This is a genomic window from Streptomyces sp. NPDC052107, from assembly GCF_040680215.1.
In the GTDB taxonomy this organism is placed as follows: domain Bacteria; phylum Actinomycetota; class Actinomycetes; order Streptomycetales; family Streptomycetaceae; genus Streptomyces.
Genome location: NZ_JBFAWG010000024.1, coordinates 57,672 through 103,356 on the forward strand (window position 1 = coordinate 57,672; position 45,685 = coordinate 103,356).

Annotated in this window: 43 protein-coding genes (1 of these 43 running past the window's edge); 21 read left to right on the forward strand and 22 right to left on the reverse strand. The window is 70.3% G+C overall.

Annotation, left to right across the window (positions count from 1 at the left end; all coding sequences use genetic code 11):
- Positions 1–86: the 5' end (the start) of a polarized growth protein Scy gene (gene scy, locus AB0M27_RS24880; RefSeq protein WP_365724193.1), read on the reverse strand. 3,796 nt of this gene lie to the left of the window's left edge; 86 of the gene's 3,882 nt are visible here — the first part of the coding sequence; the start codon lies at positions 84–86; its stop codon lies off the left edge, out of view.
- A 206-nt stretch (positions 87–292) separates the two neighbouring features.
- Positions 293–733, reverse strand: a complete 441-nt coding sequence (mce, locus tag AB0M27_RS24885) for a methylmalonyl-CoA epimerase (protein WP_365724195.1) — start codon at positions 731–733, stop codon at positions 293–295.
- 149 nt (positions 734–882) lie between these two features.
- Between mce and AB0M27_RS24890 the strand changes: the two genes are divergently transcribed.
- The 3 genes from AB0M27_RS24890 to AB0M27_RS24900 all read left to right on the forward strand — a co-directional run bounded on the left by AB0M27_RS24890 (position 883) and on the right by AB0M27_RS24900 (position 4,438).
- Complete coding sequence (locus AB0M27_RS24890) at positions 883–2,082, forward strand: acetyl-CoA C-acetyltransferase (protein ID WP_365724197.1); 1,200 nt, start codon at positions 883–885, stop codon at positions 2,080–2,082.
- A 51-nt stretch (positions 2,083–2,133) separates the two neighbouring features.
- Complete coding sequence (gene meaB, locus AB0M27_RS24895; protein ID WP_351800023.1) at positions 2,134–3,090, forward strand: methylmalonyl Co-A mutase-associated GTPase MeaB; 957 nt, start codon at positions 2,134–2,136, stop codon at positions 3,088–3,090.
- A 148-nt stretch (positions 3,091–3,238) separates the two neighbouring features.
- Positions 3,239–4,438, forward strand: a complete 1,200-nt coding sequence (locus tag AB0M27_RS24900) for an MFS transporter (protein WP_365724199.1) — start codon at positions 3,239–3,241, stop codon at positions 4,436–4,438.
- 73 nt (positions 4,439–4,511) lie between these two features.
- Here AB0M27_RS24900 and AB0M27_RS24905 read toward each other — a convergent pair whose 3' ends face one another.
- The 4 genes from AB0M27_RS24905 to AB0M27_RS24920 form a co-directional block, all read right to left on the reverse strand.
- A complete protein-coding gene (locus AB0M27_RS24905; protein ID WP_071376406.1) occupies positions 4,512–4,988 on the reverse strand; it encodes a MarR family transcriptional regulator in 477 nt (158 codons plus the stop codon).
- Positions 4,989–5,080: 92 nt separating this feature from the next.
- Positions 5,081–5,842 carry an AIM24 family protein gene (locus AB0M27_RS24910; RefSeq protein ID WP_365724269.1) on the reverse strand — a complete coding sequence of 254 codons (762 nt, stop codon included), beginning with the start codon at positions 5,840–5,842 and terminating at the stop codon, positions 5,081–5,083.
- A gap of 53 nt (positions 5,843–5,895) precedes the next feature.
- Positions 5,896–6,546, reverse strand: a complete 651-nt coding sequence (locus AB0M27_RS24915; protein ID WP_365724201.1) for an AIM24 family protein — start codon at positions 6,544–6,546, stop codon at positions 5,896–5,898.
- A gap of 2 nt (positions 6,547–6,548) precedes the next feature.
- Entirely contained in the window at positions 6,549–7,181 is a 633-nt protein-coding gene (locus tag AB0M27_RS24920) for an AIM24 family protein (RefSeq protein ID WP_365724270.1), read from the reverse strand.
- Positions 7,182–7,375: 194 nt separating this feature from the next.
- Here AB0M27_RS24920 and AB0M27_RS24925 point away from each other — a divergent pair, with 194 nt between their 5' ends.
- The 3 genes from AB0M27_RS24925 (at position 7,376) to AB0M27_RS24935 (ending at position 8,866) form a co-directional block, all read left to right on the forward strand.
- The gene (locus AB0M27_RS24925) at positions 7,376–7,720 is read left to right on the forward strand and encodes a DUF3817 domain-containing protein (RefSeq protein WP_365724203.1); all 345 of its coding nucleotides are present in this window, start codon (positions 7,376–7,378) and stop codon (positions 7,718–7,720) included.
- Positions 7,717–8,010 carry an MTH1187 family thiamine-binding protein gene (locus AB0M27_RS24930; RefSeq protein ID WP_365724205.1) on the forward strand — a complete coding sequence of 98 codons (294 nt, stop codon included), beginning with the start codon at positions 7,717–7,719 and terminating at the stop codon, positions 8,008–8,010. Before AB0M27_RS24925 ends, AB0M27_RS24930 begins: the two co-directional genes overlap by 4 nt.
- A gap of 100 nt (positions 8,011–8,110) precedes the next feature.
- Positions 8,111–8,866: a hypothetical protein gene (locus tag AB0M27_RS24935; protein ID WP_365724207.1), complete on the forward strand. Its 756-nt coding sequence runs from the start codon at positions 8,111–8,113 to the stop codon at positions 8,864–8,866.
- A gap of 2 nt (positions 8,867–8,868) precedes the next feature.
- Here AB0M27_RS24935 and AB0M27_RS24940 read toward each other — a convergent pair whose 3' ends face one another.
- A complete protein-coding gene (locus AB0M27_RS24940; protein ID WP_365724209.1) occupies positions 8,869–9,882 on the reverse strand; it encodes a DUF5937 family protein in 1,014 nt (337 codons plus the stop codon).
- 74 nt (positions 9,883–9,956) lie between these two features.
- Here AB0M27_RS24940 and AB0M27_RS24945 point away from each other — a divergent pair, with 74 nt between their 5' ends.
- The 4 genes from AB0M27_RS24945 to AB0M27_RS24960 all read left to right on the forward strand — a co-directional run bounded on the left by AB0M27_RS24945 (position 9,957) and on the right by AB0M27_RS24960 (position 13,896).
- Entirely contained in the window at positions 9,957–11,195 is a 1,239-nt protein-coding gene (locus tag AB0M27_RS24945; protein ID WP_365724211.1) for an MFS transporter, read from the forward strand.
- Positions 11,196–11,217: 22 nt separating this feature from the next.
- On the forward strand, positions 11,218–11,727 hold the full coding sequence (locus tag AB0M27_RS24950; RefSeq protein WP_365724213.1) for a MarR family transcriptional regulator: 510 nt from the start codon (positions 11,218–11,220) through the stop codon (positions 11,725–11,727).
- A gap of 43 nt (positions 11,728–11,770) precedes the next feature.
- Positions 11,771–12,109 carry a DUF3817 domain-containing protein gene (locus tag AB0M27_RS24955; protein WP_351216123.1) on the forward strand — a complete coding sequence of 113 codons (339 nt, stop codon included), beginning with the start codon at positions 11,771–11,773 and terminating at the stop codon, positions 12,107–12,109.
- 86 nt (positions 12,110–12,195) lie between these two features.
- Positions 12,196–13,896 (forward strand): methylmalonyl-CoA mutase family protein, encoded by a 1,701-nt coding sequence (locus AB0M27_RS24960; protein WP_365724215.1) that lies wholly within the window; start codon positions 12,196–12,198, stop codon positions 13,894–13,896.
- A gap of 35 nt (positions 13,897–13,931) precedes the next feature.
- On the opposite strand, the gene AB0M27_RS24965 is transcribed toward AB0M27_RS24960, so the two are convergent.
- Positions 13,932–14,549, reverse strand: coding sequence for a TetR/AcrR family transcriptional regulator (locus AB0M27_RS24965; RefSeq protein ID WP_365724218.1), 618 nt, complete (start codon positions 14,547–14,549; stop codon positions 13,932–13,934).
- 233 nt (positions 14,550–14,782) lie between these two features.
- Between AB0M27_RS24965 and AB0M27_RS24970 the strand changes: the two genes are divergently transcribed.
- The 4 genes from AB0M27_RS24970 (at position 14,783) to AB0M27_RS24985 (ending at position 19,041) form a co-directional block, all read left to right on the forward strand.
- The gene (locus AB0M27_RS24970) at positions 14,783–15,751 is read left to right on the forward strand and encodes a tetratricopeptide repeat protein (protein WP_365724220.1); all 969 of its coding nucleotides are present in this window, start codon (positions 14,783–14,785) and stop codon (positions 15,749–15,751) included.
- Positions 15,752–16,375: 624 nt separating this feature from the next.
- A complete protein-coding gene (locus AB0M27_RS24975; RefSeq protein ID WP_365724222.1) occupies positions 16,376–17,014 on the forward strand; it encodes a DUF6230 family protein in 639 nt (212 codons plus the stop codon).
- A gap of 118 nt (positions 17,015–17,132) precedes the next feature.
- The gene (locus AB0M27_RS24980; protein ID WP_365724223.1) at positions 17,133–17,687 is read left to right on the forward strand and encodes a DUF6114 domain-containing protein; all 555 of its coding nucleotides are present in this window, start codon (positions 17,133–17,135) and stop codon (positions 17,685–17,687) included.
- Positions 17,677–19,041: a hypothetical protein gene (locus tag AB0M27_RS24985; protein ID WP_365724225.1), complete on the forward strand. Its 1,365-nt coding sequence runs from the start codon at positions 17,677–17,679 to the stop codon at positions 19,039–19,041. The genes AB0M27_RS24980 and AB0M27_RS24985 overlap by 11 nt, the downstream gene beginning before the upstream one ends.
- Positions 19,042–19,139: 98 nt before the next feature.
- Here AB0M27_RS24985 and pyk read toward each other — a convergent pair whose 3' ends face one another.
- The 3 genes from pyk to pta all read right to left on the reverse strand — a co-directional run bounded on the left by pyk (position 19,140) and on the right by pta (position 24,019).
- On the reverse strand, positions 19,140–20,570 hold the full coding sequence (gene pyk, locus AB0M27_RS24990) for a pyruvate kinase (protein WP_365724227.1): 1,431 nt from the start codon (positions 20,568–20,570) through the stop codon (positions 19,140–19,142).
- An 87-nt stretch (positions 20,571–20,657) separates the two neighbouring features.
- The gene (locus tag AB0M27_RS24995) at positions 20,658–21,866 is read right to left on the reverse strand and encodes an acetate kinase (protein WP_365724229.1); all 1,209 of its coding nucleotides are present in this window, start codon (positions 21,864–21,866) and stop codon (positions 20,658–20,660) included.
- A gap of 23 nt (positions 21,867–21,889) precedes the next feature.
- A complete protein-coding gene (pta, locus tag AB0M27_RS25000; protein ID WP_365724231.1) occupies positions 21,890–24,019 on the reverse strand; it encodes a phosphate acetyltransferase in 2,130 nt (709 codons plus the stop codon).
- A 208-nt stretch (positions 24,020–24,227) separates the two neighbouring features.
- Here pta and AB0M27_RS25005 point away from each other — a divergent pair, with 208 nt between their 5' ends.
- Positions 24,228–25,253, forward strand: a complete 1,026-nt coding sequence (locus AB0M27_RS25005) for an ATP-dependent 6-phosphofructokinase (RefSeq protein ID WP_365724232.1) — start codon at positions 24,228–24,230, stop codon at positions 25,251–25,253.
- A 17-nt stretch (positions 25,254–25,270) separates the two neighbouring features.
- Here the strand turns inward: AB0M27_RS25005 and AB0M27_RS25010 are convergent, their stop codons facing one another.
- The 6 genes from AB0M27_RS25010 to AB0M27_RS25035 all read right to left on the reverse strand — a co-directional run bounded on the left by AB0M27_RS25010 (position 25,271) and on the right by AB0M27_RS25035 (position 31,679).
- Positions 25,271–25,960 (reverse strand): helix-turn-helix transcriptional regulator, encoded by a 690-nt coding sequence (locus AB0M27_RS25010; RefSeq protein WP_365724234.1) that lies wholly within the window; start codon positions 25,958–25,960, stop codon positions 25,271–25,273.
- Positions 25,961–26,101: 141 nt separating this feature from the next.
- On the reverse strand, positions 26,102–26,929 hold the full coding sequence (locus tag AB0M27_RS25015; RefSeq protein ID WP_365724236.1) for a carbohydrate ABC transporter permease: 828 nt from the start codon (positions 26,927–26,929) through the stop codon (positions 26,102–26,104).
- A gap of 7 nt (positions 26,930–26,936) precedes the next feature.
- On the reverse strand, positions 26,937–27,794 hold the full coding sequence (locus tag AB0M27_RS25020; RefSeq protein WP_365724238.1) for a sugar ABC transporter permease: 858 nt from the start codon (positions 27,792–27,794) through the stop codon (positions 26,937–26,939).
- Entirely contained in the window at positions 27,791–29,164 is a 1,374-nt protein-coding gene (locus AB0M27_RS25025) for an extracellular solute-binding protein (protein WP_365724240.1), read from the reverse strand. Before AB0M27_RS25025 ends, AB0M27_RS25020 begins: the two co-directional genes overlap by 4 nt.
- 194 nt (positions 29,165–29,358) lie before the next feature.
- Entirely contained in the window at positions 29,359–30,051 is a 693-nt protein-coding gene (locus AB0M27_RS25030) for a response regulator (protein ID WP_365724242.1), read from the reverse strand.
- Positions 30,048–31,679 (reverse strand): sensor histidine kinase, encoded by a 1,632-nt coding sequence (locus AB0M27_RS25035; RefSeq protein ID WP_365724244.1) that lies wholly within the window; start codon positions 31,677–31,679, stop codon positions 30,048–30,050. The genes AB0M27_RS25030 and AB0M27_RS25035 overlap by 4 nt, the downstream gene beginning before the upstream one ends.
- 155 nt (positions 31,680–31,834) lie before the next feature.
- Between AB0M27_RS25035 and AB0M27_RS25040 the strand changes: the two genes are divergently transcribed.
- Positions 31,835–33,214: a cation:dicarboxylase symporter family transporter gene (locus tag AB0M27_RS25040; RefSeq protein WP_365724246.1), complete on the forward strand. Its 1,380-nt coding sequence runs from the start codon at positions 31,835–31,837 to the stop codon at positions 33,212–33,214.
- A gap of 111 nt (positions 33,215–33,325) precedes the next feature.
- Here the strand turns inward: AB0M27_RS25040 and AB0M27_RS25045 are convergent, their stop codons facing one another.
- Positions 33,326–33,949, reverse strand: a complete 624-nt coding sequence (locus tag AB0M27_RS25045) for a TetR/AcrR family transcriptional regulator (RefSeq protein ID WP_365724248.1) — start codon at positions 33,947–33,949, stop codon at positions 33,326–33,328.
- A gap of 135 nt (positions 33,950–34,084) precedes the next feature.
- Between AB0M27_RS25045 and AB0M27_RS25050 the strand changes: the two genes are divergently transcribed.
- From AB0M27_RS25050 to AB0M27_RS25070, 5 genes are all read left to right on the forward strand, one after another.
- A complete protein-coding gene (locus tag AB0M27_RS25050; protein ID WP_365724250.1) occupies positions 34,085–35,758 on the forward strand; it encodes an MFS transporter in 1,674 nt (557 codons plus the stop codon).
- A 115-nt stretch (positions 35,759–35,873) separates the two neighbouring features.
- Complete coding sequence (locus AB0M27_RS25055; RefSeq protein WP_365724252.1) at positions 35,874–36,638, forward strand: DUF2127 domain-containing protein; 765 nt, start codon at positions 35,874–35,876, stop codon at positions 36,636–36,638.
- Between the two features lie 567 nt (positions 36,639–37,205).
- Positions 37,206–37,634: a MerR family transcriptional regulator gene (locus tag AB0M27_RS25060; RefSeq protein ID WP_365724254.1), complete on the forward strand. Its 429-nt coding sequence runs from the start codon at positions 37,206–37,208 to the stop codon at positions 37,632–37,634.
- Positions 37,631–37,963, forward strand: coding sequence for a thioredoxin (gene trxA, locus AB0M27_RS25065; protein ID WP_365724256.1), 333 nt, complete (start codon positions 37,631–37,633; stop codon positions 37,961–37,963). Before AB0M27_RS25060 ends, trxA begins: the two co-directional genes overlap by 4 nt.
- Positions 37,964–38,132: 169 nt before the next feature.
- Positions 38,133–40,364 (forward strand): UvrD-helicase domain-containing protein, encoded by a 2,232-nt coding sequence (locus AB0M27_RS25070; RefSeq protein WP_365724272.1) that lies wholly within the window; start codon positions 38,133–38,135, stop codon positions 40,362–40,364.
- On the opposite strand, the gene AB0M27_RS25075 is transcribed toward AB0M27_RS25070, so the two are convergent.
- The 4 genes from AB0M27_RS25075 to AB0M27_RS25090 form a co-directional block, all read right to left on the reverse strand.
- Positions 40,351–41,187 (reverse strand): hypothetical protein, encoded by an 837-nt coding sequence (locus tag AB0M27_RS25075; RefSeq protein ID WP_365724258.1) that lies wholly within the window; start codon positions 41,185–41,187, stop codon positions 40,351–40,353. The genes AB0M27_RS25070 and AB0M27_RS25075 overlap by 14 nt on opposite strands.
- Positions 41,188–41,274: 87 nt before the next feature.
- Entirely contained in the window at positions 41,275–43,482 is a 2,208-nt protein-coding gene (glgB, locus tag AB0M27_RS25080) for a 1,4-alpha-glucan branching enzyme (protein ID WP_365724273.1), read from the reverse strand.
- Positions 43,483–43,559: 77 nt separating this feature from the next.
- Positions 43,560–44,933 carry a maltokinase gene (locus AB0M27_RS25085; RefSeq protein WP_365724259.1) on the reverse strand — a complete coding sequence of 458 codons (1,374 nt, stop codon included), beginning with the start codon at positions 44,931–44,933 and terminating at the stop codon, positions 43,560–43,562.
- 87 nt (positions 44,934–45,020) lie between these two features.
- The coding region (locus tag AB0M27_RS25090; RefSeq protein ID WP_365724261.1) for an alpha-glucosidase C-terminal domain-containing protein at positions 45,021–45,685 on the reverse strand (665 nt) is incomplete at its 5' end.

Consider the following 45,685-nt stretch of genomic DNA (forward strand, 5'->3'; position numbering starts at 1 on the left):
TTCAGCCGCTTCATCTCGGCCTCGAACCGAGAGAGGTGGTCGACGTCAGCCGCCGGCTCTCGCTCCTGGCTCTCGTAGCCCCGCACTGCGCGGTCCCATCCGTCCCCTGGTCGGCTTCTCCAACGAGCTCCGTCCATCCGCCGGACGGGGCCCCCGGGGAATGGTGTCAGATCAACGGCGGAGCACGGGCTGCTGCCCCGACGCTCGTCCCCCGAAACCCGGACCCCGGAACGGCCGTCCCCCGCTTTCAGGGACGACCGCCCCCAACCCTACCGGCCCATATGTACGGGGGTCAGTGCTCAGGGGACTCAACAGGGGCCGAAGTGACCAGTTCCGTGAGCACCCCATGGCAATCCTTGGGGTGCAGGAAGGTGATCCGCGACCCCATGGAGCCGCGCCGTGGCTCGTCGTACAGCACGCGCACGCCCTTCCCGCGGATGTCCGCGGCGTCTCCGTCCACGTCCGCCGTGCCGAAGGCGATGTGGTGGACGCCTTCCCCGTTCTTCGCCAGCCACTTGCCGACCGCGGAGTCCTCGCGGGTCGGCTCCAGCAGCTGGAGGTAGGAGGCGCCGCCGTCCGAGGTCTCGTTGATCTTGAGCATGGCCTCGCGCACGCCCTGCTCCTCGTTGACCTCGGTGTGGAACACCTCGAAGCCGTAGGTGGCCTGGTAGAACTCGACGGTCGCGTCGAGGTCGTGGCAGGCGATCCCGATGTGGTCGATTCGCGTCAGCATGGATTCAGTGCAGCGCCACGGCCGTGGTTACGCAACGTGCGAGCGATCACACTGACAGGCCGATGACGGCACGGAGTGCCATCAGTACATTCGAAGTAAACCCTCGTTCACTCCTCGGCCTGGGCAGGCCGGTAAGGGGATCGCAGCTCATGCCTTCTGGAACGAACAGCTCGGTGATCGTCGCGGGTGCGCGCACGCCCATGGGACGACTGCTCGGCTCCCTCAAGTCCTTCTCCGGAGCCGACCTCGGCGGCTTCGCGATCAAGGCCGCCCTCGACCGTGCGGGGATCGGCGGCGACCAGGTGCAGTACGTGATCATGGGCCAGGTGCTCCAGGCGGGTGCCGGCCAGATCCCGGCCCGCCAGGCAGCAGTGAAGGCCGGCATCCCGATGAGCGTCCCGGCGCTCACCATCAACAAGGTGTGCCTCTCCGGCCTCGACGCCATCGCCCTCGCGGACCAGCTGATCCGCGCCGGCGAGTTCGACATCGTCGTGGCCGGCGGCCAGGAGTCCATGACCAACGCCCCGCACCTGCTGCCGAAGTCCCGCGAGGGCTTCAAGTACGGCGCGGTCCAGATGCTCGACGCCATGGCCCACGACGGCCTGACCGACTCCTTCGAGGGCATCGCCATGGGCGAGTCCACGGAGAAGCACAACACCCGCCTCGGCCTCGGCCGCGCCGAGCAGGACGAGATCGCCGCCCTGTCCCACCAGCGGGCCGCGGCCGCGCAGAAGAACGGCCTGTTCGAGGCCGAGATCACCCCGGTGGAGATCCCGCAGCGCAAGGGCGACCCGGTCCTGTTCAGCAAGGACGAGGGCATTCGCGGCGACACCACGGTCGAGTCCCTGGGCAAGCTGCGCCCGGCCTTCAGCAAGGAGGGTACGATCACCGCCGGCTCGTCCTCCCAGATCTCCGACGGCGCGGCCGCCGTGGTCGTGATGAGCAAGGCCAAGGCCGAGGAGCTGGGCCTGAGCTGGCTCGCCGAGATCGGGGCGCACGGCAACGTGGCAGGCCCGGACAACAGCCTGCAGTCGCAGCCGTCCAACGCGATCCTGCACGCCCTGAAGAAGGAGGGCCTGGAGGTCTCCGACCTCGACCTCATCGAGATCAACGAGGCCTTCGCCGCGGTCGCCGTGCAGTCAATGAAGGACCTCGGCGTGTCCACGGAAAAGGTGAACGTCAACGGCGGCGCGATCGCGCTGGGCCACCCGATCGGCATGTCCGGCGCTCGGCTCGTCCTCCACCTGGCCCTGGAGCTCAAGCGGCGCGGCGGCGGCACCGGCGCGGCCGCGCTGTGTGGTGGCGGCGGCCAGGGTGACGCGCTGATCGTGCGGGTACCGAAGGCGTAAGCATCCTCTTTGTACGCGTGTGTACGTCTGTGAACTGAACGGAGCTCTTTGATGCAGGACGTCTCCTCTCTGGTGGCCCAGGCCAGGGAAGGCCGGCCGCGGGCCGTGGCCCGGCTGATCTCCCTCGTGGAGGGGGCGTCCCCGCAGCTCAGGGAGGTCATGGCGGCCCTGGCCCCGCTGACCGGCAACGCCTATGTGGTCGGTCTGACGGGCTCCCCGGGTGTCGGCAAGTCGACCTCCACCTCCGCGCTCGTCACGGCGTACCGCAAGCAGGGCAGGCGGGTCGGCGTCCTGGCCGTCGACCCGTCCTCGCCGTTCTCCGGAGGAGCCCTGCTCGGCGACCGCGTCCGCATGTCGGAGCACGCCTCCGACCCGGGCGTCTACATCCGCTCCATGGCCACCCGGGGCCACCTGGGCGGCCTCGCCTGGGCGGCGCCGCAGGCGATCCGCGTGCTGGACGCGGCGGGCTGTGACGTGATCCTGGTGGAGACGGTCGGCGTAGGCCAGTCGGAGGTCGAGATCGCCTCCCAGGCGGACACCAGCGTGGTGCTGCTGGCCCCGGGCATGGGCGACGGCATCCAGGCGGCGAAGGCGGGCATCCTGGAGATCGGCGACGTGTACGTCGTCAACAAGGCGGACCGGGACGGCGCCGACGCCACGGCCCGCGAACTGAACCACATGCTGGGCCTCGGCGAGTCCCGCGGCCCCGGCGACTGGCGCCCGCCGATCGTGAAGACGGTCGCGGCCCGCGCCCAGGGCGTCGACGAGGTCGTCGAGGCCCTGGAGAAGCACCGCGCGTGGATGGAGGAGCGCGGTGTCCTCGCGGAGCGCCGCAAGGCCCGAGCGGCCCGCGAGGTGGAGACGATCGCGGTGACGGCCCTGCGCGAACGCATCGGCGACCTGCACGGCGACCGCCGCCTCAGCGCGCTCGCGGAGCGCATCGTCGCGGGGCAGCTGGACCCGTACCGCGCGGCGGACGAGCTGGTGGCGGGCCTGACGCAGGGCTGAGAGGGTCGCCAACTCCGACACCCCGCTGGTAAGTTGACGGGCATGTTCCTCACCTTGGCGTAGAGCGCACACCGGACCGCGAGGCCGACGAGAAGGCCCTCGCGTCCTTCGGCTGCCCTCTCTTCCGCCTCCACAGAGGAACATCAGCATGTCCACGCATGCCCCTTCGCGGCCCTCGTACGCCGCCGTGCTGCGCCTCCCGCACGCGCGCCGCACCTTCGCCTCCGCCCTCACCGCCCGCCTGTCCTACGGCACGGTCTCCCTGGCGGCGCTGCTCTCCGTCACCCGGGCCACCGGCTCCTACGCCGTCTCCGGCGCCGTGCTCTCCCTGTTCGGCGCCGCGACGGTCTTCCTGATGCCGTTCAGGGCGGCCTTGATCGACCGGCACGGGGCGCGCAGGGCCCTGCTGCCCATGTCGGCGGCCTACGGCGCCCTGCTGTGCGTCCTGGCCGCGCTGACCTGGCGCCCCGGAGCACCGCCGCCGGCCATCGCCACCGCGGCGGCCCTCGCGGGCACGTGCGCGCCACCGCTGGGACCGACCATGCGCGCGGTGTGGGCCGAACTGGCCCCTGAGCCGGGCATGCTGGCCCGCGCCTACAGCCTGGACGGCGTCGCCGAAGAGCTGCTGTACGTCTCCGGTCCGGTCCTGGTCGGCGTGCTCACCGGCTGGGCCCCGCCGGCTGCCGGGATCCTGTTGAGCGCGCTGCTGATCGTGGGCGGTACCTGCGCCTTCGTCACGTGCCCGGTGATGCCCGGTCCCCGTGGCGCCGCCCGCGAGACGAGGCGCGGCACCCTCTCCGGCCTGTCGGCGCCGGTCGCCGTGGCCACGGGTGTGGGACTGGCTCTCAGCGGAGTGGAGCTGCTGGTGATGGCCTTCGCCGCGCAGCGTTCGTACGACACCGCCCTGGTGCCCTGGGTGCTGGGCGCGCTCTCGGCCGGCAGCGCGGTGGGCGGGCTGGTCAACGGAGCGGTCCGGTGGCGGGCGCCGGCCCGGGTCCGCCTGTGCTGGTTCGCGCTGTCCCTCGGCCTGGTGGTCGCGGCGGCGGGCCTGGCGCCCGGCCTGTGGACCCTCGCCGGGGTCATGGGACTCGCCGGAGCGTTCATCGCCCCCACCCTGACGACGGCGTACCTCGTGGTCGACGAAACGGCACCCGAGGGTGCCCGCACGCAGGCGGGCGCCTGGGTCAATACCGGGGTGAACGCGGGGAGTTCGGCGGGGGCGATGGTGACGGGGATGCTGATCGGACGGGTGCCGCTGGGGGTGTGTTTCGTGCTGGCGGGTGCGGTGGCCGTGCTGCCCGCCGTGGCTGCGTATCGCCGTCGCCGGGTGCGGGTCGTCCGTGGCTGATCGCGCCCACGCGGCGGGGCCGCATATCGATACGGCCCCGCGCCCCTTGCGGGGCGCGGTTCCCCCAGGAGGCTCAGGGACGTCCCCGCTGCCCCCGCAGATGCTCGGCGATCGGCTTCAGCGCCTTGTCCAGTTCCGTCAACGCCTCCGGCGAGAGCAGATCGATGAAGTGTCGCCGCACGGATGCGACGTGATGGGGGGCCACCTTCTTCATCGTCTCCATGCCATGCTCGGTGAGCACGGCGTACAACCCCCGCCGATCGGACTCGCAGTTCTCACGGCGCACCAGGTTGGCGTTCTCCATCCGCGTGATCTGGTGCGACAGCCGGCTCTTGGACTGCAGGGTCGCGGAGGCGAGGTCGCTCATCCGCATGCGTACGTCGTCCGACTCGGACAGGTTCACGAGGATCTCGTAGTCGTTCATAGTCAGGCCGAACGGCTGCAGATCCTTCTCCAGTTGGTACGTCAACAGCCTGTTGACCTCCAGGTGGGTGCGCCAGGCGCACTGCTCCGCATCGGTCAGCCAGCGCGTGGCCGTCTCGGTCTCCATGAATGAAGTCTACCTAAGAAGTTGAATGGCGAACTACTTTGGATGGTGTGACTGTGCGCACGCGTTCGACGTCACCCTCCGCAGACTACCGCTCACAGCCCGAAGCGGCGCTGGAGGTCTCCCAGCTGTCCGGGAAGGCGCGGTACCCCCGATGGTTGCTGATCGTGTCCGCCCGGTGCCGCTCCGCCACCTCCGGGTACCCCCGGTTCGGACGGCACGACACCCGTCGCCGCCTCCTCCATGAGAGCCTCCGTCGACTGCAACAGGACCGTGCCGGCGCCCACGAATTCGAACTGGTGCTCCTCCCCGGATAGCCCGCCGAGGCCCGTCATCGCACGTAGACCGCCCAGTACACCCGTCAGATAGCCGTGGTCGTAGTGATGGCACGGCGACGGGCAGTCGGCCCACCCGACGAGCGCCTGCGGGTCGACCCGGATCGGAGGTTCCATGAACACCACCGGACCGTTAGATGCGGCGACAAACTTTCCGGTTCCGATAAGGGTCAGAAAACCCGGCACGATCGATTGCTTGAGCGCGAGACTTGGCTGAAAAGCGAGCAGGTTGCCCGCGCGAATGGTCAAGTTCCCGTCGTCCAGGTCGTAGGAGTTGACGTCGAAGGCCCGGTCGGCCAGCAGCATCTTGCCCGAGCCCGTCGCCACGACCCAGTCGCTCGCGTGCAGTGGCGAATGGAACGAGGTACGGACAAGTCGGTCGAGTCGGCCGTGCCCGATGCCGTTGAACTCGATCGCCCCGTAGTAGGCGATCATCTTCCCCTTCTGCAGGAACCACTGCCCGCTCTTGAGCTCGACGCAGAACGTGTAGTTGTTCACGTTGTCGTCGGCGGGCAGCGTCATCGGGTCGTGCACCACCGGGCCGCCGGGGGTGCCGTACGTGCCTCCGTACGCGCTCACAGCTTCTCCTCCGAGGCCTGGACGTACACCGTGCCGTTGCCGCTCAGCTCCAGCTGGAAGGCCTCCCCGGAGCCGCGGCCCACCATCTCGCGCCAGCCGAGCGCCGTGGACAACTTGTTGCGGACCTCGCCGTGGTGGGCGACGTAGGCCTGCGGGTCGACATGGACCGGGCGCTGGGAGGTGATCGGGATCTCGAGGACGCCGCCGTGCGCCATCACGGCGACCGAGCCCTGGCCCTGGAGGGTGGTGGTGAACAGGCCCTGGCCGGTGACCTGGCCCCGGACCAGGCCCATCACCCCGCCCTGCGAGCCCATGAACATCGTGCCCTGCCGGAGCGTGCCCTCGAAGGCCAGCAGGCGGTCGGCCTCGACGTAGAGGGTGTCGCCGGTGAGGTGGATGACGTGGACGTGGTGGCCGCCGTGCCCGAAGAAGACGGTGCCGCTGCCCTCGACGGTCATCAGCGGGGTCGCCTCGCCCGTCACCCGGCGCCCGATCATGGACATCAGCCCGCCCTGGCCGCCCTGGACGTTCGGGGTGAAGGACACGTCCCCCTTGTAGGCGAGCATCGCCCCGCGCTGGCTGAACAGCCGCTGCCCGGGCAGCACGGTCGCTTCGACCATCTTCGAGTTGATCTCCCGGAACGCCATGGCTACAGATCCCCCGCGATCGTGTTCCGCTCGCTCGGCTGCACGTACACCAGTCCGTCGCCCTCGAAGCGGATCTGGAAGGCCTCGCCGCCGCCCTCCCCGAAGAACGTGCGGAACGTCACTCCGGACTGGAAGGACTGCCGGACATCGCCCTGGTGGGCGATGTAGGCACCCGGGTCGACGATCAGCGGGTACTGCGGGCTGACCCGGAGCACCACCGCCGGCCCGTCCGACATGATCGCCGCCTGCCCGTGCCCCTCGACGGTCGTCGTGAACAGGCCGTTGCCCTGCGAGGCGCCGCGCAGCCCGGTGAACGTCGTGCCCGTGCGCAGCCCCGCGTCGGTGGCCAGCAGGTTGCTCGACTCCACGTACAGCTTGTCGCCCCGGAGGCCGACCAGGTTGATCTCCGAGGCCCGGTCCGCGAACCAGCACGTGCCGTGCCCCTTCACCTCCATCACCGTCATCTGCTCGCCGGTGAGCCGCCGGGTCACCATCCCGCGCAGCCCCTCCCCGCCACCGCTCAGTTTCTTGAAGCTCATCTGCCCGTCGTACGCGACCATCGAGCCGTTCTTCGCCTTCACGGCGTCCCCGGTCATGTCGACGGCGAGCACCTTGCTGCCCTGAAGTCGGAACATCGCCACGGAGCGAAAGTAGCGGCGCCGGGGGTGGACCGAACAGGGCCCGTGGGTGGACACCGACCCTGAGCGGACCCCTAGGGCCACGGTTTGCTTCAATGGTGGAGCGCTTGTGCGTGCGTTCACAAACGGCAGCCCGCCACCGACGGACCGTAACCGCAGACCGTCGCGAACACTCCCACCGAAGGTGATCCGTGGACATCAAGACCGCCACCGCCCTCCGCCGCCTCCGCCTGGTCTCGGCCCCGGAGGCCGTGTCCTTCCTGATCCTTCTCGTCTGCTCGGTGCTGAAGCGGACCACGGACTTCAACGCGGTCCCCGTCATGGGCGCGGTCCACGGCGTCCTGTTCATCCTGTACGTGATCTTCTGGGCGGACGCCTGGAACCGCGCCAAGTGGCCGCTGAAGACGGGTCTCCTCTACTTCGTCCTCTCGGTGCTGCCCACCGGCGGCTTCTTCGCCGAGCGCAAGCTGCGCCGCGAGGCCGAGGACGCCGTCATCGCGGCCCGCGCCCGCAAGGAAGGAGTCGTGAACGCATGATCGTCGCCTTCTCCGTGACGCCGCTGGGCGTCGGCGAGGACGTGGGGGAGTACGTCGCCGACGCCGTCCGCGTGGTGCGTGAGTCGGGCCTGCCCAACCGCACCGACGCGATGTTCACCAGCATCGAGGGCGAGTGGGACCAGGTCATGGACGTCGTCAAGCGCGCCGTCGCCGCCGTGGAGAAGCGCGCCCCGCGCGTGTCGCTCGTCCTCAAGGCCGACATCCGCCCCGGCGTGAGCGACGGACTGACCTCCAAGGTCGAGACCGTCGAACGGCACCTGGCGCAGTAGACGGCCCTCTTTTGAGCGGTCGCCGGGGGAGGTGTACCTTCCCCTCCTGATCATCCGAGCGATCGCTCAACTTCGCGTTCTGGCCTGGGGGAACAACACCATGGGTCTCTACAGAGAGACACACATACGCGCCGACCTCGACGAGCTGTGGGCGCGCACCCAGGACCCCGCCACGCGCCTGCGCTGGGACCTCCGCTTCAAGTCCATCGCCCCCCTGCCGGGCGTGCCGGGCGAGCCCCGGCGCTTCACCTGCGCCTGGCGCGTGCTGCCGCTCCTCACCGTGCCCGGCACCGGCGTCGCCGCCGGCGAGAAGGACCGCCCCGACGGCACGCGCGTGTGCGCCCTGCGTTTCTCCTCCTCGCACCCGCTCTCCCCGATCGCCGAGGCGAGCGCCTACTGGCGTTACGTGCCCGACGGGCAGGGCGTGCGGCTGCTCACCGGGTACGAGTACCGGGCCCGCGGGGGCGCGTTCGGGGCCCTCGCGGACCGCCTCGTACTTCGCCCGCTGACCGGCTGGGCCACGGGGTGGTCGTTCGACCGGCTCCGGTTGTGGCTGGAGCGGGGGATCACTCCCGAGCGGGCCCTGGCCAACTGGATCGTCGAGCTGGCGGTCCGTGCGCTCGTCCTCATGGTGTGTCTGACCGGGCTGGGGCTGGAGTCGCTGCTGCGGCTCTTCGGGACCTTCGCCGACACCGTGGCCTATCTGTGCCCGCTGGTGCTGGTGCTCGCCGGGTCGCTCGCGGTCTTCAAGGCGCCGCTGGCCGGGACGCCCGCCGCCCGGCGGTGTCTGCGGGCGCCGGTCACCCAGGCGCGTACGCCTCGGGTGCTGCGCAGGCTCGAGGCGTACGGGTGGTGACGTCAGGGGTGGGTGCGGTTCGTGGGCCGGCTGTCCTGCCCGGAACTCGCAAGCGCCACCCCTAGCGGTGTCCTCTCGTACAGGACCTGGTGGCCGTACCTGCGGGCCGTGAGCAGGCCCGCGTCTCTCAGGACCGTCAGGTGGGACGACACCGACGACGCGGCGAGCCCGAGCCGGTGCACGAGGGCGCTCGTCGTGGCGGGCTCGGTCAGGGCGGACAGGACGGTCGCCCGGTTGCGGCCCAACAGCCGTACCAAGGCCTCCGGCGTCCGTTCGCCCGACTCCGTCCACAGGCCCGCGATCCCCCGGGCCGGGTAGACCAGCGTCGGCTGCCACGGGGGCTCGAAGCCGGTGACCACGTCGGGCCACGAGAACACGCTCGGCATCAACACGAGTCCCTGACCGGCCAGGGCGCGGGTGTACTCGACGTGCCCCGCGAGCGTCAGCGTACGGTCGTCCCAGGACAGGCGGGTGTCCAGCTCGGGCAGCAGCGTGCCGAGGCCGACCTCGGCCAGGCGGCGGGAGTGGAAGGCCACGTCCGCCTCCAGAAGGGCCCGCAGCCGGGGCCAGTCCGGTGCGATCAGCACCCGCCAGGCCTCCTCCACCGTGTCCGCCAGCCCCTGGATCATCCGGGCCGGGGCCGCGAGCCAGGCGCGGCCCTGGGACGACTCCAGGGCGCCCGGGGTGCAGGCCAGCGCGCGGGCGGTGTCCTCGCGGGCCGCTTCCGGGTCGGACGCCCGTACGGCCGCGATCTCCTCCTCGAACGTGGCGGCCGGCCCGATCGGCGGCGCCCCGAGCCAGTCCGGGGAGTGCCCCCGCCGGGGCATCAGCAGCCACAGCGGGGCCAGGTCGAGCCCGGCCGCCGCGTCCCTGATCCGCCGCAGCCAGGGCGCCTGATAGGCGTGCCGGTCCGGCCGCTTCAGCGTCCGCACCGCCTCCTGCGTCTCCCACAGCGGGGAGATCGCGAACCGGCAGCGCAGGAAGTCGTCGTCGCCGAAGTGCAGCCTCGACGCCATGGGCACCCCCGGGAAGATTCGGCTGGAGCCGAAACTCTACGGCTCCCCGGCCGCCCCCGGGCACGCTGCCCGGCATGCCCGCACCCACCCAGGCCGCCCCGGCGTCCGCCGGCTACGGCCGTGTCCTCGCCGTGCCCGAGTTCCGGGCCGTCTTCGCCGCACACATCCTGTCCATGCTCGGCGTGATCGTCAGCGAGATCGCGCTCTCCGTCCTCGTCTACGACCTCACCCGCTCGCCCCTGCTGAGCGCGCTCACCTTCGCCCTGGGCTTCCTGCCGTACGCCCTCGGCGGCACCCTGCTCGCGCCCGTCGCCGACCGCTTCCCGGCCCGACGCGTGCTGGTCGTCTGCGATGTGGTGTGCGCCGGCTGCGTGGCCCTGATGACGGTTCCGGGCACCGGCATCGGGCTGCTGCTCGCCCTGCGCTGCGGGCTCGCCGTCGTCTCGCCGGTGTTCGCCGGCACCCGCATGGCCACGCTGGCCGACGTCCTCGGCGAGGGCGACCTGTTCGTCCTCGGCCGCTCCCTGCTGCGGATCGTCGCCCAGAGCGCCCTGCTCGTGGGCTACGGCCTCGGCGGTCTGCTGCTGACCGCCGTCAGCCCGCGCCACGCCCTGCTGATCACCGTCGACACCTTCCTCGCCTCCGCCACGCTGCTGCGCTGCGGCACCCGGCACCGCCCGGCCCGCACGCGCCAGGGCACGGACACTCCGTCCGGTCTGCGGGCGCTGCCGGCCGACCGCCGCGTGCGCGTCCTGCTGCTCATGTTCTGGATCCCGGCGGCGTTCTCGGTCGTACCCGAGGCGCTGGCGGCGCCGTACGCCGACGAGCTGGGCAGCGGTTCCGCGGGCCTCGGGCTGCTGATGTGCGCGCTGCCCGTCGGAACGGTGGCCGGCGAACTGTTCGCCGGGGCCCGGCTGGGACCGAAGGCCCGCGAACGCATCGCCCTCCCGTTGCTCTGCCTGACCCTGCTGCCCTACCTCGGTTTCGCCCTGCGCCCCGGACTGACCGCCTCCCTGGTGCTCCTGCTGCTCTCCGGGGCCGGGTCGGCGTACACGCTGGGCCTGGACCAGTGGTTCGTGCGGGCCGTGCCGGAGGAACTGCGCGGGCGGGCCATGACCGTGCTGCACGCCGGACTGATGACCGTCCAGGGCGTCGGTATGGCGCTGGCCGGTGTGGCGGCGCAGACGATGGGGGTGCGTACGGCGGTGGCCGGGGCCGGAGTGGCGGGTGTGCTGTGCTGCTGCGGGCTGGCCGTCGCGGCCCGGGCGGCCGAGAAGCGACCGAAAGCCGAGACGGGGCTGACCGGAATATGACCGGCCGGTAGGGTCTGATGACGTGCCGAAGCCACTCAGCCTCCCCTTCGATCCCATCGCCCGTGCCGACGAGCTCTGGAAGCAGCGCTGGGGAAACGTGCCGTCCATGGCCGCGATCACCTCGATCATGCGGGCCCAGCAGATCCTGCTCGCCGAGGTGGACGCGGTGGTCAAGCCGTACGGACTGACGTTCGCGCGGTACGAGGCACTGGTGCTGCTCACCTTCTCCAAGGCCGGTGAGCTGCCCATGTCCAAGATCGGCGAGCGGCTGATGGTGCATCCCACCTCGGTGACGAACACGGTCGACCGGCTGGTGAAGTCCGGGCTGGTCGCCAAGCGGCCCAACCCCAACGACGGCCGCGGCACCCTCGCCGTCATCACCGACAAGGGCCGCGAGGTGGTCGACGCGGCCACCCGCGACCTGATGGCGATGGACTTCGGGCTCGGCGTGTACGACGCGGAGGAGTGCGCGGAGATCTTCGCGATGCTTCGCCCGCTGCGCATCGCGGCCCACGACTTCGCGGACGAGTGACCCCGGGCAAGATCTCCCGGAACGGGTGGTTACGCTCGTCGGCATGAAGAAGAGCGTGCTGACCCGCTACCGCGTCATGGCCTACACCACCGGTGTCCTGCTGGTCCTGCTGTGCCTGAGCATGATCGCGAAGTACGGGCTGGACATCAGCGGTGCCGCCGACGTCACCCGGGTCGTCGCCATCGCCCACGGCTGGCTGTACGTCGTCTACCTCGTCGTCGCCTTCGACCTGGGCTCCAAGACGAAGATGCCGATCGGCAAGCAGCTGTGGGTGCTGCTCGCGGGGACGATCCCGACGGCCGCCTTCTTCGTCGAGCGGAGGATCAGCCGCGAGCTGGAGGCCAAGGTCGCCGACCAGGCCCCGGCCGTCGCCAAGGCGTAAGGGCGACCTTCGTCACACCGCCGTACGGACACCGTACGGCGGTCAGCCATCGACATTTACTAGGACGTCCAAGTAAATTCGATGGTATGGACGCTCACGCCATCGAGGAGGGCCGCCGGCGCTGGCAGGCCCGCTACGACGCCGCGCGCAAGCGCGACGCAGACTTCACCACGCTCTCCGGCGATCCCGTGGAGCCGGTGTACGGGCCCCGACCGGGCGACACGTACGAGGGATTCGAGCGGATCGGCTGGCCCGGGGAGTACCCCTTCACGCGCGGGCTCCATCCGACCGGCTACCGCGGGCGTACCTGGACGATCCGGCAGTTCGCCGGGTTCGGCAACGCCGAGCAGACCAACGAGCGGTACAAGATGATCCTGGCCGCCGGTGGCGGCGGTCTGTCCGTGGCCTTCGACATGCCGACGCTCATGGGGCGCGACTCCGACGACCCCCGCTCGCTCGGCGAGGTCGGGCACTGCGGGGTCGCCATCGACTCCGCCGCCGACATGGAGGTCCTGTTCAAGGACATCCCGCTCGGCGACGTCACCACCTCCATGACCATCAGCGGGCCCGCCGTGCCCGTCTTCTGCATGTACCTGGTCGCCGCCGAGCGCCAGGGCGTGGACCCGTCGGTCCTCAACGGCACGCTCCAGACCGACATCTTCAAGGAGTACATCGCGCAGAAGGAGTGGCTCTTCCAGCCCGAGCCGCATCTGCGCCTGATCGGCGACCTCATGGAGTACTGCGCGGCCGGTATTCCTGCCTACAAGCCGCTGTCCGTGTCCGGCTATCACATCCGTGAGGCGGGTTCGACGGCCGCGCAGGAGCTCGCGTACACCCTGGCGGACGGCTTCGGGTACGTCGAGCTGGGGCTCAGCCGCGGCCTGGACGTGGACGTCTTCGCGCCCGGCCTGTCCTTCTTCTTCGACGCGCACGTCGATTTCTTCGAGGAGATCGCCAAGTTCCGTGCCGCGCGCCGGATCTGGGCGCGCTGGATGCGGGACGTGTACGGCGCGAAGAGCGAGAAGGCGCAGTGGCTGCGGTTCCACACGCAGACCGCCGGTGTGTCGCTCACGGCCCAGCAGCCGTACAACAACGTCGTCCGTACGGCCGTGGAGGCGCTGGCGGCGGTCCTCGGCGGGACGAACTCGCTGCACACCAACGCGCTCGACGAGACCCTCGCGCTGCCCAGCGAGCAGGCGGCGGAGATCGCGCTGCGCACCCAGCAGGTGCTGATGGAGGAGACCGGGGTCGCGGGCGTGGCGGACCCGCTGGGCGGTTCGTGGTACGTCGAGCAGCTGACGGACCGGATCGAGGCCGACGCGGAGAAGATCTTCGACCAGATCAAGGAGCGGGGCCTGAGGGCCCACCCGGACGGGCAGCACCCGATCGGGCCGATCACCTCCGGGATCCTGCGCGGGATCGAGGACGGCTGGTTCACCGGCGAGATCGCCGAGTCCGCCTTCCGCTACCAGCAGGCGCTGGAGAAGGGCGACAAGAAGGTCGTCGGTGTCAACGTCCACACCGGGTCTGTCACCGGGGATCTGGAGATCCTGCGGGTCAGCCACGAGGTGGAGCGGGAGCAGGTACGGGCGCTCTCCGGGCGGAAGACGGCGCGGGACGAGTCCGCGGTGCGCTCCGCGCTGGAGGCGATGCTCGGTGCCGCGCGGGACGGCTCCAACATGATCGAGCCGATGTTGGACGCGGTGCGGGCCGAGGCGACGCTGGGCGAGATCTGCGGGGTGCTGCGGGACGAGTGGGGTGTGTACACGGAGCCCGCCGGCTTCTAGGCGCCCGGAGTCGTTCTCGGCCGGGACGGGCGCAGCTACGCCGCGCCCGTCAGGCCCAGCAGCAGCACCCGCGTGAAGTCGCGCACCCACTCCTCGTCCGCCGGTTTGCCGCTCACCAGCGTGCGGTGGACCACCGCGCCCGCGACCACGTCGAAGATCAGGTCCACCGTGCGGGCGGACTCCTCCGGGTCGGGTTCCGGGGGGAGTTCGCCCCGGCTCTGGGCGCGGGCGCGGCCCTCCAGGACCAGACGCATCTGGCGCTCCACGATGGAGGCGCGGATCCGCTCGCGCAGGGCGTCGTCGCGGGTGGACTCGGCGACCACCGCCATCAGACCGCTCTTGGCCTCCGGACGGGCCAGGATGGCCGCGAACTGCAGGACCACGCCCTCGATGTCGGCGGCCAGGCTGCCGCGGTCGGGGAGCTCCAGCTCGTCGAAGAGTTCCGCCACCGCGTCGCACACCAGCTCGGGCTTGCCGGCCCAGCGGCGGTACAGCGTCGTCTTCGCAACCCCGGCCCGGGTCGCCACGTCTCCCAGGGTGAGCTTGGACCAGCCCAGTTCCACCAGCGCCTCCCGCGTCGCGGCCAGGATCGCGGTGTCCGCGGCGGCGCTGCGCGGGCGCCCGGTACGGCTGGCGGGAGTGCGGCTCTGCATCCCTTGACCATAACCGGCGGGATCTGTGCGGTCGTGAGGGAGATCACCGGGGAGTGGTGTCGCGCGGGGTCCGCATGGCATTACGCTACGAGTCGTAGCGAAAGCGCGTGAGGGCTCGTGACGGACGTACACGGGACGCACGCGAGTGGTGACCACGGGGGCGTGGGGTGGGGACCCGGCGCCCGCGCACGACACTTTTTCATTCCGGCGCGGTAACGGGGGAGGATAGACGCATGCAGCCACGGAACATGTCCATGAGCGGCGTCGTCGACCTCGCCGCGGTGAAGGCGGCCCAGGAGGCCAAGGCCAAGGCCGAGCAGACGCGCGCCGAGGTCGCCCGGCAGGGCGGCACAGGGGCCGTCGCCCCGGCCGATCTCGTCATCGACGTCGATGAGGCGGGCTTCGAGAGGGATGTCCTCCAGCGGTCCGCCGAAGTTCCCGTCGTGATCGACTTCTGGGCCGAGTGGTGTCAGCCCTGTAAGCAGCTGAGCCCGGTCCTGGAGCGGCTGGCCGTCGAGTACAACGGGCGCTTCCTCCTCGCCAAGATCGACGTCGACGCCAACCAGATGCTGATGCAGCAGTTCGGGGTGCAGGGCATCCCGGCCGTGTTCGCCGTTGTGGCCGGACAGGCGCTGCCCCTGTTCCAGGGGGCGGCCGGCGAGCAGCAGATCCGGCAGACCCTGGACCAGCTGGTGGAGGTCGCCGAGCAGCGGTTCGGCCTCACGGGTCTGACCGTCGACCCGGACGCGCAGCCGGGCGAGGTGGTCGCGCAGGAGCAGGTGGGGCCGTACGACGCGGCGCTGAACGCGGCCGCGGAGGCGCTGGACGCGGGCGACCTGGGCGGCGCCATCCGGGCCTACCAGAACGTGCTGGCCGACGACCCGGCCCACCCCGAGGCCAAGCTCGGCCTGGCGCAGGCCGAGTTGCTGCAGCGGGTGCAGGGTTTCGATCGGCAGAAGGTCCGTCAGGAGGCCGCGGAGAAGCCGAAGGACGTCGACGCGCAGATCGCCGCCGCCGACCTGGATCTGGTGGGCGGACATGTCGAGGACGCCTTCGGGCGGCTGATCGAGACCGTGCGGCGTACGGTGGGTGACGACCGGGACACCGTGCGGCGCCGGCTGCTCGAACTGTTCGAGGTCGTGGGACCCGAGGATCCGCGCGTGGTGGGCGCACGAAGGGCCCTCGCGCGCGCCCTGTTCTGACCAGTCGCTAAACGCCACGGCTTGTGATGCCGGGGTGAAAGGTTTGCCGACGAGTCGTCACGACGACTCTGCTTTACCAAATCTTGGTAATCGCGCAAACTGTTACTCGGAGTAAGTCGAAGCCGTTGGTCTGTCTGGTTTGATCCAGAGATCAACGGCTTTGCTCTGCCCTTGGATGCCACCCAGCGTCGCGCTCCGAGACCGGTCGGTCGTCCTCCGGTTATCCGGCCGTTACTAGCCAGTAACGAACCCCCTTGTGTCCGGGCCGAGAATGCACCACGATCGGCGACGCTCGGTCCATTCCCGTACCCCGGCAACCGGTCGGGTCACGGGAGAATCTGGGTCCCCACCGAGCAGAGCCGGCGGCAGTGGCGCCGGCTCTAGGACAGGGGGGTCTTCGTCCACTCGGCGAAGCCTGTCCAGCAAGGTTGTGCGTGATGCGTGTCAGGCGCGACCAGTGGTTGTCGCTCGGGGGTGATCGCCGGTGATTCGGGCGCGGTTCGCGCCGCCGAGCGCGGGCGTTCTCCTTCCCGAGGACGTAGCACTTCTCCCATCCCTGCCTGGCTGAGCCGCGATTCCGGGGCGAGTCCGGGCCAGGAGATGTACGTCCGAGAAGGAGGAAATATGGAGTCCCAGGTGCGTGGCGGGACCAGATGGAAGCGGTTCGCTGTGGTCATGGTGCCCAGCGTTGCCGCGACGGCCGCGATAGGTGTCGCCCTCGCGCAGGGCGCTCTCGCCGCTTCGTTCAGCGTGTCCGGCCAGTCGTTCAAGGTGTCCGCCGACCAGCTCGTGGGCACGGGCTTCGAGCAGTACGGCGCCCTCGACAGCGGTTACACGCTGGACGGCAAGAAGACGGCTCACCCGGTGGCCGTCTCGGCGTTCAAGCACGCCGAGATCACCAACCTGTGCCAGTCCGTCGTCACCCCGGATGTGCCGATCTTCGGCAGCGTCAGCCTGATCCTTCGGGCCGGCGGTGCGGGGCACGACAAGGTCCAGGCCGACAACATCTACATCGACGTTGCCGACCTGAACGCCGACGCCACCTTCAACAACATCGACATCGGTGTTGCTGCCAAGGACGCCGACAAGGGTCCGGGTATGAAGGGCGGCAGTGAGCAGTCCAACCCGTACGGCTTCGCACAGCAGGCCGACTCGGCCACGCTGGACAACGTGAAGCAGACGGCGTGGGCGACCACCGCCGGCACCTTCAAGCTCAGCGGACTGCACATGTCGCTGTCGACGGGTACGCACGAGTGCTACTAGGCACGCGGTGACGGGCGGGGGAGCCGGTGGCACCCCCGCCCGATCCACTCTCCGGCCGCGTTTTCACACGCGGCACACATCACCACCACAGCAACGCCGCACCAGGGAGCTGTTTTCCATGAGCGCCGAGACCTCTGCCGCCGCGCCCGGCCAGTTCACCCGCCGGAGGCTGCAGTTCCGCGCCTGGCGGGGCACGCGTCCGTTCTGGGCCGGACTGTTCGTCATGCTCGGCGGCTTTCCGATCATGTACTTCCCGTACGCCCACCTCCAGCTCGGCCATCTGACGCTGGCGATGGCGACCACCGCGGGCGCCGGATCCCTGATCATCGGTGTGTTGCTCATCGTCCTGGGCATCAGCCTCTGGTTCCAGAAGCACGTCCGCACCTTCGCGGGCGTCGCGGCGATCCTGCTCGCGCTGGTGTCCATCCCCGTGTCCAACTTCGGTGGCTTCGTCGTGGGCTTCCTCTTCGCCCTCATCGGCGGAGCGATGGCCGTGGCCTGGGCGCCGGGCGCGCCTCCGCAGCCGCAGCCGCCGGCCGAGGCCGCCCCGGGCGAGGGCAGTGCCCCGCAGGCCGCACCGCTGCCCGCGCAGCGCACGGACGCGGTGAAGTCGAACGACCTGTCAGGAACGAGCCCGGCCAACGGGGCGAACGGGAGGCACAGTGCCGGCTGACGAGGTGACCCGCGGGACCGATGTGGACGGGTCCCGCGCGAGAACCGGGCCCCGACACGCGGCCCCCAGAAAGCCGCTGTTCACCAGGTTCCACATGCCGGCCGGCAAGGCGATAGCCTCCGTGGCGATGCCGACGGCGGTGCTGATGGGCATGGGCTTCACGTCCACGCTGGCCCTCGCGGCCGGCGGCACCGGCCCGTCCCCGTCGACGACGTCCAAGAGCCTGACCGCGGACGAGTACAAAAACTGCGTGAGCGCGCTGGACGCGTCCAAGGACGCCTCGTCGTCGCCCTCGCCGTCCGCCTCGAAGAGCGGTGACACGGCCACGCCGTCGCCCTCGGCGAGCGCCGGCGCCAAGGACTCGAAGGACACGCAGTCCGGCGACTCGGGCAAGACCTCTTCGTCGGATTCAGGTTCCGGCGACAAGGCCACGCCCAAGCCGACCGCGACCTCCGGCTCGGACTCGGGCTCCGGCTCCTCGGCTTCGCCGTCGGGTTCCGGTGACACGGCCACGCCCACCCCGTCCGCGTCCAAGAGCAGCGGCGGTCTGCTGGGCACCCTCGGCGACACGCTCGGCGGCATCCTCGGCGGCGGCAGTTCGGACTCCGGCGGCTCCTCCTCGAGCCCGACGCCGTCCGCGACCCCGTCGGCGAGCGCGTCCTCGGACTCCTCGTCGAAGTCGGACTCGTCGTCGTCCGGTTCCAAGCTTTCCGACACCGTCGATGACACCGTCTCCAAGACCACCAAGACGGTCGGGGACACGGTGAAGAAGGCCACCGACACGGTCTCCAAGACGGCCGGGGACGCGACCAAGGCGGTCAACGACACGGCCGAGTCGGCCACGCCGAGCCCGTCCGCGAGCTCCTCGACCTCGGCGCAGGACTGCCCCACGGCCACGACCGACGTGAGCGGCGTCGACAACAAGGTGCCGGTGGCGGACGACCCCTGGTACCTCAGCGCCAGCTCGCTGCTGCTCAAGGGCGCCGACTACCAGGGCATCGTCGAGGTGAAGACGGCGTCCGGCACCACCAAGAAGGTGCTGAAGTACGTCATCTCCGACGGCACGGACATCGGCGACCTGCACCAGACGGTGAACGACAAGCTCTCCGGCAAGACCTACCACGTCCAGGCGGCCAAGGGCTCGACGTCCACCATCCGGGGCGGCGCCACCACGATGTACACCCAGAGCATCTCGGGCAACCTGTTCGGTCTGATCCCGATGACGTTCACGCCCGACAGCCCGCCCCCGCTGAACCTGCCGCTGATCTACTTCACCAACGTCAAGGTGGTCCAGGCGGCACAGTTCGGCGGCAACCTGCACGTGCCCGGCATGCATGTGTACACGACCGACTGACCGGTCCTGCAAAGCCCGTTCGGGAGCCGCACACAGCTGAGGGCGCCCCCTGGTCCAGGGGGCGCCCTCAGCGCCGTACAAGGCCCTTGTGGGGCTTGTCAGTTGTTCTGCGTGCCGCCGAGGTGGTGGACGCGCAGCATGTTGGTGGTGCCGGGGACGCCGGGGGGCGAGCCGGCGGTGATGATGACCGTGTCGCCGGCGTCGAAGCGGCCCAGCCGGGCGATCTCCTGGTCGACCAGGTCGACCATCTCGTCGGTGGTGTTCACGAACGGCACGACGTGCGACTCCACGCCCCAGCTCAGGGTGAGCTGGTTGCGGGTGCCCTCGTCCGTGGTGAAGGCGATGATCGGCTGGGTCGCGCGGTAGCGGGAGAGCCGGCGCGCGGTGTCACCGGACTGGGTGAAGGCGACCAGGCCCCGGCCGCCGAGGAAGTCGGCGATCTCGCAGGCCGCGCGGGCCACCGAACCGCTCTGGGTGCGCGGCTTCTTGCCCGGCACCAGCGGCTGCAGGCCCTTGGAGAGCAGCTCCTGCTCGGCCGCCTGGACGATCTTCGACATCGTCTTGACCGTCTCGACCGGGTACGCGCCCACGCTGGACTCGGCCGACAGCATGACCGCGTCGGCGCCGTCCAGGATCGCGTTGGCCACGTCGGAGGCCTCGGCGCGGGTCGGACGCGAGTTGGTGATCATCGACTCCATCATCTGGGTCGCCACGATCACCGGCTTGGCGTTGCGCCGGCACAGCTCGATCAGGCGCTTCTGCACCATGGGGACCTTCTCGAGCGGGTACTCGACGGCGAGGTCACCGCGGGCGACCATCACACCGTCGAACGCCATCACGACGCCCTCCATGTTCTCCACCGCCTGCGGCTTCTCCACCTTGGCGATGATCGGGACCCGGCGGCCCTCCTCGTCCATGACGCGGTGCACGTCGTGGACGTCCTTGGCGTCCCGGACGAAGGACAGCGCGACCAGGTCGCAGCCCATGCGGAGGGCGAAGCGCAGGTCCTCGACGTCCTTCTCGCTCAGCGCGGGCACGTTGACGGCCGTGCCGGGCAGGTTGATGCCCTTGTGGTCGGAGACGACACCTCCCTCGATGACGATCGTCTTCACCCGGGGGCCCTCGACGTCCAGGACCTTCAGCTCGACGTTGCCGTCGTTGATCAGGACCTGGTCGCCGCGCGAGACGTCGCCCGGCAGCCCCTTGTACGTCGTACCGCAGATGCTCTTGTCGCCCGGCACGTCCTCGGTCGTGATGACGAACTCGTCACCGCGCTCGAGTTCGACCGGACCCTCGGCGAAGGTCTCCAGGCGGATCTTCGGGCCCTGCAGGTCGGCGAGGACGCCGATGGGCCGGCCGGTCTCCTTGGACGCGGCCCGGACGCGGTCGTACCGCGCCTGGTGTTCGGCGTGGGAGCCGTGGCTGAAGTTGAACCGGGCCACATTCATGCCCGCCTCGATCATGGCGACGAGCATCTCGTGGGAGTCGACCGCAGGGCCGAGAGTACAGACGATTTTCGAACGGCGCATGGGGCGATCCTATCGGTTTGTTTCGCTACGGAATATTCCGTCTGGCGGAAGATACAAATGAGTGCCGCACCGCTCAGGTGCTGGTATTCAGTTGTTCTTTCCGACCAGTGCGTAGGTCTGCGTCGCGATCTCCAGTTCTTCATCCGTCGGAACCACGGCCACCGCCACCCGCGCCGACTCCGGCGAGATCAGCCGGGGCTCGCCGGAACGCACCGCGTTCAGCTCCGGGTCGACGGCCAGGCCAAGGCCCGCCAGGCCCGCGATCGCCGCCTCCCGCACGGGCGCCGCGTTCTCGCCGACGCCGGCCGTGAACGCGACCGCGTCCACCTTCCCCAGTACGGCGTAATAGGCGCCGATGTACTTCTTGAGCCGGTGAATGTAAATGTCGAACGCGAGAGCGGCCTCTTCGTCACCCTCGTCGATCCGGCGGCGGATCTCCCGCATGTCGTTGTCCCCGCACAGACCGAACAGACCGCTCCTCTTGTTGAGAAGAGTGTCGATCTCGTCCATGGACATTCCGCCAACCCGGGCCAAATGGAAGATGACGGCCGGATCCACATCACCGGAGCGCGTACCCATCACCAGGCCCTCCAAAGGAGTGAGCCCCATGGAGGTGTCCACGCACCGGCCCTTCTCCACCGCGGACGCCGAGGCGCCGTTGCCCAGGTGCAGCACGATCACGTTGACCTCGGACGGGTCCTTGCCCAGCAGCCGCGCGGTCTCCCGGGAGACGTACGCGTGCGAGGTGCCGTGGAAGCCGTAGCGCCGGATGCGGTGCCGGTCGGCGATCTTCGGGTCCAGCGCGTAGCGCGCCGCCGACTCCGGCATCGTCGTGTGGAACGCGGTGTCGAAGACGGCGACCTGGGGCAGGTCGGGGCGCAGCGCCTGGGCGGTGCGGATGCCGGTGAGGTTGGCCGGGTTGTGCAGCGGGGCGACCGGGATCAGCCGCTCGATCTCGCTGAGCACCTCGTCGTCGATGACGGTCGGCTCGGTGAAGAACATGCCGCCGTGCACCACCCGGTGCCCGATCGCGGCCAGCTCCGGCGAGTCCAGGCCCAGGCCGTCCCGGCTCAGCTCCTCGGCGACCGCCTTGAGCGCGGCGTCGTGGTCGGCGATCGGCCCGGTGTGCTCGCGGGTGTCGCCGGAGGTGAGGCAGGTGTGCTTGAGCCGGGAGGTCTGCTCGCCGATGCGCTCCACCAGGCCGACGGCGAGCCGGTGGGCGTCACGCATGTCGAGCAGCTGGTACTTCACCGACGAGGAGCCGGAGTTCAGGACGAGGACACGGGTCGCGGTCACGGTGATGTGGATGCTCTCTGTACTCAGTTGGCGGGCGTCTGGGCCTGGATCGCCGTGATGGCGACGGTGTTCACGATGTCCTGGACGAGCGCGCCCCGGGACAGGTCGTTGACCGGCTTGCGCAGCCCCTGCAGGACCGGTCCGACGGCTATCGCGCCGGCCGAGCGCTGCACGGCCTTGTAGGTGTTGTTGCCGGTGTTGAGGTCGGGGAAGATCAGCACGCTGGCCTGCCCCGCGACCTCGGAGCCGGGCAGCTTGGTCGCGGCGACGGACGGCTCCACGGCCGCGTCGTACTGGATCGGACCCTCGATCTTCAGGTCCGGTCGCCTGCCGCGGGCCAGCTCGGTGGCCTCGCGCACCTTCTCGACGTCGGCGCCCGAGCCGGAGGTGCCGGTGGAGTACGACAGCATCGCGATCCTGGGCTCCACGCCGAACCGGGCGGCCGTACCGGCGGACTGGATGGCGATGTCCGCGAGCTGCTCGGCGTTCGGGTCGGGGTTGACCGCGCAGTCGCCGTAGACCAGCACCTTGTCGGCCAGGCACATGAAGAAGACGGACGAGACGATCGACGACTCGGGCCGGGCCCGCCCGTCTCCCACCGCCGCCCTATCCGACGCGCTTCGCGCGGCCCCCTTTGCTCCTATGATCTCGAAGGCGGGGCGGATGGTGGCCGCCGTGGAGTGCACCGACCCGGACACCATGCCGTCGGCCAGGCCCTCCTGGACCATCAGGGTGCCGAAGTAGTTGACGTCCGACGCGACGTCGTAGGCCAGCTCGACCGTGACGCCCTTGTGGGCCCGGAGCTGGGCGTACTTCTCGGCGAAGGAGTCGCGCAGTTCGGAGGTGGCCGGGTCGATCAGCCGGGCGTCGCCGAGGTCGATGCCGAGGTCGGCGGCCTTCTTGCGGATCTGGTCCTCGGGCCCGAGCAGGGTCAGGTCGCACACGCCCCGGCGCAGCAGCACCTCGGCCGCGTGCAGCACCCGCGACTCGGTGCCCTCCGGCAGCACGACCCGCCGCTTGTCGGAGCGGGCCTGCTCCAGCAGCTTGTGCTCGAACATCATCGGGGTGACCCGGTCGCTGCTGGGGGCGCTCACGCGCGCGACCAGCTCGGCGGTGTCGGCGTACCGCTCGAACAGACCGAGAGCGGTCTCCGCCTTGCGCGGGGTGGCCGCGTTCAGCTTGCCCTCCAGGGAGAACAGCCGCTCGGCGGTGGGGAAGCTGTTGCCCGTCACGGAGAGCACCGGGGTGCCCGGGGCGAGGCGGGCGGCGAGGGTGAGGATCTCCTCGCTCGGCACCTCGTTCAGGGTGAGCAGGACGCCGGCTATCGGCGGGGTGCCGGCACTGTGCGCGGCCAGCGAGCCGACGACCAGGTCGGCGCGGTCGCCCGGGGTCACCACCAGGCAGCCGGGGGTCAGGGCGCCCAGCAGGTTGGGCAGCATCGCGCCGCCGAAGACGAAGCCGAGGGTGTCCCGGGCGAGCCCGGAGTCGTCGCCGAGCAGGACCTTGGCGTCGAGGACGTGGGCGATCTGGGAGACGGTCGGCGCGGACAGCGCGGGCTCGTCGGGGACTACGTAGCAGGGCACCGGCAGCCGGTTCGCGAGCCGCTCGGCGATCTCGTCGCGGTCCTCGCGGGCCACCCGGTTGGTGACCATCGCCAGCACGTCGCAGCCCAGGCCGTCGTAGGCGCGGTAGGCGTTGCGTGTCTCGGCGAGCACCGACTCGGTGGTCTGCCCGCGGCCACCGACCACCGGGATCACGGACGCGCCGAACTCGTTGGCGAGGCGGGCGTTCAGCGACAGCTCGTCCGGCAGCTGGGTGTCGGCGAAGTCGGTGCCGAGGACGAGGACGACGTCGTAGTCACGCGCCACCAGGTGGAAGCGGTCGACCAGCGCGGAGACCAGCTCGTCGGTGCCCTGTTCGGCCTGGAGCGCGGACGCCTCCTGGTAGTCCATGCCGTAGACCGTCGCCGGATCCTGCGAGAGGCGGTACCGCGCCCGCAGCAGTTCGAACAGCCGGTCGGGGCCGTCGTGCACGAGCGGACGGAACACGCCCACCCGGTCGACCTGCCGGGTCAGGAGCTCCATGACCCCCAGCTCCACGACCTGGCGGCCGTCACCGCGGTCGATCCCGGTCACGTACACGCTGCGCGTCACGCGTCCACTCCATTTCTCATATCGTGTGACCTGTATGTCTTAAATGTCGCGTCTTCGGCATAAAAATCGCCCACCAAGGTGAGCAGAACCCTCTTGACAATACCCCTGGCCCCGGATAAGACGCCCGTCAAGTGCCTCCCTGCCCGGTGGACGTGAAACAATCGACACTGGCTCACCGGTAACGACAGCGAGCAGGAGACACAGCACGATGCGCATCGGAGTTCTCACCGCAGGCGGCGACTGCCCCGGCCTGAACGCCGTGATCCGGTCGGTCGTGCACCGGGCGGTTGCGCAGTACGGCGACGAGGTCATCGGCTTCGAGGACGGCTACCGGGGTCTGCTCGACCGGCACTACCGCAGCCTCGACCTGGACGGGGTCAGCGGCATCCTGGCCCGCGGCGGCACCATCCTCGGCTCGTCCCGGCTGGAGCGCGACCGGCTGCGCGAGGCCTGCGAGGGGGCAGCCGATATGGTCGAGGAGTTCGGCATCGACGCGCTGATCCCGATCGGCGGCGAGGGCACGCTGACCGCGGCCCGCATGCTCTCCGACGCGGGCCTCCCGGTCGTCGGTGTCCCCAAGACCATCGACAACGACATCTCCTCCACCGACCGCACCTTCGGCTTCGACACGGCCGTCGGCGTCGCGACGGAGGCGATGGACCGCCTGAAGACCACGGCCGAGTCCCACCAGCGCGTGATGGTCGTCGAGGTCATGGGCCGGCACGCCGGCTGGATCGCCCTGGAGTCCGGCATGGCCGCCGGCGCCCACGGCATCTGCCTGCCCGAGCGCCCCTTCGACCCCGCCCACCTGGTCAAGATGGTCGAGGAGCGCTTCGACCGCGGCAAGAAGTTCGCCGTCATCTGCGTCGCCGAGGGCGCCCACCCGGCCGAGGGCACCATGGACTACGGCAAGGGTGAGATCGACCAGTACGGCCACGAGCGCTTCCAGGGCATCGGCACCGCGCTGGCGTACGAGCTGGAGCGGCGCCTCGGCAAGGAGGCCAAGCCGGTCATCCTCGGCCACGTCCAGCGCGGCGGCGTCCCCACCGCCTACGACCGTGTCCTCGCCACCCGCTTCGGCTGGCACGCCGTCGAGGCCGCGCACCGCGGCGAGTTCGGCAAGATGACCGCGCTGCGTGGCACCGACATCGTGATGGTGCCGCTCGCGGAGGCGGTCACCGAGCTGAAGACGGTTCCCAAGGACCGCATGGACGAGGCGGAGTCGGTCTTCTAGACAGTTTTGCCGGCCTTCTAGACCGTCCTGTCCTCCACGCTCCGCCAGAAGTTCTCCACGATCCGGTCGAGGAAGTCCCGGCCGGACTCGCTGGCGCTTCTGCTGCCGCCGCCCCAGCTCAGGGTGGCGGCCATGTGGCCCTGGTAGTCCTCCTGCAGTTCCTGCAGGACGGCTTCGAGGACGTTCCGGTCCACGGGCGCCAGCTTCGCCACCGGACGCACATAGGCCTGCCAGCGGGTGGTCACCGCGCTGTGCAGCAGTTCGGCGAGCTTCGCCTCGCGGCCGGTGACGGCGACGAAGTCGGGCAGGGCGAGATCCAGCACCCGGGCGAGCGCGGCCGACTGGCGCTCGTTGCCCCGCCACTGCCCGCTCTCCTCCATGCGCACGTAGGTACGCAGATCCATGTCCACGGCACGGGCGACGTCCTCGGGCGCGACCGCGCGGGCGATGCGGTGCTCGCGCAGGGTCTGCGGCCGGCCGAGGAGTTCACCCGGGGAACACCACAACACACCGGCCAGTGCTGTGAGTTCCGGGTGGCTGGGGGCGGCGGCGCCGCGTTCCCAGGCGATCACCAGATCGGGTGTGACGTACGGCAGCCCGTACGAGGCCCGCATGCCGTAGGCGACGTGCTCGGGGCCCATACCGAGGGCGGCGCGCAGCCGGCGGGCCGCCGGGGCGTTGAAGGGGGGAGCTGAGGGTTGGCGCACCTCGCACAAGCTAGAGGTGGTGTGACGGCGTGGCTACGGTCTGTTCGGACAGGATCACGGGTTGGCGGAACGTACAGTTCCGGCCGTTCGGTATGTAACGGACGGACCACCCTTCCGGCTCATCCCTTGACCACCTCTCCCTCACCCCTTGACCGCCCCGCCCAGGGCGAAACCGCCGCCCAGCCTGCGCGCCACCAGGACGTAGAGCAGGATCACGGGCGTCGAGTAGATGACGGAGAACGCGGCGAGCTGGCCGTACGCCACCATGCCCCGGTTGCCGAAGAAGTCGTTGATGCTGACCGAGGCCGGCATCTGGTCCGGGGTGAGCAGCAGCATGAACGGGACGAAGAAGTTCCCCCACATCATCACGAACGAGAACACCGTGACGACGGCGAGCCCCGGCCCCATCAGCGGCAGCACGATCCGGACCAGGGACTGCAGCGAGGACGCCCCGTCCGTCCAGGCCGCCTCCTCCAGCTCCTTCGGCACCCCGTCCATGAAGTTCTTCATCAACCAGATCGCGAACGGGAGTTGGGAGGCGGCGAAGAACAGGATCGTGCCCTGCAGGGTGTCGATCAGGTTCACCCGTACGAACAGCGCGTACACGGGCACCATGATCGCGGTGATCGGCAGGCTCGTCGCGAACAGGATCGACAGCAGGAACGGCCGGTTGAGCCGGGAGCGGAACCGGGAGAGCGGATACGCGGCGAGTGCGGCGCAGGCGACGGTCAGCGCGGTGCCGCCGCCGCACAGGATCAGGCTGTTGAGCAGCGGGGTGTAGGTGATGTCCGGGGTCAGGATCGCGTCGAAGTTGCCGAGGGTGAACCCGTCCGGGATCCTCACCCTGAGGTCCGCGTGGGGATCCACGGAGGACAGCACCACCCAGGCCAGGGGAAGCGCGAAGGCGACGGCCACGACGAGGAGCGAGACATTGGCGGCGAGCCGCCGCGAGGTGCGCTTGCGAGGCATTCCGTGCTCACACCTCCGTCCGCAGCAGCCGCAGATAGACGACCGAGAACAGCGACCCGACGAGCAGCAGGAGCAGGGCGACCGCGGTGCCGTACCCGATCATGCTGTTCTGGAATGCCTGTTCGTACATGAACAGCGGCAGGGTCTGGCTCTTGTTGCCGGGCCCGCCCCGGGTCATCACCCAGATCAGCCCGAAGACGGACAGCGTCTGCAGGGTGTTCAGCATCAGGTTGGTGCCGATGGACCGCCGGATCATCGGCAGGGTGATGTGCCACGTCCGCCGCCATCCGCCGGCCCCGTCCACCTCGGCGGCCTCCGTGATCTCGCCGGGTATCTCGTCCAGCGCGGCGGAGTAGACGAGCATCGAGAACGCCGTACCGCGCCAGACGTTGGCGAAGGACACGGCAAGGATGGGCAGCGTGAACAGCCAGTTCTGGCCGGGCAGATGAAGCCGGTCCAGGATGGCGTTGAGGGTCCCCTCGCGCCGGAAGAAGGCGTACAGCAGGAACCCGGCGACCACTTCCGGCAGCACCCACGCCGTGACCACGACCCCGCCGGTGAGCGTGCGCACCGGTTTCGAGGCGCGCTTCATGAGCGCGGCCAGGGCGAGCCCCAGTGTGTTCTGCCCGACGAGCGAGGACAGCACGGTGAACACCAGGGTCAGCCAGACGGCGTTCAGGAACGCCTCGTCCTGAAAGGCGTGCCGGAAGTTGTCGAACCCGACGAACGACGAGTGTGCCTGGCCGGTCAACTGCAGGTCGGTGAAGGCGATCCAGACGCAGTAGGCGATCGGCCCGGCGAGGAAGAGCAGGAGGAGGACGACGGCGGGGGTGAGCGGGAGTGCGCGGCCGATCCGGCGCCTCATTTGGTGACCACTTGGCCGCCGGTCACGTCCTTGAGCGTGTCGTCGTACCCGCTCGCCGCCTTCTCCACCGACTGGTCACCGGTCGTCACGCCCTCCATGGCCTCCTGGATGGCCGTCGACACCTTCGGGTACGCCGGATACGCGGGCCGGTAGTGCGTGCTGGACACCAGGTCGGTGAAGAACCTGATGCCGGGCTGGGCGGAGGCGTACGAGGGGTCGGCGGCGACGTCCTTCCGTACGGAGATCCCGGAGTTGGCGATGTACCACTTCTTGGCGTTCGCCTCGGTCTGCATGGTCTTGATGAAGTCGAAGGCGAGGTCCGGGTTGCCGGCCTTGGCCGGGATGGCCCAGGTCCAGCCGCCGGACATGCTCACCTTGCCCGGGGCCTGCCCGGCTTGCGTGGGCATGTACGCCAGTCCCAGCCGCTTGGACCAGTCGGGCCACTCGTGCCCGCTGCCCGGCAGCCACTCCTGCGGCAGCCAGGAGCCGTCGAGGTCGATGCCGAGCCTGCCCTGGGGGAGGAGCTCGCCGTTGACACTGGTGGCGAAGTTGGGGTCAAGGGCGTCGGAGACGTCGGGCCCGAGCTTCTCCTTGTAGACGGTCTCGACGAACCTCAGCGAGTCCTTGAAGCCCTGACCGGTCGTGATCCACTTCTTCGTCGTGCTGTCGTAGAGCGGATCGGAGGTGCCGTCGCCCGTGCCGTACAGGAGCATCTCGAATCCCTGCATGGTGGCGCGTTCACCCGCCGGCTTGCCGGTGTAGACGTTGAGCGGCGTCACGCCGGGGACCTTCTGCTTGATGGTCCGGGCGGCGGCGAGGACGTCGTCCCAGTTCTTCGGCTGCCAGTTCTCCGGGAGCCCGGCCTTCCGGAACACCCGCTTGTCGAACCACAGCCCACGGGTGTCGGTCCCGTCCGGAACGCCGTACGTCTTCCCGTCCTGCCCCTTCGCCGCCGCTTTGGCGGTGTCGATGAACTGATTCCAGTCCGGCCACTTGGCGAGGTACCGGTCGAGGGGCTTCAAGTACCCGCTGGTGATGTCGGAGTTGATGAGGAAAGTGTCCTCGTAGACGAGGTCCGGCGCGGTTCTCGGCGACCGCAGCATCTGCTGCAGCTTGGTGTAGTACTCGGCGTCCGGGGCCTTGATCGGCACGAACTCGACTTTCTTCCCCGGGTACTTCTGCTCGAAGTCCTTCTTGATCCCGGCGAGGTAGGTGTCCATCACCTTCACCGAGTTGTCCGTGGACTGCTTGTACGACACCTTGATCGTGTCCGGACTGCTGCCGGAGCCGTTGCCGCACGCGGTGAGGGCGCTTGCGGCGAGAGCGGCGGCGAGGAGGGCGGAGTAAGCGGCGGTGGGGCGCACGGGCATGACCTCCTGAGGGCGCACTGCTGAGTGGCCAGGTGGTTGCCGTGCGAAGGTAAGAGGAGTGGTCTAGTCAGGTCAATGAGCTTGCGCAGGATTGGAGTTCGGCGTCCAGCTCGTCTCGTACGACCGCGTCAGGACCACGTCGATCGCGGCCGGCATGCCGGCATGCGGCTGCGGGCCTCCAGGTCTCCCCGGTCTCACCGCCCCTGCGCCACCCACCGATACACCAGCTCCGGCCTCCCCACCTGCCCGTACACCGGCTTCCGTGCGGCCCTCCCCGCCTCCACCAGGTGTTCCAGATACCGCCGGGCCGTGATCCGCGAGATGCCCACCGCCTCGGCCACCCCGGCCGCGGTCAGGCCCTCGGAAGCCTCCCGCAGTGCTCCCGTCACCCGCTCCAGCGTCGGACCGCTCAAGCCCTTTGGCAGGGCCGCGGGCGACGGGGCGCGCAGGGCCGCCAGGGCCCGGTCGACCTCGTCCTGGCCGCTCGCCTCGCCGGCCGCCGCACGGAACTCGGCGTAGCGGACCAGGCGGTCCCGGAGCGTGGCGAAGGTGAAGGGCTTCAGGACGTACTGGACGACGCCCAGGGAGACGCCCTCGCGGACCACCGCCAGGTCCCGGGCCGACGTGACCGCTATGACGTCCGTGTGGTGGCCGGCCGCGCGCAGGGAGCGGGCCAGCTGCAATCCGTGCACATCCGGCAGATGCAGGTCCAGCAGGAGCAGGTCCACGGCCGTACGGTCCAGGAAACGCCGTGCCTCCGCGCCCGTGTGTGCCTTGCCCACCGCGACGAATCCCGGCACCCGGCCGACGTACATGACGTGCGCGTCGGCGGCCACCGGGTCGTCCTCGACGACCAGGACGCGGATGGGCTGCTGCTCGTTCCTCATCTGCCGCCACCCGTGGTTGTCCGCAGCGGCAACCGCACCTCGAACACCGCTCCGCCCTCACCCTCCTCGTCGGACTCCGTCACCGTCAACGTGCCCTCGTGGCGGTTCACCGCCTGCCGGACCAGGGCCAGCCCGAGGCCCCGGCCGCCGGGCCCGGCCGGCTTCGTCGAGAACCCCCGCTGGAATACCAGGTCGGCATGGTCCGGGTCGACACCGGGACCCGTGTCGGACACCTTGAGGACCACCTCGGTGTCCGAGGCGTACGCCGTCACCGTCACCCGCGCCCGTGCGCTGCCCTGCGCCGCGTCCACCGCGTTGTCGATCAGGTTGCCGAGGATGGTGACCAGGTCGCGGGCGGAGAGGTCGTCGGGGAGCAGGCCGTCGTCCAGGCGGCTGTCCGGGGACACGACCAGCTCCACGCCCCGCTCGTTGGCCTGGGCCGTCTTGCCGAGCAGCAGGGCGGCGAGCACCGGTTCGCCGACCGCCGCGACCACCTGGTCGGTCAGCGCCTGGGCCAGCTCCAGTTCCGCCGTGGCGAACTCCACCGCCTCCTCGGCCCGGCCCAGCTCGATCAGCGACACCACCGTGTGCAGGCGGTTGGCGGCCTCGTGCGCCTGTGAGCGCAGCGCCTGGGTGAAGCCCCGCTCCGAGTCCAACTCGCCCATCATGGACTGGAGTTCGGTGACGTCGCGCAACGTCGCGACCGTTCCCCGGCGCTCGCCTCCCGACACCGGGGAGGTGTTCACCACCAGCACCCGGGACGCCGTCAGGTGCACCTCGTCCACCCGGGGCTCGGAGGACAGCAGCGCGCCGGTCAGCGGGGCCGGCAGGCCCAGGTCGGCCACCGAGCGGCCGATCAGCTCCGTGTCGGGAGCCCCGAGGCCCAGCAGCTCCCGTCCGCCGTCGTTGATCAGGGCCACCCTGTACTGCCCGTCCAGCATCAGCAGGCCCTCGCGGACCGCGTGCAGCGCCGCCTGGTGGTAGTCGTGCATCCGGCTCAGCTCGGTGGCGTTCATGCCGTGGGTGTGGCGGCGCAGGCGCGCGTTGATCACGTACGTGCCCACCGCGCCCAGCAGCAGGGTGGCGCCGGCGAAGCCGAGCAGGGCCGTGACCTGGCCCTGGACCCGGGCGCTGATCGCCTCGACCTTGATACCGGCGCTGACCAGGCCGATGACGTGGCCGTTCTCCTCGACCGGGGTCACCGCGCGGACGGAGGGGCCGAGGGTGCCGGTGTAGGTCTCGGTGAAGGTGTGGCCGTGCAGGGCGGGGCCGATACGGCCGAGGAAGCGTTTGCCGATCTGTTTCCGGTCGGGGTGGGTCCAGCGGATGCCCGCCGGGTTCATGATCGTGACGAAGTCGACGTCCGCGTCCCGCATGACCATGAGCGCGTACGGCTCCAGTTCCACCGTGGGGTGGGAGGTGTGGATCGCCGAGCGGACCGAGGGGGCGTCCGCGATCGAGCGGGCCACCGCGGTGACCTGGCGGACCGCCGCGTCCTCGGCCTGCCGCTGGTCGCTCACGTAGGTGAACAGCGCGTACCCGGCCACGACCACCGCTATCAGCACGGCCTGCATGGCGAACAGCTGGCCGGCGAGGCTGCGGGGCCGGGGGAGGGACGGGAGGCGCATGTCAGCAGTGTGCCTCCCCGGTTAAGCGTGAACTAAATGAACGGAAGGGTGACCGCCCTCACAGGTCGGGAGATAGTCACGGCATTCCCCAAACAACGCCCGGACGTGAGCCGCACGCCGGTTGTTCGCCGACGAAGACGTCAAGGAGGGCAGTCGTGGCCGCCAGCACCCCCGATACGGCACCTGCCGCACCCCGCGTGAAGCGGGACCGGACCCACTACCTGTACATCGCCGTCATCGTGGCGGTCGCGCTCGGCATCGCCGTGGGCCTCATCTGGCCCGACGCCGCGGTCCAGCTGAAACCGCTCGGTACCGGTTTTGTGAACCTGATCAAGATGATGATCTCGCCGATCATCTTCTGCACGATCGTGCTCGGGATCGGGTCCGTACGGAAGGCCGCCAAGGTCGGCGCCGTCGGCGGTATCGCCCTCGGCTACTTCCTCGTGATGTCGCTCGTCGCGCTCGCCATCGGGCTCGTCGTCGGCAACGTGCTGCACCCCGGTGACGGGCTGCACCTGACGAACGCGATCAAGCAGACCGGGCACGCCCAGGTGTCCCCGGACGCGCTGCCGCCCGTCGACTTCGTGCTGTCGATCATCCCGACCACGTTCATCTCCGCCTTCACCGAGGGCCAGGTCCTGCAGACGCTGCTGGTGGCCCTGCTCGCCGGATTCGCGCTGCAGGCCATGGGCTCGGTCGGGCAGCCGGTGCTGCGCGGCATCGAGCACATCCAGCGGCTCGTCTTCCGCGTCCTGTCGATGGTCATGTGGGCCGCGCCGATCGGCGCCTTCGGTGCGATCGCGGCCGTCACCGGCTCGGCCGGATTGGACGCGCTGAAGAGCCTCGCCGTGCTGATGCTCGGTTTCTACGTCACCTGCGTGCTGTTCGTCTTCGTGGTGCTCGGCGCGATCCTCCGGGTCGTCTCGGGCCTGAACGTCTTCTCGCTGTTCAAGTACCTGGGGCGGGAGTTCCTGCTGATCCTGTCCACCTCCTCCTCCGAGTCCGCGCTGCCGCGGCTGATCGCGAAGATGGAGCACCTGGGCGTCAGCAAGCCGGTCGTGGGTATCACCGTACCGACCGGTTACTCCTTCAACCTCGACGGCACGATGATCTACATGACCATGGCCTCGCTGTACATCGCGGACGCCCTGGGCACGCCGATGTCCATCGGCGAGCAGATCCCGCTGCTGCTCTTCCTGCTGCTGGCGTCCAAGGGCGCGGCAGGTGTCAGCGGCGCGGGCCTCGCCACCCTGGCCGGCGGTCTGCAGTCGCACAAGCCCGCGCTGGTCGACGGGGTCGGTCTGATCGTCGGTATCGACCGGTTCATGAGCGAGGCCCGAGCGCTGACGAACTTCGCGGGCAACGCGGTCGCCACGGTGCTGGTGGGCACGTGGACCAAGGAGATCGACAAGGAGCGGGTGCGGCAGGTGCTCGCGGGTGAGCTGCCGTTTGACGAGACCACGCTGATGGACGAGGGGCAGGGGACGGTCACCGAGCTGCCCGAGCCCAGGGACGGGGAGCTGGCCAAGGCCTGATCCCCGAGAAGGAACTCCGGATGCCCGGCCCCGCCTGAACCCGGGCCGGGCATCCGGGAACCACCGCCGGGCGGCTGGGGCTCCCCCCGTACCTCAGCCCCCCGGCTTCCGTCATTTCCCCTCGCTCACCCTGGCCACCAGCTCGGTGGCCGTCGAGGCGGGTACGCCCGCCGCGGTCAGCACCGTGACCGTGGCCGAGCGACCCGCCTCCTGCGCTGACAGGAGGCCGTCGTTCACCGCCTCCATCACCGCGAAGAGCATCTGCTCGTGCACGTACGCCAGGGCCGGAGCCGGCAGCGGTGAGCTGAACACGCCATCGTCCAGGCCCTGTTGGAGCAGCCGGATCTTGCCCGCGCGCAGGGGGGCGAGGCGTTCGCGGATGCCCTGGACGGTGACCGTGCGCTGGGCCAGGGCGATCAGCAGCCGGTAGCGGTCGGCGATCTCCCAGATGGCGAGCACCGAGCGGGCCACCGCCTCCGCCGGGTCCGACACCCTGTCACGGGCGTGGTCATCCGCGTCCGCCAGCGCCGCCACGGCCCCGTCGACGAGGGTGCTGATCAGCGCCTCGCGGCTGGGGAAATGGCCGTACACCGTCCGTCGTACGACTCCCGCGGCGCGCGCGATCTGGTCCATGGAGGCGTCGGGATCGCGCAGCAGTTCGGCGAGGGCGACGTCGAGGATGCGGCGCCGGTTGGCGTCGGCGCGGCTGGTGTTACCCGTGGTCATGGCCGTCATTCTGCCTTCCCCGGCCAACTTGCACAGCATTGTGCAACGGCGTACATTGCACATGGTTGTGCAATTGCACTTCACTGTGCAAGTCCACTCCGCACCTCACGTTCTCGTCGAGCACCGAGGAAGGCGACCCCTGCCATGCGACTCGTCATGACCGAACCGGTCGAGAAGATGGAGCGCCCCTACGCCCGGCGCTGGTGGGCACTGCTCGTGCTCTGCCTGAGCCTGCTGATCATCGTGATGGCGAACACCGCACTCACGGTCGCGGCACCCGACATGACGAAGGACCTCGGCCTCTCCAGTGCCGACCTGCAGTGGGTGATCGACGGCTACACCGTCCCCTACGCGGCGCTGATGCTGCTGCTCGGCGCCATCGGCGACAAGTACAGCCGACGCGGCGCGCTCGTCCTCGGGCTCGTCGTCTTCGGCGGCGGTGCCGTCTTCGGATACCTCGCCGACAGCGCCGCGACCGTCATCGCGGCCCGCGCCGTGATGGGCGTCGGCGCGGCGCTGATCATGCCCGCCACGCTCTCCCTGCTCGCCGCGACCTTCCCGCGGGCGGAGCGGGCCAAGGCGATCACCCTGTGGACCGCCACCGCCGGGCTCGCCATCGCCGCCGGGCCGGTGGTCGCCGGCGCCCTGCTGCGCGACCACGGCTGGTCCTCGACCTTCCTGATCAACGTGCCCATCGCGGCCGTGGCGATCGCCGCCGCCTTCGTGCTGGTCCCGCCCTCCAAGGCCGGCCATCACGACCGGATCGACTACGTCGGCGGACTGCTGTCGGTGATCTGGACCGGCTCGCTGGTGTACATGATCATCGAAGGCCCGCACTTCGGCTGGGGCGCGAAGGCGATCACGGCGGCGGCCGTCGCCGGCGTCGGCCTGGCCGCCTTCATCGCCTGGGAGCTGCGCCACCCCCGCCCGATCCTGGATGTCCGCCGCTTCGCGCACCGCCGCTTCGCCGGCTCCAACCTGGCCGTCGCCCTGTTCTTCCTGGCCGTCTTCGGCGCCTTCTACTACCTCACCCAGCACCTGCAGTTCGTGCTCGGCTACGACGCCCTGGAGACCGGCGTACGGATGCTGCCGCTGGCCGGCGCGGTCTTCGCCGGGTCGGCGCTGACCGGCTGGCTCACCCCGCGGGTCGGCATGAAGTGGACCGTCACCGCCGGCATGGTCGCCGGCACGACGGCCCTGGCCCTGCTGACCAGGGTCGACGCGGCCTCGACGTACGCCGACTTCCTGGCCCCTCTGATCATCCTGGGCCTCGCCATCGGCCTCGCCCTCTCGCCCTGCACCGACGCCATCATGGGCGCCTTCCCCGAGTCCGAGCTGGGCGTCGGCGGCGCGGTCAACGACACCTCGCTGGAGCTCGGCGGCTCCCTCGGCATCGCGATCCTCGGCTCGCTGCTCGCCACGTCGTACGGCAACCACCTCGGCGACGCCACCGCGGGCAGCAAGCTCCCGGCGAGCGCCCTGGACACCGCGCAGGACTCGGTCGGGGCCGGGTACGCGGTGGCCCAGGGCATCGGCGACAAGGCCCACGCACTGGCCGCACAGGCGGCACAGGCCTCTGACCCCCAGCAGGCCGCACAGCTCAAGCAGCAGGCCACGGAACTCGCCTCCGGCGCACGGCAGATGGCGGACGCGGTCGGCTCCGCCTTCTCCGCCGCCGTCGCGCACACCAGCCTGGTCGGCGCGGTGATCCTCGGCATCGGCACGGTCCTCGTGGCCGTCCTGCTGCCGCGCCGTGAAGCCGCCGCGCCGGAGGTGAAGACCGAGGAGAAGGAACTGGTGCGCGGCTCGGCCCGCTGACCGATTCCCGCCTCCATCCACTAACGTGCGGCTCCGAAGCAACCGGAACGGCATGTTCGTGCGTGGCGTCGTACACGTGTGACGAGTCAGTACGTGTAAGTGGAGGCACGGGGGAATGAAGATCGACTGGGACCGGCGGACCTGCGCGCGGAAGGGCCATGTGACCTACGCGCCCGACGACCCCCGACTGCGCATCCGGCTGCATGCCGAGACCGCGCTCGGAGAGGTCTGGCGCTGCCTGCGCTGCGGTGACTTCGTGCTGGGGGAGCCGCACGGCTCGGGACCGGCTACGGACGCCCCGCTGGTGCCGCGCGGAAAGGTCCTCCGCGACCTGTTCATCCTGCGCTTCCTGGCGATCGAGCGGGCCGTGCGAGGGGTGTTCATCGTGCTGGTCGCGGTCGCGGTGTGGAAGTTCAGCAACAGCCAGTACGCGGTGCGGCGGCTGTTCAACGAGTACCTGGACGTCTTCCGCCCGGTCTTCCGGCACTTCCACTACGACCTCGACCACTCACCGGTCGTCGGCTCCGTCCAGAAGGCGTTCGGCTACAAGCACTCCACCCTGCTGCTGGTCGCCGCCCTGCTGCTGGCCTACGCCCTGATCGAGCTGGTCGAGGCGGTCGGCCTCTGGTACGCCAAGCGCTGGGCGGAGTACCTGACGGTGGTCGCCACCGCCGCCTTCCTCCCCCTGGAGATCTACGAACTCACCGAGAAGGTCAGCTATCTGAAGATCGCCACCCTCGTCCTCAACATCCTCGCGGTCCTCTACATCGCCCTGGCCAAGCGCCTGTTCGGCCTCCGTGGCGGCCGCAAGGCCTTCGACGAGGAGCGCCACAGCGCTTCCCTGATGGAGGTCGAGGAGTCGGCGGGGGTGGCCGTGTGAGAGGTTCCAGCTGTCCACCGGCAGTTCCTCGTGGAAGGCCGCGTTGGCCGGGCCCGTGAAGTCGTGCGGGCACGGTCGGTGTGTGGCGCAGAACACCGCCTCCGCCCGACGCCTGCCCATGTCGCGGTGCCACGCCAGGAAGCGCCGAGATCTGCGCCACGACCAGTCCGGGCCGGCGCGCGACCACTCCGGGTCGCCGCAGGGCGGTTGACGACATCTGAGCATTCCGTCAGGGCGTCTCAGCTTCTCTCGGCGTGTGTCGTCATGGCGTGAAGCTCTCCGGCTGGGACGGTGCATCGTGGCGTGCCCTGCCCGGTATCGCCGCCGGTGTTCCACCTCCGCGGTTGGGAACGCAAGTTCCTGCATCGAATGCGTGAGTTCTTGAGGCGAGGATCGTTGGCTGATGTGACGGACCAATCCGGGCTGTAATGCCAGGATCCCCGAGAGTCACTGAGGATCTGGGTAACGGTGTAGCAGGCCTGGTCGATGGCGATGGCGTCGAAAGTCCGGTCCCCTCCTGCCCCCGGCCTTGCCTTGACGCCGACGTCAACACCTACGGTCGTAGACATGCGAATCGGCGAGCTGGCCGCACGGGCCGGGACCAGCACCCGCACCCTGCGCTACTACGAGGCACGGGGGCTGCTGCCCGCACGGCGTGACGACAAGGGACACCGGACCTACGACGAGAGCGACCTCAGGCTGCTGCAGCAGATCCGGACGCTGCAGGACTTCGGCTTCGAGCTGGAGGAGACGCGACCCTTCGTGGAGTGCCTGCGCGCCGGGCATCCGGAGGGCGACTCCTGCCCGGCCTCGCTCCAGGTCTACCGGCGCAAGCTGGCGGAGCTGGACGCGCTGATCGGGCAGCTGTCGGCGGTGCGGGAGACGGTCGCCGGGCAGCTGCGCCGGGCCGAGCTGGCCCGGGACGCGCTGGCCGTCGAAGCGCTGGTTCCGGGTGGCCCGGAGCCCGCATGCGAGCTGGGAGGGATTGCGCGATGAGCTTGGTGAGCGGACTGACCGAGGTGACGGACGCGGATTTCGAGACGGAGGTGCGGGGCTCTCAGCTGCCGGTGCTGGTGCAGTTCACGGCCGACTGGTGCGGTCCGTGCCGGCAGCTCGCGCCGGTGCTGAAGGACATCGCCTTCGAGGAGGGCGACCGGCTGAAGATCGTGCAGATCGACGTCGACCGCAATCCGGGGACGACGGTCGCCTACGGGGTACTGTCCACGCCGACCCTGATGGTCTTCCGGGACGGTGAGCCGGTGCGGTCGATGGTGGGGGCGCGGCCCAAGCGGCGTCTCATGGAAGAGCTGGCCGACGTGCTGTAAAGCACGGCCGCCCACGAAAAAATCCCCTGAGCAATTGCGCTCGGGGGATTTCTCTGCGTATATTCAGTGGTTCGCGACTTCGATTGAATCGGGTCGCGGAGAAGTTCACTGAGCAGAGTATATCCGGGCGGGAGCGGAATTGTCAAACACCGAATTTCCGGACGATGAATTGCGGCGCGAGCAGGAATTCATCGACGGACTGTACGCGCGCGTGGACGTACTGCGCGGCGCAGCCGAGACCTCGGTCGCGGACGCGCTCGCCCAGGGCGACAAGCCCATGCAGGCCCGGCTGGAGCGGGACATCCTGGTCGCCGAGCGCTCGGGGCTGCTCGCCGCCCTGAACGCCGTCGACGGCTCGCTCTGCTTCGGCCGGATCGACCTGGCCGACGGCACCGCCCACCACATCGGCCGGATCGGGCTGCGCGAGGACGACGCCGAGCGCACCCCCGTCCTCATCGACTGGCGGGCCGACGTCGCCCGTCCCTTCTACCTGGCCACCGGTCACACCCCGATGGGCCTGCGCCGCCGCCGGCACATCAGCACCGAGGGCCGGACCGTGACCTCCCTGCACGACGAGATCCTCGACCTCGGCGACGCCACCCGCACCGGGTACGAGGACCACAACGGGGACGCCGTGCTGCTGGCCGCGCTGAACTCGGCGCGCACCGGCCGCATGAGCGACATCGTGCAGACCATCCAGGCCGAGCAGGACGAGATCATCCGGGCGCCGTACCGCGGGGTGCTGGTGGTCGAGGGCGGCCCCGGCACCGGCAAGACCGCGGTCGCGCTGCACCGCGCCGCCTACCTCCTCTACGAGCACCGCGAGCTGCTGGCCCGCCGGGCCGTGCTGATCGTCGGCCCCAACCCGGCCTTCCTCGGCTACATCGGCGAGGTGCTGCCCTCCCTCGGCGAGACCGGAGTGCTGCTGGCCACGGTCGGCGAGCTGTTCCCCGGCGTGAAGGCGACCGCCGCCGACACCCCCGAGGCCGCCGCCGTGAAGGGCCGCGCCGACATGGCCGACGTGCTCACCGCCGTCGTACGCGACCGCCAGGCCCTGCCGGATCCGGTCATCGCGATCGAGCACGACCGCGAGGTCCTGATGCTCGACGACGGTCTGGTCTCCGTCGCCCGGGAGCGCACCCGCGCCGCCAAGCTGCCGCACAACGCCGCCCGCGAGCACTTCGAGGGCCACATCCTCAACACCCTCACCGAGCTGTACGCCGAACGCGTCGGCACCGACCCGTACGACGGCAGCAGCCTGCTCGACGCCTCCGACATCACCCAGATCCGCGACGAACTCGCCGAGAACCCCGAGGTGTGGAACGCCGTGGACCAGCTGTGGCCCCGGCTCACGCCGCAGCGGCTGGTCGCCGACTTCCTCGCCGAACCCGACGGCTATCTGAGCGAGGAGGACGCGGCCGCCGTCCGGCGCCCGGTGACCCGCTCCTGGACCGTCGCCGACGTCCCCCTCCTGGACGAGGCGGCCGAGCTGCTCGGCGAGGACGACCGGTGGGCGCGGGCGCGCGCGGAGCGCGAGCGCGAGACCCAGATCGCCTACGCGCAGGGCGTGCTGGACGTGTCGTACGCCTCCCGGACCTACGAGTTCGAGGACAAGCACGACGAGGAGTCGGAGGTGCTGTCCGCCCACGACATCATCGACGCCGAGCGGTTCGCCGAGCGGCAGGAGGAGGCGGACCACCGCAGCGCCGCCGAGCGCGCCGCGGCCGACCGGACCTGGGCGTTCGGGCACATCATCGTGGACGAGGCGCAGGAGCTGTCGCCGATGGCCTGGCGGCTGCTGATGCGGCGCAGCCCGACCCGCTCCATGACCCTGGTCGGCGACCCCGCCCAGACCGCCGAGGCGGCCGGTGTCGGCTCCTGGGCGGACATCCTCGCCCCCTATGTCGAGGACCGCTGGGAGCACACCCGGCTCGGTGTCAACTACCGCACGCCGGCCGAGATCATGGAGCTGGCCGCGGCCGTGGTCCGCGCCGAGAACCCGGACTTCGAGCCGCCGAGCTCGGTCCGGTCGACCGGGGTACGGCCCTGGGTGCGGCGGGCCGGCGGCGATCTGCCCGAGGCCGTGGCCAAGGCGGTCGCCGAACTCACCCCGGCCGAGGGCCGCCTGGCCGTCATCGCGCCGCGCGGGCTGCACCGCTTGCTGGCCGGGCGGCTGGACGGCGTCACGGCGGGCGCCGAGCCCGATCTGACCCGTACGGTCGTGCTGCTCGACCCCCGCCAGGCCAAGGGCCTGGAATTCGACTCGGTCCTGGTGGTGGAACCGGGCGACTACGGCACGAGCGACCTCTACGTCGCTCTGACCCGCGCCACCCAGCGGCTCGGGGTGCTGTACACGGACCGGCTGCCGGAGGCGCTGGCCGAGGGCGTCACCGGGCCGTAGCGGGACTCCCGCTGGGCGACGGCGGCGAGTAGCTCGGGTGCAGCGTGGAGGACAGGGGCTCCAGCGACGCGCACAGCGCGGTCGGGAAGGCCGGTTCCCTGCGCCGCACGGCCCGGCACCCGCCGGCCGCGCTCTCGAAGAACGGCTTCCAGCCGGAGCGCTCCGCGCGGAAGAAGTAGCGGTCGCCCAGGCGGGACGTGCAGGCGGAGTCCTTGGTGTCGTCGCCGCACGCCGGTCCGGTGCGCCAGGAGAAGTCCAGCACCAGCCACTTGCCGTCGCAGTGCTCGGCGTCCCGGTAGGAGTGCATGGGTGCGCCGACGGCGATCATCGCCTGCTCGTAGGAGGCGGTGGTGCAGCCGGTGGCCGGCGGGTGGCAGCCGAGCCGGCCACACAGGCGCAGCGCGAGCGCTTTCGCGCCGTCGGTGGTGAAGACCGTGTCGTTGTCGACCACCAGCTCCCGCTCGCCCAGCGGTTCGGGCAGCCGTACCCGGACCGTGGCCGTCTTCTCCTTGGTGCACCCCGAACGCCGGTCTGACGCCGGGGAGTTGAAGGTGACCTGCACATGTACGGTGCCCGGCACGGTGCCGTATTCGGCGTCGGTGTCCACCGCCTTGAAGTCCCGCACGCAGGAGTGCTCGCCGCTGGGGACGTTTGCGTCGATGCTCAGCGTGCGGTGGTCGGCGCCGAGCCGGGCCGCGGTCACCGCGGAGGGTTCGGCGATGGTCCACGGGATCGGCCCCGTCTCCGTGGGCGAGGCGCCTCCCACCCGTGTGCCGCAGCCGCCCAGCAGCAGGACGACTACGGCGCACAGCAGGACGGTCACTGATCTGTACGGTCGCACGTGCCTCGATCCCCCCGTGGCTCACTGGTGTTGACCTGGGGGCACTATAGGACGGGCGTCCCCGCCCGGTCAGGCGGGCCGGAGCCAGACCGTGGCCAGTGGGGGCAGGGTCAGCCGGACGCTCGCGGGGCGGCCGTGCCGGCCCTGGGGCTCCGGTTTGACGATGTCGGGGTTGGTGACATCGCCGCCGCCGTACCGTACGGCGTCCGTGTTCAGCGACTCGTGCCAGGCGGGTACGTCCTCGGGGACACCGAGCCGGTAGTCGTGGCGGACCACCGGGGACATGTGGGAGACCGCGAGGAGCGGGTTGCCGTCGGCGTCCAGACGCAGGAAGGCGAAGACGTTGTCGTCCGCCGCGTCCCCGGTGATCCACTGGAAGCCCGCCGGGTCGGTGTCCCGCTGCCACAGGGCCGGGGTCGCCCGGTACAGCGCGTTCAGGTCCCGTACGAGGTCCCGTACGCCACGGTGGTCGGCCTCGGCGCCGTAGGAGGGGTCGAGCAGCCACCAGTCGGGGCCGTGCGCCTCCGACCACTCGGCGCCCTGCGCGAACTCCTGCCCCATGAAGAGCAGTTGCTTGCCGGGGTGGGCCCACATGAAGGCCAGGTAGGCACGGTGGTTGGCCCGCTGCTGCCACCAGTCGCCCGGCATCTTCGACACCAGGGACCGCTTGCCGTGCACGACCTCGTCGTGGGAGATGGGCAGGACGTAGTTCTCGCTGTAGGCGTACACCATCGAGAAGGTCATCTCGTGGTGGTGGTACTTGCGGTGCACCGGCTCGTGGGTCATGTACTGAAGCGAGTCGTGCATCCAGCCCATGTTCCACTTCAGGCCGAAGCCGAGCCCGCCGAAGCCGCTCGGGCCCTTGTGGTGGGTGGGGCGGGTGACGCCGTCCCACGCCGTCGACTCCTCGGCGATGGTCACCACGCCCGGGCAGCGCCGGTACACGGTGGCGTTCATCTCCTGCAGGAAGGCGACGGCGTCCAGGTTCTCCCGGCCGCCGTGCTCGTTCGGGGTCCACTGGCCCGGCTCGCGCGAGTAGTCCAGGTAGAGCATGGAGGCGACCGCGTCCACGCGCAGCCCGTCGATGTGGAACTCCTCGCACCAGTACACGGCGTTCGCCACCAGGAAGTTGCGCACCTCCCGGCGGCCGAAGTCGAACTCCAGGGTGCCCCAGTCCGGATGCGCGGCCCGCAGCGGATCGTGGTGCTCGTACAGCGGGCGCCCGTCGAACTCGGCCAGCGCCCAGTCGTCGCGCGGGAAGTGCGCCGGCACCCAGTCCATCAGCACACCGATGCCGGCCTGGTGCAGCCGGTCCACCAGGTACCTGAAGTCGTCCGGGGTGCCGAGCCGGGCCGTCGGGGCGTAGAAACCGGTGACCTGGTAGCCCCAGGAACCGCCGAAGGGATGCTCGGCGACCGGCATCAGCTCCACATGTGTGAAGCCCATCTCCCGTACGTACGCAGGGAGTTGATCGGCAAGCTGCCGGTAGGTCAGGCCGGGGCGCCAGGAGGGCAGGTGGACCTCGTAGACGGAGAAGGGCGCCGCGTGCACCGGGGCGTCGGCCCGGTGTGTCATCCACTCCGCGTCGGCCCACTCGTGCCGCGATACGTCCACGATCGACGCGGTCGCGGGCGGCGCCTCCGTACGGCGGGCCAGCGGGTCGGCGCGCAGGGTGCGCGAGCCGTCCGGGCGGGTGATCTCGAACTTGTACTCCTCGCCCGCGCCGATCGCCGGCACGAACAGCTCCCACACCCCGGAGGAGCCCAGCGAGCGCATCGGGAAGCCGGTCCCGTCCCAGAAGTTGAAGCCGCCCGTGATCCGTACACCCTGCGCGTCGGGCGCCCACACCGCGAACCGGGTTCCGGACACCCCCTGATGGGTGGTGACATGCGCGCCGAGCGCCTGCCACAGCTGCTCGTGCCGGCCCTCGCCGATCAGGTGCAGGTCCAGCTCGCCGAGTGTGGGCAGGAACCGGTAGGGGTCCTCGGTGTCCAGGACGTTTCCCTCGTACGCCACCAGCAGCCGGTAGTCCGGTACGGCTCCCAGCGGCAGCAGCCCCGAGAACAACCCGTCGCCGTCGTCGTGCAGCTCGGCGCGCAGCTCGCCGGTGTCGACCGTGACGGACAGTGCGTACGGCCGGAAGACCCGGAAGGCCACGCCTCCGGGCACCGGGTGCGCGCCCAGTACCGAGTGCGGGTCATGGTGGGTGCCGTGCAGCAGCCGCTCACGGTCGGCGGGGGAGACACCACCGGCCGTCGGCCGCTCGTGCGCCGGCACCTTCTGCCGGGGAACGGTCTTCTCCCTGGTCTTGGTGTGCTTCTTGCCCTTCGGGGTCACGGACGAGCCTCCTGGTTTCACGCGGCGAGGCGACGGATCGCCGAGAGCGGTACGGGCAGCCAGTCGGGGCGGTGCCGGGCCTCGTAGACGATCTCGTAGACCGCCTTGTCGGTCTCGTAGGCCCGCAGCAGCACCGGATCGGTGCGCGGATCGCGGCCGGATACCTCCGCGTACCCGGAGCAGTAGGCGGCCCGGCACACGCGCGCCCAGTCCGGCGCGGGCGGGGTCACGGAGTGGGCCGCGTAGTCGAAGGAGCGGAGCATCCCCGCGATGTCCCGCACCGGCGGCTGCGGCATTCGCCGTTCGGCCGGCGGCCGGGCCGGCTCGCCCTCGAAGTCGATCAGCGACCACTCCCCGGACGGGGAGCGCAGGCACTGGCCCAGGTGCAGATCGCCGTGGATCCGCTGGGCGGTCCAGGTGCGGCCCTCGGTGGCGAGGCCGGCCAGCGCCCGGTAGGCCGAGCGCAGTCCGCCCTCGTACGGCCGCAGGCTGGGCACCGCCTGGACGGCCGCCGCCAGCCGCTCGGTCATCCCGTCGGCCAGCGACTGCAGCTGCACATGACCGAGGGTGACCGTCGGCAGGGCGCGGGCGAGCGCGGTGTGCACCTCTGCGGTGGCCCGGCCCAGCCCCCGCGCCTCGGCGGCGAAGTCCTCACCCTTGGCCAGCTCGCGCAGCGCCAGCTCCCAGCCGTCGCTCGCCCCGCTGACGAAGGGCTGGAGCACCGCCAGCACATACGACTCCTCGTCCAGCTCGGCGTGCAGCCAGGCTGTCGGAGCGGGCACCCGGGGGCAGCCCTCGCGGGCCAGCGCCTGGGGTATCTCCAGGTCGGGGTTGATGCCGGGCACCACCCGGCGCAGCAGTTTCAGGATGAACGTATCGCCGTAGACGATCGACGAGTTGGACTGCTCGGCGGTCATCAGCCGGGCCACCAGGCCCTCGCGTATCTCCTGGTGCGGGTCCCGCTCGAAACGCAGCCCGCCGATGCGGGCCCGGGTGCGCAGAGCCTCCAGGAGCAATTCGGCGGGCCGGGGGTCGTACAGGGCCTCGTACACCGTGCGTCCGGCGAGCGGCCCGTCCTCCACATGTCCGATCAGCGCGGGCGCCAGTCGGGGCGGCAGCGCCTCGCGCACGCCTATGAGCAGCTGGTAGCAGTCGCCCGGGTGAGGCTCGGCGCCCAGCGTGGACGGCTGGTGGACGCGCAGCAGCAGGTGGTACAGGCCCAGCCGGCCGTCGGGCGGCAGCAGTTCGGTGACGGCCACGGGGGTGAACCCGGTGACCGGGCGTCCCTTGCCGGCGAACCAGCGCTGCCTCGGCAGCCACTCGCGCAGCAAGGGGTCGAGCGAGGCGAGGAGAGGAGTGGTGGTGCTGGAAGAGGTGACCGTTTCCGCCATGGGCGTCACTTCCTTTCCCCGTGTTCGTCGGGGTGTTACTGATGCGTGCCCCGGGTGGGGCGGTGGAAACCGCCCCACCCACAGGGTCTAAGCCGCTTCTCGCCGCAGCCGGAACCAGTAGAAGCCGTGCCCCGCGAGGGTGAGCAGGTACGGCAGCTCGCCGATCGCCGGGAAGCGGACCCCGCCGAACAGCTCGACCGGGTGCCGCCCGCCGAACCGGCTCAGGTCCAGCTCCGTGGGCTGTGCGAAGCGGGAGAAGTTGTGGACGCACAGCACGAGGTCGTCCTCGTACTCGCGCAGAAAGGCGAGCACAGCCGGGTTGGTGGACTGCAGCTCGTTGTAGGACCCCAGTCCGAAGGCAGGATTCTGCTTGCGGATCTCGATCATGCGGCGGGTCCAGTGCAGCAGCGACGACGGCGACGACATCGACGCCTCGACGTTGGTGACCTGGTAGCCGTAGACCGGGTCCATGATCGTCGGTAGGTACAGGCGTCCCGGATCACAGGACGAGAAGCCGGCGTTGCGGTCGGGGGTCCACTGCATGGGGGTGCGTACGGCGTCGCGGTCGCCGAGCCAGATGTTGTCGCCCATGCCGATCTCGTCGCCGTAGTAGAGGATCGGCGAGCCGGGCAGCGAGAGCAGCAGCGCGGTGAACAACTCGATCTGGTTGCGGTCGTTGTCGAGCAGCGGCGCGAGGCGGCGGCGGATGCCGATGTTGGCGCGCATCCGCGGGTCTTTCGCGTACTCGGCCC

Excerpts from the sequence above, each read along its gene's own strand:
- mce (WP_365724195.1), bottom strand. The coding sequence starts at position 733 with ATGCTGACGCGAATCGACCACATCGGGATCGCCTGCCACGACCTCGAC.
- AB0M27_RS24890 (WP_365724197.1), top strand. The coding sequence starts at position 883 with ATGCCTTCTGGAACGAACAGCTCGGTGATCGTCGCGGGTGCGCGCACG.
- meaB (WP_351800023.1), top strand. The coding sequence starts at position 2,134 with ATGCAGGACGTCTCCTCTCTGGTGGCCCAGGCCAGGGAAGGCCGGCCG.
- AB0M27_RS24900 (WP_365724199.1), top strand. The coding sequence starts at position 3,239 with ATGTCCACGCATGCCCCTTCGCGGCCCTCGTACGCCGCCGTGCTGCGC.
- AB0M27_RS24905 (WP_071376406.1), bottom strand. The coding sequence starts at position 4,988 with ATGGAGACCGAGACGGCCACGCGCTGGCTGACCGATGCGGAGCAGTGC.
- AB0M27_RS24910 (WP_365724269.1), bottom strand. The coding sequence starts at position 5,842 with ATGACGCTGCCCGCCGACGACAACGTGAACAACTACACGTTCTGCGTC.
- AB0M27_RS24915 (WP_365724201.1), bottom strand. The coding sequence starts at position 6,546 with ATGGCGTTCCGGGAGATCAACTCGAAGATGGTCGAAGCGACCGTGCTG.
- AB0M27_RS24920 (WP_365724270.1), bottom strand. The coding sequence starts at position 7,181 with ATGTTCCGACTTCAGGGCAGCAAGGTGCTCGCCGTCGACATGACCGGG.
- AB0M27_RS24930 (WP_365724205.1), top strand. The coding sequence starts at position 7,717 with ATGATCGTCGCCTTCTCCGTGACGCCGCTGGGCGTCGGCGAGGACGTG.
- AB0M27_RS24935 (WP_365724207.1), top strand. The coding sequence starts at position 8,111 with ATGGGTCTCTACAGAGAGACACACATACGCGCCGACCTCGACGAGCTG.
- AB0M27_RS24940 (WP_365724209.1), bottom strand. The coding sequence starts at position 9,882 with ATGGCGTCGAGGCTGCACTTCGGCGACGACGACTTCCTGCGCTGCCGG.
- AB0M27_RS24945 (WP_365724211.1), top strand. The coding sequence starts at position 9,957 with ATGCCCGCACCCACCCAGGCCGCCCCGGCGTCCGCCGGCTACGGCCGT.
- AB0M27_RS24955 (WP_351216123.1), top strand. The coding sequence starts at position 11,771 with ATGAAGAAGAGCGTGCTGACCCGCTACCGCGTCATGGCCTACACCACC.
- AB0M27_RS24960 (WP_365724215.1), top strand. The coding sequence starts at position 12,196 with ATGGACGCTCACGCCATCGAGGAGGGCCGCCGGCGCTGGCAGGCCCGC.
- AB0M27_RS24965 (WP_365724218.1), bottom strand. The coding sequence starts at position 14,549 with ATGCAGAGCCGCACTCCCGCCAGCCGTACCGGGCGCCCGCGCAGCGCC.
- AB0M27_RS24970 (WP_365724220.1), top strand. The coding sequence starts at position 14,783 with ATGCAGCCACGGAACATGTCCATGAGCGGCGTCGTCGACCTCGCCGCG.
- AB0M27_RS24975 (WP_365724222.1), top strand. The coding sequence starts at position 16,376 with ATGGAGTCCCAGGTGCGTGGCGGGACCAGATGGAAGCGGTTCGCTGTG.
- AB0M27_RS24980 (WP_365724223.1), top strand. The coding sequence starts at position 17,133 with ATGAGCGCCGAGACCTCTGCCGCCGCGCCCGGCCAGTTCACCCGCCGG.
- pyk (WP_365724227.1), bottom strand. The coding sequence starts at position 20,570 with ATGCGCCGTTCGAAAATCGTCTGTACTCTCGGCCCTGCGGTCGACTCC.
- AB0M27_RS25005 (WP_365724232.1), top strand. The coding sequence starts at position 24,228 with ATGCGCATCGGAGTTCTCACCGCAGGCGGCGACTGCCCCGGCCTGAAC.
- AB0M27_RS25015 (WP_365724236.1), bottom strand. The coding sequence starts at position 26,929 with ATGCCTCGCAAGCGCACCTCGCGGCGGCTCGCCGCCAATGTCTCGCTC.
- AB0M27_RS25020 (WP_365724238.1), bottom strand. The coding sequence starts at position 27,794 with ATGAGGCGCCGGATCGGCCGCGCACTCCCGCTCACCCCCGCCGTCGTC.
- AB0M27_RS25025 (WP_365724240.1), bottom strand. The coding sequence starts at position 29,164 with ATGCCCGTGCGCCCCACCGCCGCTTACTCCGCCCTCCTCGCCGCCGCT.
- AB0M27_RS25030 (WP_365724242.1), bottom strand. The coding sequence starts at position 30,051 with ATGAGGAACGAGCAGCAGCCCATCCGCGTCCTGGTCGTCGAGGACGAC.
- AB0M27_RS25035 (WP_365724244.1), bottom strand. The coding sequence starts at position 31,679 with ATGCGCCTCCCGTCCCTCCCCCGGCCCCGCAGCCTCGCCGGCCAGCTG.
- AB0M27_RS25045 (WP_365724248.1), bottom strand. The coding sequence starts at position 33,949 with ATGACGGCCATGACCACGGGTAACACCAGCCGCGCCGACGCCAACCGG.
- AB0M27_RS25050 (WP_365724250.1), top strand. The coding sequence starts at position 34,085 with ATGCGACTCGTCATGACCGAACCGGTCGAGAAGATGGAGCGCCCCTAC.
- AB0M27_RS25055 (WP_365724252.1), top strand. The coding sequence starts at position 35,874 with ATGAAGATCGACTGGGACCGGCGGACCTGCGCGCGGAAGGGCCATGTG.
- AB0M27_RS25060 (WP_365724254.1), top strand. The coding sequence starts at position 37,206 with ATGCGAATCGGCGAGCTGGCCGCACGGGCCGGGACCAGCACCCGCACC.
- trxA (WP_365724256.1), top strand. The coding sequence starts at position 37,631 with ATGAGCTTGGTGAGCGGACTGACCGAGGTGACGGACGCGGATTTCGAG.
- AB0M27_RS25085 (WP_365724259.1), bottom strand. The coding sequence starts at position 44,933 with ATGGCGGAAACGGTCACCTCTTCCAGCACCACCACTCCTCTCCTCGCC.